This is a genomic window from Flavivirga sp. 57AJ16 (assembly GCF_028736925.1).
Lineage (GTDB): Bacteria > Bacteroidota > Bacteroidia > Flavobacteriales > Flavobacteriaceae > Flavivirga.
Genome location: NZ_JAQZAT010000004.1, coordinates 227,627 through 285,297, shown reverse-complemented (window position 1 = coordinate 285,297; position 57,671 = coordinate 227,627). Strand labels below are relative to the sequence as shown.

General features: G+C 36.8%; 33 protein-coding genes and 1 tRNA gene. 25 read left to right on the top strand and 9 right to left on the bottom strand.

Translation table 11 applies throughout. The annotated features are described in order from the left end of the window. Positions 1 to 76 precede the first annotated feature (76 nt). From tsf to rplM, 4 genes are all read right to left on the bottom strand, one after another. A complete protein-coding gene (tsf, locus tag PQO00_RS06355; protein WP_274183990.1) occupies positions 77 to 1,051 on the bottom strand; it encodes a translation elongation factor Ts in 975 nt (324 codons plus the stop codon). Positions 1,052 to 1,136: 85 nt separating this feature from the next. After that, on the bottom strand, positions 1,137 to 1,913 hold the full coding sequence (gene rpsB / locus PQO00_RS06350) for a 30S ribosomal protein S2 (protein ID WP_274183989.1): 777 nt from the start codon (positions 1,911 to 1,913) through the stop codon (positions 1,137 to 1,139). Positions 1,914 to 2,131: 218 nt separating this feature from the next. Then, positions 2,132 to 2,518 (bottom strand): 30S ribosomal protein S9, encoded by a 387-nt coding sequence (gene rpsI / locus PQO00_RS06345; protein ID WP_274183988.1) that lies wholly within the window; start codon positions 2,516 to 2,518, stop codon positions 2,132 to 2,134. Then, positions 2,518 to 2,973, bottom strand: coding sequence for a 50S ribosomal protein L13 (gene rplM / locus PQO00_RS06340; RefSeq protein ID WP_274183987.1), 456 nt, complete (start codon positions 2,971 to 2,973; stop codon positions 2,518 to 2,520). Before rplM ends, rpsI begins: the two co-directional genes overlap by 1 nt. A gap of 434 nt (positions 2,974 to 3,407) precedes the next feature. Here rplM and PQO00_RS06335 point away from each other — a divergent pair, with 434 nt between their 5' ends. Then, on the top strand, positions 3,408 to 5,354 hold the full coding sequence (locus tag PQO00_RS06335) for a YgiQ family radical SAM protein (RefSeq protein ID WP_274183986.1): 1,947 nt from the start codon (positions 3,408 to 3,410) through the stop codon (positions 5,352 to 5,354). 565 nt (positions 5,355 to 5,919) lie between these two features. On the opposite strand, the gene polA is transcribed toward PQO00_RS06335, so the two are convergent. Continuing rightward, positions 5,920 to 8,775 carry a DNA polymerase I gene (gene polA, locus PQO00_RS06330; protein WP_274183985.1) on the bottom strand — a complete coding sequence of 952 codons (2,856 nt, stop codon included), beginning with the start codon at positions 8,773 to 8,775 and terminating at the stop codon, positions 5,920 to 5,922. 217 nt (positions 8,776 to 8,992) lie between these two features. Between polA and PQO00_RS06325 the strand changes: the two genes are divergently transcribed. Then, positions 8,993 to 10,222, top strand: a complete 1,230-nt coding sequence (locus PQO00_RS06325) for a metallophosphoesterase (protein ID WP_274183984.1) — start codon at positions 8,993 to 8,995, stop codon at positions 10,220 to 10,222. Between the two features lie 140 nt (positions 10,223 to 10,362). Next, positions 10,363 to 10,659, top strand: a complete 297-nt coding sequence (locus tag PQO00_RS06320; protein ID WP_135878533.1) for a co-chaperone YbbN — start codon at positions 10,363 to 10,365, stop codon at positions 10,657 to 10,659. A 1,258-nt stretch (positions 10,660 to 11,917) separates the two neighbouring features. On the opposite strand, the gene PQO00_RS06315 is transcribed toward PQO00_RS06320, so the two are convergent. Together PQO00_RS06315 and PQO00_RS06310 are read right to left on the bottom strand one after the other, a co-directional pair. Continuing rightward, positions 11,918 to 12,625 carry a polysaccharide deacetylase family protein gene (locus PQO00_RS06315; protein WP_274183983.1) on the bottom strand — a complete coding sequence of 236 codons (708 nt, stop codon included), beginning with the start codon at positions 12,623 to 12,625 and terminating at the stop codon, positions 11,918 to 11,920. A 14-nt stretch (positions 12,626 to 12,639) separates the two neighbouring features. After that, on the bottom strand, positions 12,640 to 15,954 hold the full coding sequence (locus PQO00_RS06310) for a DUF2723 domain-containing protein (protein WP_274183982.1): 3,315 nt from the start codon (positions 15,952 to 15,954) through the stop codon (positions 12,640 to 12,642). A gap of 237 nt (positions 15,955 to 16,191) precedes the next feature. Between PQO00_RS06310 and PQO00_RS06305 the strand changes: the two genes are divergently transcribed. From PQO00_RS06305 to PQO00_RS06295, 3 genes are all read left to right on the top strand, one after another. After that, positions 16,192 to 16,264, top strand: a tRNA-Gln gene (locus PQO00_RS06305). 189 nt (positions 16,265 to 16,453) lie between these two features. Beyond that, positions 16,454 to 16,810 carry a transposase gene (locus PQO00_RS06300; protein ID WP_274183981.1) on the top strand — a complete coding sequence of 119 codons (357 nt, stop codon included), beginning with the start codon at positions 16,454 to 16,456 and terminating at the stop codon, positions 16,808 to 16,810. 570 nt (positions 16,811 to 17,380) lie between these two features. Then, entirely contained in the window at positions 17,381 to 20,437 is a 3,057-nt protein-coding gene (locus tag PQO00_RS06295) for an esterase-like activity of phytase family protein (RefSeq protein WP_274183980.1), read from the top strand. 536 nt (positions 20,438 to 20,973) lie between these two features. On the opposite strand, the gene PQO00_RS06290 is transcribed toward PQO00_RS06295, so the two are convergent. Next, positions 20,974 to 21,798 carry a universal stress protein gene (locus PQO00_RS06290; protein WP_274183979.1) on the bottom strand — a complete coding sequence of 275 codons (825 nt, stop codon included), beginning with the start codon at positions 21,796 to 21,798 and terminating at the stop codon, positions 20,974 to 20,976. A 134-nt stretch (positions 21,799 to 21,932) separates the two neighbouring features. Here PQO00_RS06290 and rimP point away from each other — a divergent pair, with 134 nt between their 5' ends. From rimP to infB, 3 genes are all read left to right on the top strand, one after another. Then, positions 21,933 to 22,394 (top strand): ribosome assembly cofactor RimP, encoded by a 462-nt coding sequence (rimP, locus tag PQO00_RS06285; RefSeq protein WP_274183978.1) that lies wholly within the window; start codon positions 21,933 to 21,935, stop codon positions 22,392 to 22,394. A gap of 12 nt (positions 22,395 to 22,406) precedes the next feature. Beyond that, on the top strand, positions 22,407 to 23,639 hold the full coding sequence (nusA, locus tag PQO00_RS06280) for a transcription termination factor NusA (protein ID WP_274183977.1): 1,233 nt from the start codon (positions 22,407 to 22,409) through the stop codon (positions 23,637 to 23,639). Positions 23,640 to 23,856: 217 nt separating this feature from the next. After that, the gene (gene infB / locus PQO00_RS06275) at positions 23,857 to 26,646 is read left to right on the top strand and encodes a translation initiation factor IF-2 (protein WP_274183976.1); all 2,790 of its coding nucleotides are present in this window, start codon (positions 23,857 to 23,859) and stop codon (positions 26,644 to 26,646) included. 1,131 nt (positions 26,647 to 27,777) lie between these two features. On the opposite strand, the gene PQO00_RS06270 is transcribed toward infB, so the two are convergent. Further along, positions 27,778 to 28,176, bottom strand: coding sequence for an SPOR domain-containing protein (locus tag PQO00_RS06270; RefSeq protein ID WP_274183975.1), 399 nt, complete (start codon positions 28,174 to 28,176; stop codon positions 27,778 to 27,780). A 216-nt stretch (positions 28,177 to 28,392) separates the two neighbouring features. Between PQO00_RS06270 and PQO00_RS06265 the strand changes: the two genes are divergently transcribed. From PQO00_RS06265 to PQO00_RS06190, 16 genes are all read left to right on the top strand, one after another. Further along, entirely contained in the window at positions 28,393 to 29,691 is a 1,299-nt protein-coding gene (locus PQO00_RS06265) for a c-type cytochrome (RefSeq protein WP_274184001.1), read from the top strand. 230 nt (positions 29,692 to 29,921) lie between these two features. Then, a complete protein-coding gene (locus tag PQO00_RS06260) occupies positions 29,922 to 33,041 on the top strand; it encodes a TAT-variant-translocated molybdopterin oxidoreductase (protein ID WP_274183974.1) in 3,120 nt (1,039 codons plus the stop codon). A 28-nt stretch (positions 33,042 to 33,069) separates the two neighbouring features. Beyond that, complete coding sequence (gene nrfD, locus PQO00_RS06255) at positions 33,070 to 34,527, top strand: NrfD/PsrC family molybdoenzyme membrane anchor subunit (RefSeq protein ID WP_274183973.1); 1,458 nt, start codon at positions 33,070 to 33,072, stop codon at positions 34,525 to 34,527. A gap of 4 nt (positions 34,528 to 34,531) precedes the next feature. Next, positions 34,532 to 35,062 carry a DUF3341 domain-containing protein gene (locus tag PQO00_RS06250; protein ID WP_274183972.1) on the top strand — a complete coding sequence of 177 codons (531 nt, stop codon included), beginning with the start codon at positions 34,532 to 34,534 and terminating at the stop codon, positions 35,060 to 35,062. Between the two features lie 7 nt (positions 35,063 to 35,069). Beyond that, positions 35,070 to 35,621 (top strand): cytochrome c, encoded by a 552-nt coding sequence (locus PQO00_RS06245; protein WP_274183971.1) that lies wholly within the window; start codon positions 35,070 to 35,072, stop codon positions 35,619 to 35,621. A 22-nt stretch (positions 35,622 to 35,643) separates the two neighbouring features. Next, complete coding sequence (locus PQO00_RS06240; protein WP_274183970.1) at positions 35,644 to 37,005, top strand: quinol:cytochrome C oxidoreductase; 1,362 nt, start codon at positions 35,644 to 35,646, stop codon at positions 37,003 to 37,005. Between the two features lie 30 nt (positions 37,006 to 37,035). Beyond that, positions 37,036 to 38,103: a cytochrome c oxidase subunit II gene (locus tag PQO00_RS06235; protein WP_274183969.1), complete on the top strand. Its 1,068-nt coding sequence runs from the start codon at positions 37,036 to 37,038 to the stop codon at positions 38,101 to 38,103. Between the two features lie 28 nt (positions 38,104 to 38,131). After that, positions 38,132 to 39,925 (top strand): cbb3-type cytochrome c oxidase subunit I, encoded by a 1,794-nt coding sequence (locus tag PQO00_RS06230; RefSeq protein ID WP_274183968.1) that lies wholly within the window; start codon positions 38,132 to 38,134, stop codon positions 39,923 to 39,925. 352 nt (positions 39,926 to 40,277) lie between these two features. Continuing rightward, entirely contained in the window at positions 40,278 to 44,978 is a 4,701-nt protein-coding gene (locus PQO00_RS06225; RefSeq protein WP_274183967.1) for a gliding motility-associated C-terminal domain-containing protein, read from the top strand. 118 nt (positions 44,979 to 45,096) lie between these two features. Continuing rightward, complete coding sequence (locus PQO00_RS06220; protein WP_274183966.1) at positions 45,097 to 46,053, top strand: type IX secretion system membrane protein PorP/SprF; 957 nt, start codon at positions 45,097 to 45,099, stop codon at positions 46,051 to 46,053. An 18-nt stretch (positions 46,054 to 46,071) separates the two neighbouring features. Then, complete coding sequence (locus tag PQO00_RS06215) at positions 46,072 to 47,958, top strand: OmpA family protein (RefSeq protein ID WP_274183965.1); 1,887 nt, start codon at positions 46,072 to 46,074, stop codon at positions 47,956 to 47,958. Positions 47,959 to 48,193: 235 nt separating this feature from the next. Continuing rightward, on the top strand, positions 48,194 to 52,396 hold the full coding sequence (locus tag PQO00_RS06210) for a Calx-beta domain-containing protein (RefSeq protein WP_274183964.1): 4,203 nt from the start codon (positions 48,194 to 48,196) through the stop codon (positions 52,394 to 52,396). A 441-nt stretch (positions 52,397 to 52,837) separates the two neighbouring features. Beyond that, positions 52,838 to 53,860, top strand: a complete 1,023-nt coding sequence (gene ruvB / locus PQO00_RS06205; RefSeq protein ID WP_274183963.1) for a Holliday junction branch migration DNA helicase RuvB — start codon at positions 52,838 to 52,840, stop codon at positions 53,858 to 53,860. Positions 53,861 to 53,990: 130 nt separating this feature from the next. Then, positions 53,991 to 55,334: a cytochrome P450 gene (locus PQO00_RS06200; protein WP_274183962.1), complete on the top strand. Its 1,344-nt coding sequence runs from the start codon at positions 53,991 to 53,993 to the stop codon at positions 55,332 to 55,334. Between the two features lie 351 nt (positions 55,335 to 55,685). Next, the gene (gene queG, locus PQO00_RS06195; RefSeq protein WP_274183961.1) at positions 55,686 to 56,612 is read left to right on the top strand and encodes a tRNA epoxyqueuosine(34) reductase QueG; all 927 of its coding nucleotides are present in this window, start codon (positions 55,686 to 55,688) and stop codon (positions 56,610 to 56,612) included. A gap of 92 nt (positions 56,613 to 56,704) precedes the next feature. After that, positions 56,705 to 57,400 (top strand): hypothetical protein, encoded by a 696-nt coding sequence (locus tag PQO00_RS06190; RefSeq protein ID WP_274183960.1) that lies wholly within the window; start codon positions 56,705 to 56,707, stop codon positions 57,398 to 57,400. Positions 57,401 to 57,671 lie beyond the last annotated feature (271 nt).

Genomic DNA, 57,671 nt, shown 5'->3' with positions numbered 1-57,671 from the left:
ATAAAAAAACCACCATTCTTTTTTTGAACGGTGGTTTTTTATTGATGGGATTCCTGTGCAAACAGGAATTTATTTGTTACCCTACAGTAGCACGTTTGAAACCTGTAATTTCAACATCACCGTAAGATGCTACATATTTAGCAACATTTATTTTTTCATCTTTAATGAAGTTTTGATCCAATAAGCATTTTTCTTGGTCAAGCGTTGTATTATCAGAAATAAAGCGCTCCATTTTTCCTGGTAAGATTCTATCCCAGATTTGTTCTGGCTTACCTTCAGCTTTTAATTCAGCTTTAGCAGCTTCTTCAGCTTTGGCTAAAACCTCAGGAGTTAATTGTGCCATAGAGATAAACTGAGGTACATTTTTAAGTGTTTTGCCTAAACGACCTAATTCAATATTATCTTTTTCGATAACCGCAATTCTAGCTTCTGTTTCTGAAGCAATAAACGCAGGATCAAAATCTTTATAGGATAATGTAGTTGCTCCCATAGAAGCGACTTGCATGGCTACGTCTTTAACTAGTGTTTCAGCGTTGTCTACTTTCGCAGATAAACCTACTAATGCAGCAATTTTATTGATATGGACATAAGACCCTACAAATGGTGCTTCTAATTTTTCAAAAGAAGTAATGTCTAGTTTCTCACCAATAACACCTGTTTGTTCTGTTAATTTATCTGCAACGGTCATACCTCCAAAATCGGCAGCCAAAAACGCTTCTTTTGTGTCGTGATTTAAAGCAATTTCGGCTAATTCGTTTGCTAAAGCAAGAAAGTTTTCGTTTTTACCAACAAAATCAGTCTCACAACCTAATACGATAGCAACTCCTTGAGTTTGGTCTGCGTTAATTTTAGCAACAGCTGCCCCTTCAGAAGAATCTCTGTCGGCTCTCTTTTCAGCTACTTTTTGTCCTTTTTTACGTAATACTTCAATGGCTTTGTCAAAATCGCCTTGAGCTTCAACCAAAGCTTTTTTGCAATCCATCATACCAGCACCAGTTGCTTGTCTTAGCTTGTTTACTTCTGCCGCTGTAATTTTTACTGTAGATTCCATATCTTTTCTAATTTAAAAAAGTCGTTCAAATAATTTCGGTTAAGAAAAGAATTAAACGACTTATTTGTATTGTGTAATTGTTAATTTATTCTTCTTCTTCGGCTGCAACTGTTTTAGCTTTTGGAGCAGCTTTAGCCTTTGGAGCTTCAGTAGCAGATGCCGAAGCATCCTTTTCTGCTTTACGTTCGGCTAAGCCATTAGCGATTGAAGTTGCAACGTGAGATAAAACTTTATCAATTGATTTAGAAGCATCATCATTTGCAGGGATTACATAATCAACTTGACGTGGGTCCGAGTTGGTATCTACCATTGCAAAAATAGGAATGTTTAATTTTTGTGCTTCTTTAATCGCGATATGCTCACGTTTAATATCTACAACAAATAAAGCGCCTGGTAAACGAGTCATATCGCTAATAGAACCTAAGTTTTTTTCTAACTTAGCCCTTAAACGATCTACTTGTAAACGTTCTTTTTTAGAAAGCGTCATAAATGTGCCATCTTTCTTCATTCTATCAATGGAAGCCATTTTTTTTACAGCTTTTCTAATAGTAACAAAGTTGGTTAACATACCACCTGGCCATCTTTCTGTGATGTAAGGCATGTTAATAGAACCTGCTTTTTCTGCTACAATATCTTTTGCTTGTTTTTTTGTTGCAACGAATAAAATTTTGCGACCTGAATTGGCAATTTTGCTTAATGCAGCACATGCTTCATCAATTTTTGCCGCTGTTTTATAAAGGTTGATAATATGGATGCCGTTGCGCTCCATATATACGTAAGGAGCCATGTTTGGATCCCACTTACGCGTCAGGTGACCGAAGTGTACACCTGCTTCAAGTAATTCTTTTACTTCTACTGCCATTTTGTAATAGTTTACGTTCTGTTGAATTAGCAATGATCAAGAGGTCATTCTTTAAATCGCCTTAACCATTTAGATGCTAAACTAAATCCTGTCTTTTGGACTAGGACAACAATAACTAGTTTTTTTTATCCTGAACTTGTTTCAGGATCTGTTTAAATTTTTCAATTTCAACAAGATTGAGATAACCTAGAAACAGATCCCCAATCGAGTTGAGGATTTTAACGTTTAGAGAACTGGAATTTCTTACGCGCTTTTTTCTGTCCGAATTTTTTACGCTCTACCATTCTTGGATCTCTAGTTAATAAACCTTCTGGTTTTAAAGTTAATCTGTTTTCAGCATCAAGCTCGCACATAGCGCGGGATATTGCTAAACGAACAGCTTCTGCTTGACCTGTAATACCTCCTCCAAATACATTAACTGTAATATCAAAGTTGCTATCATTGTTAGTCATAACTAAAGGTTGTTTTACTTTATACTGTAATGTTGCAGTAGTAAAGTAAGACGTTATGTCTTTTTTATTAATCGTGATGTTCCCTTTTCCTGGGGCCACATACACACGAGCAACAGCCGTCTTTCTACGGCCAATTTTGTGAATTACTTCCATTATTTGAATTCGTTTAAGTTAATTGTTTTAGGTTTTTGGGCCTCATGTGTATGAGTTGAACCAACAACAACGTTTAAATTACGGAATAAATCTGCACCTAATTTGTTTTTAGGCAACATTCCTTTTACTGCTTTTTCTACTACCCTTGCTGGGTCTTTCCCATACAATTCCGTAGCAGTTAAACTTCTTTGACCACCTGGGTAACCTGTGTGACGAATGTACGTCTTTTCGGTCCATTTGTTTCCAGATAAGTTGATTTTTTCTGCATTGATAACAATAACGTTATCGCCGCAGTCAACATGTGGTGTGAAGTTTGGCTTGTGCTTACCTCTTAAAAGTTTTGCGACTTTTGAAGCGAGACGACCAAGTGCTTGACCTTCAGCATCAACTAAAACCCACTGCTTGTTTACAGTAGCTTTGTTGGCTGAAATCGTTTTGTAGCTTAATGTATTCACACTAATTATTTTTTATTTATTAAACATTCCTCTCTCAAAAAGAGTTTGCAAATTTACGATTATATATTTGATTACCAAATAGTGAAGTGAGATAATTTCATGTAAAATTTACACATGAAGATTTATAGATAAATTGTGTGTTGGATATCAAATTTTAATGGCTGCTTATTAACGTGTTTAAATGGTTGTTGTTAGAATTTAACCCTGTTTTAACAACCCCTTTTTCTCGTTGGGATAATTTTAGAATTCAGGATTCACTTGTTAGCGATATATGTTATCGTTAATAAAGTATGGTCCATACTGACATTAACGTTGCCATTCCCGTGAAAGCGGGAATCTAAATTAAACATTTTAAGGGGCTAATAATCAATTATAGCTGTGATTTGTTTAGCTATTCTATTTTAGAGTCAATTTTTGACTACTTTTGCAAAGTTATGCAAGAATTAAAGCTTTCAGACTGGTTGCCTACCACAAACAAAGAGGTTAAAATACGCGGATGGGAAGCGCTGGACGTTATCTTATTTAGCGGTGATGCTTATGTAGACCACCCGTCGTTTGGACCAGCAGTTATTGGACGTATTTTAGAAAGTTATGGTTTGCGCGTAGCCGTGGTGCCACAACCTAATGTTAATGATAACCTTCAGGATTTTGTTAAATTGGGTGCTCCAAAATTGTTTTTTGGAGTTACCGGAGGTTGTATGGACCCTATGATTAGCAATTATAATGCTAATAAAAAACGCCGTGATAAAGATGCGTATACGCCAAATGGTGATATTGGTTTTCGACCAGATTATGCCACAACAGTCTATTCTAAAATATTAAAAGAAAAATGGCCCGAGGTTCCTGTTCTAATTGGTGGTATTGAAGCTTCGTTGCGTCGTGTAACGCATTATGATTATTGGAGCGATAAATTAATGCCTACTATTTTAGAAAGCTCAAAAGCAGATATGTTGGTTTACGGTATGGGAGAACAGCCTTTAAGGGAGGTTGTACGCTTGTTGCAAAAAGGGGTGCCTTTTAGTAGTATTACCACTATAAAGCAAACGGCATTACTTTTAGATAAAGGGGCTAAAATACCCAAGAATAGTCATTGGGAAGATGTTGAAATTGTATCGCACGAAACATGTTTAAAGGACGGGAAAGCTTTTGCATCTAACTTTAAAACTATTGAGCAGGAATCCAATAAGTTGGCTGCGCGGCGTATTTTTCAGAAAGTAGGCGAGAAGACCTTGATGATCAATCCGCCATATCCTACCATGACGGAAGAGGAAATTGATGCTTCTTTCGATTTGCCATATACGCGTTTGCCACATCCTAAATATAACAAACGGGGACCGATTCCTGCGTTTGAAATGATTAAGTTTTCTATAAACATACATCGTGGTTGTTTTGGCGGGTGTAGCTTCTGTACTATTTCTGCGCACCAGGGGAAGTTTATTGCATCCCGTAGTCAGGAGTCCATTTTACGTGAAGTCGACACCGTGGCAAATATGCCAGATTTTAAAGGTTACTTATCGGATATTGGCGGGCCAAGTGCAAATATGTATAAAATGAAAGGTAAAGTACAGTCTATATGCGACAAGTGCGTAGCGCCTTCCTGTATCTCTCCAGTTATTTGTAGTAATTTAGACACCTCTCATAAGCCTTTAACCAAATTGTATCAAGCCGTTGATAGTCATCCAAAAGTAAAAAAATCCTTTATTGGTAGTGGGATTCGTCATGACATGTTGGTGCCTGAGTTTAATAAAAATGCAGATGCTAAGGAATTGGATGATTATACCGAAGAGGTGATGACCAAGCATGTATCTGGTAGGCTAAAAGTAGCTCCAGAACATACGAGCGATCCTGTTTTGAAATTGATGCGCAAGCCATCGTTTACCTATTTTCACAAGTTTAAAGAGCGTTTTGATAAGATTAATATTAAGAAAAATTTAAAGCTACAGCTGATTCCTTATTTTATATCGAATCACCCGGCTTGCGAGGTCGAAGACATGGCCAACCTTGCTGCCGAAACGAAAGATATGGGTTTTCAGCTTGAGCAGGTACAAGGTTTCACGCCGACTCCTATGACAGTGGCTACCGTTATTTACTACAGCGGCTATCATCCTTATACGCTTAAAAAAGTAAAAACGCCAAAAACACGTAAAGAAAAAGACGAGCAACACCGATTTTTCTTTTGGTATAAAAAGGAAAATAAAGATTGGATTAGAAGGACCTTAAATAAATTGGGGCGTCAAGATTTGTTAAAAGTCTTATTACCGGAAAACGACAAATGGCGAAAAAATAAGCCTGGTAAACCTAAGCATACTTTTGATGATGCCATTCCCTTTAACCAGAGAAAAAATAAAGCGAAGTTTAAATCTAAGAAGAAGCGGCGGTAGTTTTTGGTTCAGAGCTTTTTTTATTTAATAAACTTCTATGTTCGGACACCCCTATAATCCCCTCAAGGGGATATTTGTTTACGTTTAATTATTGTGCCTTTAGGTTGTTACATGGTTATAGGTTTAAAGGCCCAGGTTTTTGCACAAAGGCTTAATTTTAGGAATGTCCCCTTGAGGGGATTACAGGGGTGTTTTTCAAATGAAAACCTTAGGAATTTAACTCCGTAAGCTTCTAGTTCACCTTGTCTTTTAGCGTCATATTATTAAAGTTCTATACTTGACACCCCTATGATCCCCTCAAGGGGATATTTATTTACGTTTAATTATTGTGCCTTTAGGTCGTTACATGGTTATAGGTTTAAAGGCCCAGGTTTTTGCACAAAGGCTTAATTTTTAGGAATGTCCCCTTGAGGGGACTACAGGGGTGTTATGTTAAGGGTAAGATAATTAAAAAAGTTGAAATTTCTTTCTTTTATGAAACTTTCAATGTTTATACTAAACTATTGCCTAATCTTTCTGATTTAAAAACGATTCCCTCAAAGTTTAAAAGAGGGAAGAGGGGGTGTTAATGCGCCTCCAACCAGTTATCACCAATATCTAAATCAACATCTAAAGGAACAGATAACGTGTAAGCGTTTTCCATTTCGGTCTTAACAAGGGACTTAATGGTTTCCAGTTCTGGTTTATAGACATCAAAAACCAATTCGTCATGTACTTGTAAAAGCATTTTAGATTTATAATTTCCTGCTGAAAGTTTGTTATAAATATTGATCATGGCTATTTTAATAATGTCTGCTGCACTACCCTGTATGGGTGCATTTACCGCATTACGTTCGGCAGCACCACGAACAACGGCATTTCTGGAATTAATGTCTTTTAAATAGCGCCGCCGCCCCAGTACCGTTTGTACATAGCCATGGTCCCTGGCAAAATCAACTTGTTCGCTAATAAAGTTTCTGAGTTTGGGATAGGTCTCATAATACGTATCGATGAGTTCTTTAGATTCACTTCGCGATAAATCCGTTTGATTACTTAGCCCAAAAGCTGAAACACCGTATATAATACCAAAATTAACGGTCTTGGCATTGCTGCGCTGTTCGCGCGTCACTTCATTTAACGGCACATTAAATACTTTTGAAGCTGTTGATGCATGGATATCTTCTCCATTTTTAAACGCAGAAATCATGGTTTCCTCTTCACTTAAGGCCGCAATAATACGGAGCTCTATTTGAGAATAATCCGCAGCTAAAAGTGTATAATCCTTGTTTCGTGGAATAAAAGCTTTCCTTACCTGTTTACCGCGTTCGGTACGAATAGGAATATTTTGAAGATTAGGATTGTTGCTGCTTAATCTACCAGTAGCAGCAACAGTTTGCATATAGTCTGTATGTACACGACCAGTGGATGCTTCTACCTGATCTGGTAATGCATCTACATAAGTGCTTTTTAGTTTTGCCAAACCTCTATAATCTAAAATATTTTGAATGATTTCATGTTCTTTTGCTAAATAGGATAGAATATCCTCAGAGGTGGCATATTGACCGGTTTTGGTTTTTTTAGGCTTATCTACAAGCTTTAATTTTTCGAAAAGAATGATCCCTAGCTGCTTTGGTGATGCTATATTAAATGCTTCACCAGCAGCCTTGTAAATTTCAGCTTCTAATGAAGCAATGTCTTTATTTAACTCTTCCGAAAGGGCATTTAGGAATTTTTTATCTAGATTAATACCTTCTAATTCCATAGATGCCAATACGCGGAGCAATGGTACTTCAATATCATCAAAAAGTTTTTGAGTATTAGCTTCGCCCAGTTCTTTTTCAAAATGCTCTTTTAATTGAAGTGTAATATCGGAATCCTCAACCGCATATTCGGTTTGTTTTTCTAAAGGAACATCTCGCATCAACAATTGGTTTTTTCCTTTTTTCCCAATCAACGTTTCAATAGAAATAGGTGTATAGTTTAAATATGTTTCTGCTAATACATCCATGTTATGCCGCATATCTGGGTTGATAAGATAATGCGCCAACATGGTATCGAACAATTTGCCTTTAACATCCATATTATATTTAGCCAGCACTTTAATATCATACTTTAAATTCTGACCAATTTTTTGAATGCCCTCATTTTCAAAAAACGGGCGTAATTGTTCAATAAGGGCTTGTGCTTCTGTTTTTTCTTCTGGAAATGGCACATAAAACCCTTTGCCTACTTCCCAGGAAAAAGCGATGCCAACCAGTTCTGCAGTAATAGGATTTATACCTGTGGTTTCAGTGTCAAAACATACAGAAGTTTGATTCATTAAATTTTTAATGAAAAGTTTGGTGGCTATTCCAGAATCTACACTTTGATAAAAATGAGGGGTTGTTTCGGCTGTTCTTCGTGTATATTCTGAAGGGGTTTCAGAGGTTTTTGAATCTGAAATATCACCTCCAAATAAAGAAAATTGCCCTGCTCCGGCAGAGGCTTGTTCTTTAGGTGTCGCTTTTGTTTCTGGCTGTTTTGTGGTTAACGTGGTATCTGTTTGCGGAGTTTCGCTACTAGCAGTAAATGTTTTATTGAAATTGTCAATTAAACGTCTAAATTCTAATTCCTGAAAGATTTCAGTTACTTTAGGAATATCGGGGTGGTCTAATTCGAAATCTTTGGCATCAAAAGTTACCGGAACATCCAGCATAATGGTCGCCAATTTTTTTGATAAGATTCCCAACTCACCATTTGCTTCAATTTTTTCCTTCATCTTGCCTTTCAGCTCATGGGTATTGGCTAAGAGGTTTTCCATACTACCGTATTGTGCTAAAAACTTTTTGGCTGTTTTTTCACCAACGCCAGGAAGTCCGGGGATATTATCACTGGAATCGCCCATCATTCCTAAAAAGTCGATGACTTGCAAAGGGTCGGTAACTTCAAATTTTTTCTGAACTTCGGGAATGCCCCAAGTTTCGTAACCGCCACCAAAAACGGGGCGGTACATAAAGATATTTTCAGAGACCAATTGCGCAAAATCCTTATCGGGAGTCACCATAAAGGTTTGGTAGCCTTCTTTTTCGGCTTGTTTGGCAAGTGTGCCAATAACATCATCGGCTTCATAACCTTCCTTGACCATAATAGGAATGTGCATGGCCTTTAAAATGTCTTGAATAATGGGAACAGCAATTTTTATCGCTTCAGGTGTCTCGTCCCTATTTGCTTTATAAGCTTCGTACATATCAACACGATCCATGCTACCTCCTTTGTCAAAACAAACAGCTAAATGATCTGGGCGTTCGCGCTTGATGACGTCTAAAAGGGAGTTCATAAATCCCATAATTGCTGAGGTATCAACACCCTTTGAATTAATTCTTGGGTTTTTTATAAAGGCATAGTAGCCACGAAAAATCAATGCATAGGCATCAACTAAAAAGACACGTTTATTATCTGACATTTTGTTTATTTTGATAGAAAACCAAAGCTACAAAAAGTTAATCGTAAAATAGCTTTTAAAAGGATTTCATATGGGAATTAAATAATGGATTTTTGTCATTGAAAAGTGAAAAAAGATTTTTAGTTAAAATAAATAAAACTCTTAACAATTAGTTAAATAAGAATTACTTTGTAATCATTAATTTAGAATACCTACTATCTTTGATAAAAAAAGAGAGATGTTACGTTGGGTCATTTTTATTATTTTTTATACTGTAATTAGCATATATGGATTTCAAGCGTTAAGAACAGTTGTTAAAAACACTTGGATATATTATGTTTTTTTTGGCATTGCCGTCATAGTTGTAGGTAATTTTTTGTTTCAGTTTTTATTAAACTCAGAAGGCAGGGTATTAAGCCCTGCAAAAAGCTATGCTTTTGGTTTTTTATTGGCTTTTATGTCTTTTAATTTAGTGCTCATACCAATTCTTTTAGGTGAAGATATTATAAGATTAGCTTTAGGTTTATATGATCGTTTGGTAACAACAAAAGAAACATTTTATTTGCCCTCGAGACGTAAATTTATTAGCCAAATTGCTTTAGGTTTAGCAGCAATACCTTTAACGTCTCTTTTATACGGAATGTATCGAGGTAAATATAGATACAGGGTTTTAAATTATACGATGTATTTTGAGGATTTACCAGAAGCTTTTGATGGATATAGAATTACACAAATAAGTGATATACATTCGGGGAGTTTTGATAATAGACAAAAGATATCCTACGGCGTAAACCTTATAAATGAACAGGCATCCGATGCTATAATGTTTACAGGGGACCTAGTTAATAATAAATCTTCAGAAATGTTGCCATGGAAGGACTTATTTGGTTCGTTAAAAGCTAAGGACGGTGTTTTTTCGGTTATGGGTAACCATGATTACGGTGATTATGTCGATTGGCCAACAACTGAAGCTAAAGCTAAAAACTTGGCCGATTTAGTTGAATTACAAAAAGAGATGGGGTACGATTTGCTTTTAAATGAAAGCAGGTTTATTGAAAGGAACGGACAGCGAATTGCTATTGTGGGCGTAGAAAACTGGGGTAAAGGCGGATTTAAGAAGGCGGGCGATTTGCAGAAAGCGGCCATTGGTGTGCAAAAACATGATTTTAAGATACTAATGAGCCACGATCCGAGTCATTGGGAGGAAGAGGTCATCCATGATGATTATCATTATCATTTAACGTTAAGTGGCCACACCCATGGTATGCAGTTTGGGATTGAAATTCCAGGATGGATAAAATGGAGCCCTATAAAGTGGCGGTATAAATATTGGGCGGGTATTTATGAAGAATCAGGGCGGTATATAAACGTAAATAGGGGGTTTGGGTATTTAGGGTACCCAGGTCGTGTTGGAATATGGCCGGAAATTACAGTCATAGAACTTAAAAAAGGCTCAAATAATGCATAATTGCTAATAAATGCTATATTTATTATGAAATTTTATATTTTTATATAAAGACATAATGAACCTACTTTAGCATAATTGATAAAAAGACAAATAAAAATTGTAGGTTTGTATAAGAAGATTTGACTAATAAACAATAAAGTATGTCAAAATTTGGGGAACTCATAGATGTAGAAATTCCTGTTTTGTTGGATTTTTATACGGAATGGAACGAACAATCAACGGCTATGCATCTTGTTTTAAGGGATGTTGCTGCGGCACTTGGTGATAAAGCTAAAGTTATAAAGATCGATGTTGAAAAGAATGAAGAACTGGCCGAAGCTTTAAGAGTGAAGACATTACCAACACTTATTATTTATAAAGATGGCGAGATGAAATGGCGCCAAAGTGGGGAACAGGATGCCAATACACTTATAAGTATTATTCAGCAGTACGCTTAACAAACAAATCCTGCGAAGATAGGAATCTCAATTAAAATCAATTTTTTTAAAGGTAGATTCCTGCCAAAGTTTAATTAGAAAAACGCTGTTTTGAAAAGTTGTGAAGCCATGAATTCAAAACAGAAAGTTGAACCTAAGAGGGATCATGCTCAAAAGTTATGTTTAGGCAAAAGTTTTGGACGGTCTGAAAAGAAATCCTGCTGTTGATCTATCCTGATTTAACCCTCCTAAATTTCGACAAGGCCGAAATTATCCTCCCTTTTGAAAACTACCGTATGTACCATCTTAATTAATTGCTTTGACATTCCTGCGAAGGCAGGAATCCACTCGATATCTAAAACACAATATGAATAAAATAATACATCAATATCACCTCTATATTTTAACTAATGTCAATTGGAAAGAAGCATCTAATCATTAGACTTATTTACTTGACTAGAGGATTCCTGCCTTCGCACGAATGACAAACAGTATTTTTTCAAACTCTTAAATCTATTCTGACTTACTATTATTAATTGAACTTAGACTCTAAATCTTTAACCTTTTTTTTGCTATTTCTTTTTTTACTATTTTTTCCATTCTTTATCAATATTTGTGTACTCACGGTAGTTTTCAAAAAGGGAGGAGCAAGTCTAGTCTGTATTTTTAGGTACTGTTTTAAATTCTATCCCACATGTTGATCCAGCAGAGGGCTCCTCTTAAATTTAACTACCGTGAGTACACATCTATAAAAAAGACACGATGGCACAAATTCACACGAATCCAATACATTATGGAATAGATTGGACACCGCATGAATAAGAATCCCTAGACTATATAGGCTTGAAATCTGTCAATAGACAGAATAATTAGTGAAAATTTGTGCCATTCGTGTCTAATCTTTTTATTGTGCATTATTTGTGTACACACAGTAGTTAAATTTAAGAGGAGATGAATTCCAATTTTAAGCCTAAAATTGGAAGAAAGAGGTGTTTTATTTTTATGGTGCGCTCTCGGTATACTTGGGCTATCTGGATTTACCTTGAAGTGATATTATACACTTGGTGATGGCTCGTTATAAATGATTCCATACCGCACATCGCACACAACTGTTATTCTTAATCCCCTAAGAGCCGGCAGGCAGGCTAATCTCGTTTCGTGTACGAAACTTGTTTCAGTATCTAGAGGAGTCTTAGGTTTAATACCGCGTCCTTGAGTCGATTTTCAAGTTCCTGGGCTATCCCCTTCGGGCTTATCCTTTTGTCTTACAGGGTCGACCTTAGTTATTTGCTTCTAATTTTATAGCTTTAAAGAAGTACCCTTTTTTGCTAAAGAATTCTAGCACTTTTGGTAACGCATACTGCATATTTTTTGAGGCTTTTACGCTATCATGGAATACAATAATACTACCGTTGGTTGCTTTGCTAGTAATATTGTGTAAGCAAACTTCCTTGCTAATGGTATGATCCCAATCAAAAGACAGGACATCCCACATGATTATTTTGTAGCCCAACGCTATTAATTTTTTTCCTTGTTTAGGGCTTATTTGCCCATAGGGAGGTCTAAATAGGTTGATGATTGACGATTGACGGTCTATGATTGATGATTTATGATTGACGATTTCAGAATTGTTATGTAGGATTTGATTATTAATGGTCTTTTGTGCAGCTTCAATATTCTTTAAATAGTCTTTGCTTTTTGTTTTCCAGCCCTTAACATGATTATGGGTATGGTTTCCAATACTGTGCCCTTCATCTAAAATATCCTGAAAGATCTCGGGATGCTTTTCAACATTATTTCCAATACAAAAAAAAGTAGCTTTTGCATGGTATTCTTTTAAAGTATCCAGTGTCCAATTTGTAATTTTTGGTGTTGGGCCATCATCAAATGTTAAGTATATAACTTTATCCGTTGACGGGATGTCCCAAATATAATTTGGGAATATTTTTTTAACAACTAAAGGTGTTTTTACAGGTGCTAAGGTCATGGCCCCATACCGGATTAATTAGTACTATCTATTGGTACGATACTATCTGTAGACGGTATATCTTTTTCAACTTTCGGCACTATTTCTTCTTCTGGCTCATCACCGTAAAAATGTTTAAATGACCTTAAGTGGTTGTTAAATATATCGCCTTCTGTTTGAGCAAATTCTATGTCATATTCTATTAAAACATCTACCAATCCTTTATAGCGTTGAATGTCTGTGTAAATATCTTCAAATAGACGCTCTTGATTATCGGTTTTTAAACTGCTATAGTAGCTTAGGTTCTCCTGATACTTTTTAGCAACGTCCTTAAACAAACGTTGTGCCTTTTCTTTGTTTCCAACTTCGTAATAAGCACTAATATAAGGCTCTAAAAGTGTGTAGTACCCAAAATATTCAACGGGCATGTTTTTCATGGCTATATCTGCTATTTCTTCTGCCTTATCCAGTTTTTCTTCATTGATTAATGTTTCAATCAACCTAGCTAAGTTACCTCTATAGGTTATGGAGTTTTTACGGGTTTCAACATCATGGTAAATATCCGGGCTTCCGCTATTGCCCCAGTCCCATTTTTTAACTTTTTCATACATAAGATCGGCATCTACACGGCCCATATCAAAAGGGTTGGCCCTATCTACAGGTGTTTTAATGGGAACTAGTTTATAGCACATACCGTCTAGCTGTAGATAATCTTTCATCCAGAGATAGTCATCGTCACCAAAGCTCCCGCCTGTAAAATAGATTGGGCGCTTCCATTCGTTATTGGCAACAATGTCGAGCATGAGCAGTCTGTTTTTATAAAGTGCCCCTCCTTTGATATTTATATCAATATAGGGTACTATTTTGTCTGCATCTTCGGGTTTTACAATCCCAGAACTTAAAGTATTCTCTTTATTTACGGGAATCCTTAAAAACTCAGTGGGTAAATAGGTGGCATTTAAATCTTGACTCCTTACTTGGTTGAGGTCAACATTTTGCTGCTGCAATACATACCTGTATTTTGTTTTTGGATTATTACTTGCGACAAAATCCAAAAATTGCTTGACTTCTAAAGTGTCTTTAATAATATCTGGCTGTATAACTATATAATCGTTAGTGCCATATTTGTATAGATCGTGGGTTAATTGAGATGGTATAGGGTCACTTTCATAGGCTTTACGTTTCATTTGGTCTATATACCAATCGGTTTGGAATAAACTGGTGTTAACAACGCGGACATCGGTTCTGTATCCTTCAATTTCCTGGGCATACCAAAGCGCAAAAGTATCATTATCACCAATAGTAAATAAAATACCATTTTCGGCACAAGAGTCTAAATACTTTTTTGCCATGGCTCTGGCAGTGTATTTATTTGATCTATCATGATCATCCCAATTGTTGGCAGCTAAAATACCGGGAACCAATATTAAACAAGCTACTGTAATGATTGGTGCCGATAATTTTTCTGGTAGGTGTTTCCTTAAGCCATCAAAAAGGGCATAGGCCCCAAAACCAATCCAAAGCGCAAACACATAAAAAGAACCTACAACCGAGTAGTCGCGTTCGCGAGGTTCAAATGGACGTACGTTGGTGTACACTTGAATGGCAATTCCTGTAAAAAGGAAAAAAACGAGCATGGTCCAAAACAGTTTTTTATCCTTATTGAATAAAAAGAAAAACCCAAGAACCCCTAACAGAAAAGGTAATAAATAATAGGTGTTTCTCGCTTTATTGTTTTTAATATCACTTGGTAAATTGTCCTGTGAGAAACCTAAAAGTAGTTCGTCTAAAGGCTTTATACCGGTTATCCAATTGCCATGATTATCATAACGTCCTTGAATATCGTCTTGTCTTCCCGAAAAGTTCCACATAAAATAACGCCAGTACATATAGCCCAATTGATACTCAAGCATGTAAGCAATATTGCTTCCCAATGAAGGTTTTTCAATGTCTATATAGCTTTTAAATCGCTTTAGGAAATTGTTATAGTCCTCATAGTCTACATGGCCTTGGGCAACATCATTTTTGAAATTAGTAACAGTCGTTCGTAATTGATTTTCCATTTGATATTCCGGTTTTAACTTAAAGTTTAAAAAACCGGAAAACATCATGTAGTTTTCAGCATGTTCGGGACTCCACATACGAGGAAGAATGGAGGCGTGTTTTGAGTTATAATTTTGCTTCGCATTTTTATAATCGTTTACAATAACGTATTCGCCTTTTTCTTCATCTTTTTCATATTTAGGCTTGTCATCTACATAAGGATTATTTTCATCCAAATAGGCGTATTGATCTGTAAACTGGGGACCATAAAACAAATGTGTTTCAGGATATTGTTCTAAGTTATAATAAGCCAGTAATTCTCTGGCGCTCGATGGGTTGTTTTCATTAATGACCACATTGGCATTAGCACGAATAGGAAGCATGAGCCAAGTAGAAAACCCGATAATGACAAAGGTTAAACATAGAATGCTGGTATTTAAATGAACAAAGTTTTTTTGTCTGGTGTAACGCAATGCATAGTATATGACAGCCACCAATAGAACACCAGCAATAATAGACCCCGAATTAAAAGGCAGCCCAATCGTATTCACAAAAAAGATTTCGAAAGCACTAAAGATTTTAAGAATATTTGGTGCTAAAAGTTTGAAAATGAATAGTAAAATAGCAACAGAAACAACATTGGCAATAATGAAGTTTTTAACCGTAATGGTTTTATAATTTTTAAAATAATAAACCAGACCAATGGCAGGGATAGTCAATAGCCCCATAAAGTGAACTCCGAAAGATAACCCAATAACAAATGCAATTAAAATAAGCCATCGATTACCACGGGGTTTATCCATGTCCTGTTCCCAACGCAAACCTAACCAAAATAAAACAGCCATAATTAAGGTAGCCATGGCATATACTTCGGTTTCAACGGCATTAAACCAAAAAGAATCTGTAAAAGAAAAAGCTAAACTACCAACCAGACCGCTTCCAAGAATGGCCATAGATTGACTTTTAGTAAGATCTTCATGATTACCAACAAGTTTTTTAAGTAATAAGGTAATCGTCCAAAACATAAATAAAATAGTAAATGCACTGGAAACGGCACTCATCATATTCATTACCCAACCAATTTGAGAAGGCTCTAAAGCAAAAATTGAGAAAAAAGCACCAAACATTTGAAATAAAGGCGCTCCTGGTGGGTGTCCAACCTGTAATTTAGATGATGTTAAAATATATTCGCCCGCATCCCAAAAGCTTACGGTAGGCTCAACTGTTAAAGTATAAGTGATAAGAGCTATTAAAAAAGATAACCAACCTAAAAGAGTATTCCATTTTTTAAAGTTGAAATGTGCCATGTATATTGATGTTTGTTTGCTTTGGCGAATTTAATAATAAATATGAAACGAGACATAACTATTTAGTTAGTCTTAACATATGTGAATGACATCGAATAGTAAGATGTAAAAACAAGAATAACGAATCGATAATATCCCCGTGTTTTTTAAAGGAAACGTTAAAGTATTCAAAATTATTTTCAAAAAATACTTGTACAAATAAAACTTTGTACTAAATTTGCACGCTCAATAACACATTGGCCCATGGTGTAACTGGCAACACGTTGGTTTTTGGTACCAAAGAGTCTAGGTTCGAGCCCTAGTGGGCCAACATTAATTGAAACCCTGATTATGAAAATAGTCGGGGTTTTCTTTTTAGCAATAAGTTTAAAAGGGCGAGAAGTTTATACTGAGCGTAGCCGAAGTGAGCCCTAGTGGGCCAACATTAATTGAAACCGGATCAACACAAAAAGTTGTGGAGTAGCATAAAAAGTTTAAACTTTGCTTATTAAAAAACTCTATGCTTACCCCTGATTTATTTGCTATTGTCAAACTATTGCTTCCAGAAGTTTTAATCTCTCATTTTGAATTGACCAAACATAAAATAGATGGAGAAGAATTGCATTTTTATTTCACAGAACTCAGCAATATACCTGAAGGATTTAAAGGTATTAAGCTAAGTTCTAAAGGTTTCTTTCCAGAAGCAACGGTTCAAGACTTCCCAATACGAGGAAAGAATGTATATCTGCACATCACTAGACGAAGATGGCACAATCAAACTACCAATAAAGTCATTACCAGAGACTGGGATTTAGTAGCAAAAGGGACTAGAACAACTAGTGAGTTTGCTACTTTTTTAAAAGAAGTCTATAAGTAATAACGCTTCTAGCACAGCAGTAGTCGCTAATTTCTACGGAGTAAACCCCTGCTGGTGCTAGTATGTCCCCACAAGAGTGAACGCTACCGCTAGGATTTCCTAGTGGCGTTCTGAGTCAGCAGGCAAGAGTAAGAAAAAACAAATAAAAAGCCATTTTAAAAAAGAGTGTTTTTTTACTTATAATTATATTTTTTATTTACAAATAGTTAAATTTTATAGTTAAGATTGATACAGGTTTTTCTTATTCGTGCCGCCACTAGGAAATCCTAGCGGTAACCGTTACTTTGACAAACTAGAATGAGCTGGGCGTAGCCGAAGTAAGCCCTAGTGGGCCAACATTAATTGTGAAATCCTGCTCATTAATTTGATTGGGATTTTTTTATAAATATCGAAGAGCGATGAGTTTGTGAGCATTACAGAGTCTTAATAAAAGCTTAACATTATTAATATATTAGGTAGCAATAATTAAATATTAAGAGCAGATATTTTACATCATGATAACTATTGGGTAATATTTAAAGCACTTTAAAATCATTTCTTTAAAGAATTAATTAATCTTAATTAAAAGAAATGAAAAAAATTACTCTTATCGCTAGTTTTCTAACACTCTTTTTTACAACCGTTAAAGGTCAAAACCCCCTTCAACACTTAGCTACTTATAATACAAATGAGGAAGGTTCTGCCGAAACGGTGGCTCATGATGTAACAAATCAGCAAGCTTTTTTTACAAATTCGGCAACCAATAGTTTTACAATTGTAGATATTAGTACCCCAGCGACTCCAACTTTGGTTAATACAGTAGATTTATCAACCTATGGGGCTGGACCTAATTCCATTGCAATAAAAGGAAATATTGTTGCTATAGCTGTAGAAGCGAGCCCAAAACAAGACCCTGGGAAAATAGTATTTTTTGATCTAGACGGTATTTACGTAGGTGAGATCGCTGTAGGGGCACTGCCGGATATGATCACATTTACACCAGATGGAACCAAGCTTTTAGTGGCTAATGAAGGGGAGCCGTCGGACGATTACACGAACGACCCCGAAGGAACTATCGATGTTATAGATTTAAGTGGCGGTGTTGCGTCTGCAACAACAACGTCAATTAATTTTAATAGTTATAATGATAAAAAGGCATCACTTCAAAATAAGGGCATTCGTATTTTTGGAAACGGCGGAACTGCCAGTGTGTCCCAAGATCTTGAACCGGAATTTATAACTGTAATAGAAGATGGTGCTAAGGCCTATGTTAATTGCCAGGAAAATAACGCCTTGGTTATTTTGGATTTGACCAATAATACGATTTTGGATATTTTACCTTTAGGATATAAAAACCACTTATTGGGAACACCGACCGTTACAAGTTATGTTATTAATGAATTAGAAACTAACTGGCCATCATTGGGAACCCCGGTTTACGATGGAGGTCAACCCCCAGTGATGCTTGGTGGGTTTTCAGGACTGTTTTACGACGCAGCAAATTCTACTGCGACTGAGTATGTTTTTTATGCCGTTCCAGATAGAGGCCCCAATGGAGATGCCGTTGGTAAAGCGGATGTAACCCCTGCCACATTACAAAATTTAAGACCGTTTAAATTGCCCGATTATCAAGGCAGAATAGCCAAATTTACATTAAACAAAACAACTGGTGAAGTTGCTTTAGATGATCAGATTCTATTAACCAGAAAAGATGGTACCACACCCATAACAGGAAAAGGCAACATCCCAGGGTTTGATGAGGTTCCTGTAACCTATACAGATGCCGCTACTGCTTATGCCAATGCCGATTATGTTGATGGTGCTTCAGAAGAATACCATGAATTACCTTATGATGAATATGGTGGCGATTTTGAAGGCGTTTTAAGGGACAAGGATGGTAATTTTTGGATGTGCGATGAGTACAGGCCGGCCATATACAAGTTCGATAATACAGGAAAATTAATAGAACGTTATGTGCCATCTGGAACATCCATGTTAGGAACAACACCCCAGCCAGTAGGAACGTATGGCGCTGAAACCCTACCCGAGGTTTACTCTAAAAGAAGAGCCAACAGAGGTTTTGAAGCCATAGCTTATGATGATGTGAATCATACTATATACGCATTCATTCAATCACCATTATACAACCCTTCCAGTGTTACCAAAAACAATTCAGATGTTATTAGAATTTTAGGAATTAACTGTGCTACTGGAATTCCTGTTGAAGAGTACGTGTACTTGTTAGAAAGAAATAAAGATGCTGGCTATGCATCATCTAGAGTCGATAAAATAGGGGATGCTGTTTATACGGAAAATGGTAAGTTTTTGGTGATAGAAAGAGATTCGGAAGGACCAACCATATCGACAGGAAAGAAATATGTTTTTGAGATTGATATCAACTATGCGACAAATATTTTAATGACGGATTTTGGAGCAACTGTAGGAAAGGAATTAGAGGAGATGTCGGCCGATGAAATAGCAGATGAGGGCATTTATCCAGTTCATAAAACAAAGGTTTTCAATTTGCCATCCATTGGTTACCAAGGATCTGATAAAGCTGAAGGTATTGCACTATTGCCAAACAATGAAATAGCGGTAATAAACGATAACGATTTTGGTTTGGCAGGCGCAGGCATTACAGATGCCAGTGTACTCGGGATTATTTCTTTTGCAAACGATTATGGATTTGATGCCTCTAATAAAGATAATGTTATTAATATCACACAACATCCTACTTTAGGCATGTTTATGCCAGATGCCATGGCATCATATCAAGTGGGTGGCGTTAATTATATAGTCACTGCAAACGAAGGCGATGCCAGGGATTATGACGGATACTCAGAAGAAGAGCGTGTAAAGGATTTAACATTAAATTCAGCATATTATCCAAATGCAGCAACGCTTCAAACAGACGCAGATCTAGGGAGGTTAAAAACGACGACCGCTACAGGCGATTATAATAATGACGGAACTATTGAACAAATTTATTCCTACGGAGCAAGATCGTTTTCGATTTTTGATGAGTATGGTAACTTGGTATTTGATAGTGCAGACGAATTTGAACAAAAAATAGCCTCGGAAGAACCTGCCTTGTTTAACGAAGATGAAGAGGAGTTAGATGGTAGATCCGATGATAAAGGAGGAGAACCAGAAGCAGTGGCTATTGGCACTATTGAAGGTAAAACCTATGCTTTTATTGGTTTAGAAAGACAAAGTGCCATATTAATGTACGATATCACAGATCCAACAGATGTGGAGTTTATTACCTATTATAAAGGGAATAGAACCTCCGGGGATATTGCTCCAGAAATTATAAAATTTGTTTCTGCGGCAGATAGTCCAAATTCCAAAAATCTACTTTTAGTAGGTTATGAAGTTAGTGGATCGCTAGGGATTATTCAAATCGATAATCAAGCATTAAGTATCAGTGAAGTAGTCGCGAAAAATGATTTTAGAATATATCCTAACCCTGTGGTTAATACAGATTTGAAGTTTAATAAAATATTGTCTGGGATTATTTATAATGTGAACGGACAGGAGGTAAAAAGATTTGAAAAGGACACTTTTTTAAATGTATCTCAACTAACATCTGGGATCTATATTATAAAAACAAAAGAGCACGGTGTTAAGCGTTTTGTTAAATTATAAATTCATTCTCAAGAAGTAAATAAAAAGGAATGTCTGGTTGAGCGCAGTTGAGGCCTTCTTCTTTGGGAGAGGTCGTTCTCAGCTGTGCTCGAACGGATATTTAGACTTTACATATCTTCATTCTATAACAGTAAATCCAAGCAGTTAATAGTACTATATCTTAAAAGTAATCACAGGGCCCCTGACGGTGCTAGTATGCCCCTGCAAGAGTGAACGCTACCGCTAGGATTTCCTAGTGGCGTTCTGAGTCAGCAGGCAAGAGTAAGAAAAAACAAATAAAAAGCCATTTTAAAAAAGAGTATTTTTTTACTTATAATTATATTTTTTATTTACAAATAGTTAAATTTTATAGTTAAGATTGGTGCAGGTTTTTCTTACTCGTGCCGCCACTAGGAAATCCTAGCGGTAACCGTTACTTTGACAAACTAGAACGAGCTGGGTTTATTACAGATTTTAAAGAACAGATAATAAAAAGTTCAAAGCACTATTGGAAAAATACAAATCATTACATAATTACCTGGACTGACTACATATATCTATATCTTAAAAGTAATCACAGGACGTTTGGCATGATTTACCAAATCCTCACTAATACTGCCATTAAAGAAATGGGAAATACCCTGTCTTCCGTGGGTGCTCATACCAATTAAATCGGCGTTTATAGATTGGGAAAAATTCATGATGCCTTTTTCAATACTAAGGTCATTGTAAACATTAATCGTGTAATTTGAGAAATCAAAAGCTTCAACAAACTTTTGCATTCTGTTTTCCGATTTTGCAGAAGTAATAAATTTATTGGGGGTATTTACCATAAGCAAATGTATCTTGGCTTTTAATACGTTAGCAAAATCAATAGCTTTCTCATAGGTAGCCTTGCTTTCGTCTTTAAAATCCGATGCGAATACAAAATCGTTAACTTTAAAATCTTTGTGTTCATTTTTCACCACTAAAACAGGTGTTTCGGATGTGCGAACTACTTTTTCGGTATTACTGCCAATAAGCATTTCCTTTAAACCACTCGCTCCATTCGAGCCCATAATCACTAGATCGATATCATGCTTTTTACAAATATGAAAAATACCTTTAAAAATTTCTTGAAACTCAACATGTTCATGAATTATTAAACCTTCCAAATAATCTTTGGTTTTTAATTCTTGAAATTGTTTACGCGCTAATTTCATAAAATAAATAGCTTCAGGTAAATTGCTGTAAGAGCTCATGGGGTCGATCTCGTGCAGCGGTATTTCGAGTATATGCAATAAATAAATTTCGCAATTGTATTTCTTTGCTAATTGGGCTGCCACTTTTAAAGCATTTTCGGCTTGAGTTGAAAAGTCAGTAGGAACAAGTATTTTTCTCATAATATTGAAAGTAAGTTATACCTAAATTTATGAAATATTCCTTTAAAAATCAATAAAATATTATATATTTGCACCGTTGAAAGGCGAAATTTAAGAAATGAGGGGACGGAGAGTCCCCTCTTTTTATACTGAAAATGTTTAAAACTACTGTTACAGATTTACTGGAAGCTGCGTTAATTGAAAGACCAGATTTATTTCTCATAGATTTTTCTATTCAAGGAGATAATCAAATTAAAATAGTCGTAGATGGCGATAATGGTGTTTTAGTTGAAGATTGCATGTTTATTAGCAGAGCCATTGAACATAACTTGGATAGAGAAGAACAGGATTTTTCTTTGGAAGTGATGTCTGCAGGAGCGACATCGCCCTTAGTTCACAAAAGACAGTATAAAAAGAATTTAAATAGAGTGCTTCATGTGAAGACGGTTTCTGATAAATTAGAAGGAACGCTTACAGAAGCAACAGATAGTAACATTAGATTAGAGTGGAAAGTTAGAGAGCCAAAACCAGTAGGGAAAGGTAAGGTGACTGTAAAAAAAGAAGCGAACATCGCTTACGAAAATATTGTAGAAGCAAAAGTTATGATTAAATTTTAATTCAAAAGAGTTATGGAAAATATCGCGTTAATTGAATCTTTTTCAGAATTCAAGGATGATAAGCTTATTGACAGAGTAACGTTAATGGCAATTTTAGAAGATGTATTTAGAAGTGCCTTAAAAAAGAAGTATGGTGATGATGATAATTTTGATATTATTGTAAATCCTGATAAAGGAGATTTAGAAATATGGAGAAATAGAGTGGTAGTTGCAGATGGTGAAGTAGAAGAACCCAATCAAGAAATTTCTTTATCTGAGGCACGAAAAATTGAACCGGATTTTGAAGTAGGAGAAGATGTATCTGAAGAAGTGAAGCTTATCGATTTAGGAAGAAGAGCTATTTTGGCATTACGTCAAAATCTAATTTCTAAAATTCATGAACATGATAATACCATAATTTATAAGCAATTTAAAGATTTAATAGGAGAGATATATACAGCAGAGGTACACCACATTCGTCATAGAGCGGTTATTCTGTTAGATGATGAAGGTAACGAAATTGTATTGCCAAAAGACAGGCAAATACCTTCAGACTTCTTTAGAAAAGGGGATAATGTAAGGGGGGTTATTGATTCCGTTGAGCTTAAAGGCGCTAAACCAACGATCATAATGTCCAGAAGTTCTCCTGCATTTTTAGAGAAGTTGTTTGAACAAGAAATTCCAGAGGTTTTTGATGGATTGATTACCATTAAAAATGTCGTGAGGATTCCAGGAGAAAAAGCAAAGGTAGCGGTAGACTCTTATGATGATAGAATAGATCCTGTTGGTGCTTGTGTTGGTATGAAAGGTTCAAGGATTCATGGGATTGTTCGTGAATTAGGTAATGAAAATATAGATGTCATTAATTACACTAATAATTTACAACTATACATTACAAGAGCATTAAGTCCTGCAAGGGTCACTTCAATTAAATTAAATGAAGAGTCAAAAAGGGCAGAAGTCATTTTAAAACCAGAAGAAGTAAGTAAGGCCATTGGTAGAGGCGGACATAATATTCGTTTGGCAGGGCAGCTCACAGGTTATGAAATCGATGTGTTTAGAGAAGGCGCTGAAGAGGATGTGGAATTAAGAGAGTTTTCTGATGAAATAGAAGGATGGATTATCGAAGAATTTAGTAAAGCAGGACTAGATACTGCTAAAAGTATTTTAGAGCAAGAAGTCGGTGATTTAGTAAAAAGAACAGACTTAGAAGAAGAGACAATTAATGACGTTATTAGGATTTTAAAAGAAGAATTCGAAGAATAATATCAATTATTGATCGAATATACTGTAGAAGAAAATAACCAGATCCGTTGCAGAACGGGATGATTTTTTTCTTTGTATAAAAAAAATAAAAATCAAGTATAGCAATAGTTACGGTTTGTTTTTATTTTGAAATAGAAAGGAAAAAAGGACATTTTATTGCTGCAAATTCTATTATTAATTGATATAAATATATATTTGAGTATTTTAAAGGCGATTTATGGCTGAGACAATTAGATTAAATAAAGTATTACGCGAGCTTAACATCTCTTTAGATCGTGCCGTAGAATTTTTAGATTCTAAAGGCATTGAAATAGAGAAACGACCCACTACGAAAATTTCAGAAGAAGTATACACTGTTCTTTCTAATGAATTTCAGACAGATGCTAATAAAAAAGTAGCATCCAAAGAGGTAGGAGAAGCTAAAATAAAAGAGAAAGAAGTGTTGCGCGAGCAACGCGAGCGTGAACTTGAAGAAAAGCAAAAAGCGATAGCCAAAAAAGAAAGAATAGTTAAAGCAGCTGCGGCTCTTTCAGGTCCTAAGCAAGTCGGGAAAATTGACTTAGAGCCCAAAAAGAAGAAAACGGAGGCCGTTTCTGAAAAAACGGAAAAAGCGGAAGATGTTAAAGTTGATACTGCTAAAGAAGAAATTAAAGAAGAACCTGTTAAAAAAGAGGTTAAAAAAGCTGAAGCCGTTAAAGAAGCCACGAAAGAAGAAACCGTAAAACCTGTTGAGGTTAAACCTGTTGCAGAGGAGAAAGTTGAAGAAAAGCCGAAGAAGGAGATTCTAAACGAAGACGGGGAAGTTATTCCAGATGAAAAGGTAGCAACGCAGTATAAGAAACTTACAGGTCCAAAAATAGCAGGGGATAAAATTGATTTATCTCAATTTAATAAACCAAAGAAAAAGAAAGAAGAAAAGAAGTCGCCAGCAGGAGAAGCAGGAGCGGCCAACAAGAAAAAACGTAGACGTATTAGTAAAGTTGGTGGACCTCAAGCAGGAAAAGGCCAAGGCAATAACAGGCAAGGAGGAAAATCTGGAGGAAACGATAGGTTTAAAGGAAAGCAAGGTCAAGGCCGTCGCAATATTGTTAAGGAAGAGCCTAGTGAAGAAGATGTAAAAAAACAAGTACGTGAAACACTTGAAAAACTTCAGGGGAAATCTTCAAAAGGTAAAGGTGCAAAATATAGAAGAGATAAAAGAGACCAACATAGAGAACAGACAGAGATAGATCAACAAATAGAAGCGGCAGAAAGCAAGATCCTTAAAGTTACAGAATTTGTTACGGCAAGTGAAGTAGCCACAATGATGGATGTGTCTGTAACTCAAATTATTTCGGCATGTATGTCATTAGGTATGATGGTAACAATGAATCAGCGTTTAGACGCAGAAACATTGTCTATCGTGGCCGAAGAGTTTGGTTACCAGGTGGAATTTGTAACTGCAGATATTGAAGAATCTATTGAAGAAGTTGTAGATAATGAAGAGGATTTAAAGACACGTGCGCCTATTGTAACGGTGATGGGTCACGTAGACCATGGTAAAACATCACTTCTGGATTATATCCGTAAAGAAAATGTAATTGCTGGTGAATCGGGAGGTATTACACAGCATATCGGCGCTTATGGTGTAGAGCTGGAAGGCGGACAGAAAATCGCCTTTTTAGATACACCAGGCCACGAGGCCTTTACAGCGATGCGTGCACGTGGTGCTCAAGTTACAGATATTGCTATTATTGTAGCGGCTGCAGATGATGACATCATGCCACAAACCAAAGAAGCTATATCGCATGCTCAAGCAGCAGGGGTTCCTATTGTTTTTGCAATTAATAAAATTGATAAACCAGACGCCAATCCAGATAAGATAAAAGAAGGATTAGCGCAAATGAACCTTCTAGTTGAAGATTGGGGCGGAAAAATTCAGTCTCATGATATTTCGGCTAAAGTAGGTACCGGTGTAAAAGAATTGCTGGAAAAAGTACTGCTAGAAGCGGAATTATTAGAGCTTAAAGCAAATCCGGACAAGCAAGCAGTTGGTACAGTTGTAGAAGCATTCTTGGATAAAGGTCGAGGTTATGTATCTACTATTTTAGTACAAGCAGGAACATTACGAGTGGGCGATTATGTACTGGCAGGTCAGCACAGTGGTAAAGTTAAAGCCATGCATGATGAACGAGGGAACGATGTTGAAGCAGCAGGGCCCTCCACACCTGTTTCTATTCTTGGTTTAGATGGTGCGCCTCAAGCTGGTGATAAATTTAATGTATTTGCAGACGAACGTGAAGCAAAACAAATTGCATCAAAAAGAGCACAATTGCAACGTGAACAATCTGTACGAACACAGCGACATATTACGTTGGATGAGATAGGTCGCCGTATAGCACTTGGTGATTTCCAAGAATTGAATATCATTCTTAAAGGTGATGTGGATGGTTCTGTTGAAGCATTAACAGATTCATTCCAAAAATTATCCACAGAAGAGATTCAAGTTAATATCTTACATAAAGGTGTTGGAGCCATTACCGAAAGTGATGTGCTATTAGCATCTGCGTCCGATGCCATTATTGTTGGGTTTAACGTGCGTCCAGTTGGAAATGCTAGAATGATAGCAGATAAAGAAGAAATCGATATTAGAACATATTCTATTATTTACGATGCCATTAATGATCTTAAGGACGCGATGGAAGGGATGTTATCTCCAGAGCTTAAAGAGGAAATTACGGGAACTGCCGAAATTAGGGAAATATTTAAAGTATCCAAAGTTGGAACTATAGCCGGTTGTATGGTAACTAACGGAAAAATACTTAGATCATCGAGCGTTCGTTTAATTAGAGATGGAGTGGTTGTTTACACAGGCGAATTGGCGTCGTTAAAACGATTTAAAGACGATGCTAAAGAAGTAACGAAAGGTTACGATTGTGGTATGCAAGTTAAAAACTATAACGATATTAAAGAAGGCGATATCATTGAAGCCTTCCATGAAGTTGAGGTTAAAAAGAAACTGAAATAAAGTCCATAAAATGGATAAAATGATAAAAGCGATTCATTCTTGAATCGCTTTTTTTATTAGTGAAATGCTGTTTTTAAAAGCTGCAAAGCAATGTATTCAAAACAGATAGTTGAACTAATCCCATCTTTTAAGCGGTATTGTTAATATCTTTCCTTTTGAAGCATAGGTGAAAAAGGGCAAATTTTAGCGCGTCATTTTAAGTTAGAAACGGTATGGCTTAATCTTTTAATCACTTCAACGTTTAAATGAGTTCGTAATGCGTATTTTGAAAGTCTTTTTTTTTCTTTAATTTTAAAAAACTCTAACCGATCTAACCAATCCGTCTAATTAAATGAGATTTTTTAAAGAAAAAGACAAAAAAAGTAATGATTATTTAAATAAATACATAGAAATAGTTAAAACAGTGCTAGCTATGCTTTTTGCAGTCGGGATATTATATGCTGCTTATATTATGTATAATTGGGTAGTGATTGAATTGAACCTGTTTTAATACAGGTTCTAAATATGAACATATCCATCCTATTTTGTACAACATGAGTCTGAAATTAAGATTCATTAAATAAGGGATCCTTTGATTTTTTATAATGAACTCATCTTGACTTTTACTATTTCCTAAAATCTGCCTGCCGGTAGGCAGGAATGGCTAATATTCGCCCATATTTCGTTACTTTTCTTAACCGTAGCGATGCTATGCCTTTCAAAAAGTGCCTCATCTGGACAAATATTATCTCATTTTAGTTCACTTAACTCTTATTATCATAAATCGGAGTTCATGAATCTTCGATTTCGGTAAAACACAAAAAGCCAAGATGAGTTCAATAAGATAATCTTTATGAAATGTGATTTTATCCTTATATAGTAATAGTATCGCATTGTTTTCTTTATTAAGGGCAAATCTGTAAGGTTTATTAAGGGCCCTCTTTTTAAAAGCAAAAACACCTGTAGGATAGGATGGTAAAAGAACCCCAAGATTTCAACGGGATATATGTATTGAAGCGTGAGAATAAACCAAAAAACCTAAAAGGCTCAGATTTTAGGAAACAATGGCATTTATACAAGGCCTATATTCGATTACCATATCTAGGCGTTAAATGTATCATAGCGTTATCAGAGTATTTTCCCGTCAAGATATTAGTTTTTCTTTTTTATAGGTTTAAATATAAAAGCATGAGGAAATTTTTTCTTCACTTTTTTTAATGCCCTGTCAGCTTCTAAACGTGTCCTAAAATTTCCAACCCAGGTTTTAAAATTTGGCGGCTCATATTGAATGGTAGGATTCCAGGTAGCAAATGTATTACGAAACTCTTTTTGAGCATTTTGAGAACCAGCACGATTGCCAGAGTAGATTTGTATTTTATATCTACTGGGGTCGTCCTCATTTTTATTCATTTCTTTTTTAAGATCTAATAAAACAGTTATGTTTTTGTCTTGGTTTACAATAACATTGCCTTCTTGAGCTGAACAATAAGACGAAGTAATTGCAAAACAAATAATGCTTAAAAAATTAATTTTTAGATTGAATGGCTTCATAATTTCAAATGTATTTATGCAAATGTATATGTTATAAACTTAATTATAGTTCTTTTTATTATTTAGAATTTTTCTAAATTAGCAATTAACAGTTCTGTAACATTTCTAAAATCGACTTTAAGTATTACTTTTGCCTGAGATTTTACAACTGTGTTTTTTTTCACTTATTATATGAAAAAATCATACCAAAGTTTAGAAGTTAATTTAACCAACAATATGGAAAAGGTGATTCACCGTAAATTAGGGAAAAACATTCTTCGTTTAGGCTTAATTATTTTATTAGCGTTTACAACGGCTCTTTCGGCTCAGGAAGGAGATCCAGCAAAAGGAAAATCTTTGTTTAATGCCAATTGTGCTGCTTGTCATCAATTAGATAAAAAAATGACAGGCCCAGCTTTGCGTCATGTAGAGCAACGGTTGTCTGACAATGAGGGACTGGATAGAGATTGGATTCATGCTTGGATACGTAATAGTGCAGGTGTTATTAAATCAGGTGACGCTTACGCAAACAAGATTTATAACGAGTTTGGAGGTGCAGCAATGACTGCTTTTCCGCAATTGTCAGATGAAGATTTAAACAATATCCTTGCGTATACTGCCGAAGAAAAAGCAGCACCCGCTGCTGCGACAGCAAGTGCAGGATCTGCAACTGCTACATCTAGCGAAGGAGGTATCTCAAATGAACTTATTTTAGGTGCTTTAGCTATTCTGTTTATACTGTTGGCCACGGGCTTATATATAGTAAATAAAACATTGCGACGTTTTGCTTTAGTGCAAAATATAGAGTTGCCTAAGGCAACTCAAAGAACGCCATTGTGGAAAGCTTTTATTAAGAATCAATTCTTAATGTTGGTTACAGCAATATTCTTTTTGTTAGCTAGTGCGTATTTTGTTTTTGGATACTTGATGCAAATAGGTGTAGATCAAGGTTACGAACCAGTACAACCAATACATTACTCGCACAGAATTCATGCAGGAGATAACGGCATCGATTGTAAATATTGTCATTCTTCAGCAAGAGTAAGTAAAACATCAGGTATTCCTTCATTAAATGTATGTATGAACTGTCATAAATCTATTTACGAAGTAGCTCCGGAAACGTTAGCAGAAGGAAAGAAAATAGGGGTAGACTATAATGCCGAGATTCAAAAATTATATGCAGCTGCAGGATGGGATGATGCAGAACAGAAATATACGGGTAACTCTCAGCCAGTGAAATGGGTGCGTATTCACAACTTGCCGGATTTTGTGTATTTTAACCACTCGCAACACGTTACTGTTGCAGGTGTTGAATGTCAGACATGCCACGGGCCTGTTGAAGAAATGGAAGTGATGTATCAACATGCACCATTAACAATGGGTTGGTGTATAGAATGTCACAGAACAACAAATGTAAATGTTAAAGACAATGCCTACTACACCAAAATACATGAAGAGTTATCTAAGAAATATGGTGTAGATAAATTGACAGCTGCTCAAATGGGTGGATTGGAATGTGGTAAATGTCACTACTAAAAACTAGTTTTTAGTATTTCCGAGAAGTCGGAAATCTCTTAAAAAAGGGATTTAAACTTTTAAAAATAAATAAGAAGCAATTATATATTTCGATATATAATTTAGAGTAAATGTAAATATTAAATAGATCAATTTTTTAGAATTACGATTGACGAATTTACGATTGACGAAGTTTGAAAATCCGTAAATTAAAATCGTAAATCAAAAATCAAAAATCGTAAATAAACAATATGTCATCAAACAAGAAATACTGGAAAAGTGTTGAAGAGCTGAACGAGAATAGCTCTATTGTTGAGACGCTAAAACAAAACGAGTTTGTAGAAGAAATTCCTACTGATGAATTTTTAGGTAATAAAGAGACATTAGAGGAAACATCTACAACGCGTCGCGATTTCTTAAAATATGTAGGTTTTAGTACCGCAGCAGCTTCGTTAGCGGCTTGTGAAGGTCCTGTTAAAAAATCTATCCCTTATGTTGTGCAACCAACAGAAATTATTCCTGGCGTTGCTAACTATTATGCAACTACCATTGCAGATGGGTTTGATTTTGCGAGTGTTTTAGTTAAAACCAGAGAAGGTCGTCCAATTAAAATTGAAAACAATACTTTGGCAGCTACCAATGGTAGCGCGAATGCTAGGGTGAACGCTTCGGTTTTAGGTTTGTATGACAGTTTAAGAATCCAAGGGCCTAAAAAAGCAGGCGCGTCTATTTCCTGGAATACCTTTAACGCTGAGACGACAGGGGAATTAACAAATATTGCTGCTGCCAATAAGGATATTGTGTTGTTAACACAAACATACGCCAGTCCATCGACAAGCAAGTTGATTTCAGAATTCAAGGAGAAATATGGTAATGTTCGTCATGTCGTTTACGATGCTGTTTCAGAGTCGACCGCATTGGATGCTTACCAGACTAAATATGGAGAACGCGGATTGGCAAATTACGATTTCTCTAAGGCCATGACGATTGTGTCTGTTGGTGCTGATTTCTTAGGAGATTGGCAAGGCGGTGGATTTGATTCTGGTTATTCTAAGAATAGAGTGCCAGATCATGGCAAGATGTCGCGCCACGTACAGTTTGAGTCCAATATGTCTTTAACTGGCGCTAACGCAGACAAACGTGTGCCATTAACACCAACACAACAAAAATTAGTTTTAGCTAAACTATATAGTTTAGTTACTGGAAACAATGTTTCAGTAAAAGGACTTTCTGAAAAAGTAGAAGCCGCTGTAAAAAGTGCTGCGTCACAACTTAAAAAAGCAGGAAGCAATGGTGTTGTGGTTACAGGAATTCAAGATGTAAATGCGCAAACAGTTGCTTTAGAAATAAATGAAGTTTTAGCTAGTAAAGCATTCGATCCTAAAACACCTATAAAAACCAGACAAGGTAGTGATAAAGCCGTTGCTGGTTTAATTGCAGATATGAAAGCAGGTAAAGTTGGAGCCATCATTATGAGTGGTGTAAATCCAATGTATACCCTCTCTAATGCATCCGAATTTGAAGAAGGTTTAAAGAAAACACAATTATCAATTGCGTTTTCAATGAAGGTCGATGAAACATCTTCTAAAGTACAATATATAGCAGCTGCACCCCACTACTTAGAATCTTGGGGAGATGTAGAGCTTAAAAAAGGGCATTACGCGTTAACGCAACCAACAATTCGTCCTTTATTCGATACAAAACAATTTCAGGACGCTTTATTAAAATGGACAGAAAATAATATTTCTTATCACGACTATATTAAAGAGGCTTGGGGAACAGATATTTTAGGAGGCAGCTCATTCAACAAAGCATTACACGATGGTGTTTTTGTGGGAGCTATAGCTACCGAAGTAGAAGATACAGCAGATGATGCTACGAATGTTGAGGAAGAAGATGGGGAAACTGCCCAAAAGGCGTCGGGAAATGCTGTACAAGCACTTGTAGCGTCTGCAAAAAATAAAGACCTGGAATTAACATTATATACCAAAGTAGGTATGGGAGACGGGCAACAAGCCAACAACCCATGGTTACAAGAGTTTCCAGATCCAATTACAAGAACATCTTGGGATAATTATTTAACTATTTCAAAAGCAGATGCTGCAGCATTGGGTATTACTAATGAACATGTGGCCAATGGCGCATTAAATAGTAATTATGCTAAAATTACTGTTAATGGTGTATCCATTAAGGTGCCAGCCATTATTCAACCAGGGCAAGCAAAAGGGTCTGTTGGTTTGGCGCTTGGATATGGTAAAACTTTAGGTTTAAAAACAGAAATGCAGACAGGTGTTAATGCCTATGCATTATATCAAGATTTCAATAATGTCCAAGAGGTTACGCTTGAAGCTGTTGGAGGCGTGCATGAGTTTGCTTGTGTGCAATTGCACAACACATTGATGGGACGTGGCGATATCATTAAAGAAACAACTTTAGAGATATTCAATACTAAAGATAAAAAACACTGGAATGCCGTTCCAGTAGTATCTTTAAATCACCAAGAAACTCCAGTAACATCGCCAGAGGTCGATTTATGGGATGAATTTGATCGTTCTATCGGGCACCATTTCAACTTATCGATCGATTTAAATGCCTGTACAGGATGTGGGGCTTGTGTGATAGCATGCCATGCAGAAAATAATGTGCCAGTAGTTGGTAAAACAGAAGTGCGTCGTAGCCGTGATATGCATTGGTTACGTATTGATAGATACTATTCATCAGAAGAATCATTTGAAGGTGATAACGCTAAGAAAGATGATATATCTGGATTAGGAAGTTCATTAAGTGAATTTGGTGAAATGGAAAATGCTTCCGAGAATCCTCAAGTAGCATTCCAACCAGTCATGTGTCAACACTGTAATCACGCACCTTGTGAAACCGTATGCCCAGTGGCAGCAACATCACATGGTCGCCAAGGTCAGAACCATATGGCCTATAACCGTTGCGTAGGTACTAGATACTGTGCAAACAACTGTCCTTATAAAGTACGTCGTTTCAACTGGTTCTTATACAATGGGAATGATGAGTTCGATTATCATATGAATGATGATCTGGGACGTATGGTATTAAACCCAGATGTCGTTGTACGTTCTCGTGGTGTGATGGAAAAATGTTCTATGTGCATTCAAATGACACAAAAGACCATTCTTGATGCAAAACGCGACGGACGCGAAATTAAAGATGGTGAATTCCAAACAGCTTGTTCTGCAGCATGTAGTAGTGGTGCTATGACGTTTGGAGACATCAATGATAAAGAAAGCAAAGTTTCAGAACTTTTAAAAGATAACCGTATGTATCACTTGTTAGAGCATGTAGGCACGAAACCTAATGTACAGTATCAAACAAAAGTGAGAAATACAACAGAAGCATAAATCTAATTAAAGAATCAATTATATAATTATGGCGTCTCATTACGAAGCACCTATTAGAAGACCTTTAGTTACAGGCGAAAAATCATATCACGATGTTACTATCGATGTGGCAAAACCTGTAGAAGGAAAAGCAAATAAACAATGGTGGATAGTTTTTGGTATTTCACTTGCCGCTTTTCTTTGGGGAATTGGATGTATTATTTATACCATATCAACAGGTATTGGAACTTGGGGTTTAAACAAGACCGTAGGTTGGGCCTGGGATATTACTAACTTCGTTTGGTGGGTTGGTATTGGTCACGCAGGAACACTTATCTCTGCCGTTCTGTTATTATTCCGTCAAAAGTGGAGAATGGCCATTAACCGTTCTGCGGAAGCCATGACCATTTTCTCTGTTGTTCAGGCAGGATTGTTCCCAATTATTCACATGGGGCGTCCTTGGTTGGGATATTGGGTATTGCCCATACCAAATCAATTTGGTTCGCTATGGGTAAACTTTAATTCACCATTACTTTGGGATGTATTTGCAATATCTACCTATTTATCGGTATCATTAGTGTTCTGGTGGACAGGATTATTACCGGATTTCGCGATGCTTAGAGACAGAGCTATCAAACCTTTTCAAAAGAAGATATACGCCTTATTAAGTTTCGGATGGTCTGGTCGTGCTAAAGATTGGCAACGTTTTGAAGAAGTATCTTTAGTACTTGCAGGTTTAGCGACACCATTGGTACTTTCTGTACATACCATTGTATCATTTGACTTCGCAACATCGGTAATCCCAGGTTGGCATACCACCATTTTCCCGCCTTACTTTGTTGCTGGAGCGGTATTCTCGGGATTTGCTATGGTAAACACACTGCTTATTATCATGAGAAAAGTGTGTAACCTTGAAGATTATATTACAGTACAGCACATCGAATTAATGAACATAGTCATCATGATTACAGGTTCTATAGTAGGTGTGGCATATATCACAGAGTTATTTATTGCATGGTATTCTGGTGTAGAATACGAACAATATGCATTCTTAAACAGAGCAACAGGCCCTTATTGGTGGGCGTATTGGGCAATGATGACTTGTAATGTATTCTCTCCGCAATTCATGTGGTTCAAGAAATTAAGAACAAGTATTATGTTTTCCTTCTTTATCTCTATTGTGGTAAACATAGGGATGTGGTTTGAGCGTTTTGTAATTATTGTAACATCATTACACAGAGATTACTTGCCATCATCATGGACCATGTTCTCACCAACATTTGTAGATATAGGCATCTTTGTTGGAACTATTGGATTCTTCTTTGTATTGTTCTTATTATACTCAAGAACATTTCCTGTCATAGCACAAGCAGAGGTTAAAACAATTTTAAAATCTTCTGGAGAGCGTTACAAAAAAATTAGGGAAAGAGGAGATAGTTTAGTAGGAACTGGTGTTGATCCAAGAACATCTGGAGATAATAATAAAGAAACAAAAAACGAAGAGTAGCATTATGGAAGCTTCAAAAGTAATTCACGCTATTTATACCGATGATGATGTATTAATGTCAGCTGTTAAAAAGGTCAAGGCAGAAAAACATCACATTGAAGAGATATATACACCATTCCCAGTTCACGGACTAGACAAAGCCATGGGATTAGCACCTACGCGTATCGCTATTACAGCATTTATGTATGGTTTGGTTGGTTTAACAGTAGCCATCACCATGATGAATTTCATTATGATTGAAGATTGGCCTCAGAACATTGGGGGCAAACCAAGTTTTAGCTATATAGAAAACATGCCGGCGTTTGTGCCAATTATGTTTGAGTTAACAGTATTTTTTGCTGCACACTTAATGGTAATAACGTTTTACTTACGTAGTAGAATGTGGCCTTTTAAAAATGCTGAAAACCCAGATCCAAGAACTACAGATGATCATTTCTTAATGGAAATAGCAGTTCATGGAAATGAGAAAGCCCTAGAAAGTTTACTAGCAGAAACTGGAGCAGTCGAAATTAATTTAATTGATAAAGCGCATTAAGAAAAAGATGAAAAGCTTAATTAAAATATTAGTAGTAGCAGTCGTATTTGTAGCAGTATCCTGTAAAAAGGATTCAGCTCCAAACTATCAATTTATGCCTAATATGTACGAGTCTGCAGGTTACGAAACGTATGGAGAAGCAGCGTTTCCAGATGGTGTAGAAGCACAGGTACCTGTTGAAGGCACCATACCAAGAGGGTATGTGCCTTTTGATATTGAAAATTCTACCGAAGGTTATCTGTTGGCTAAAGAGACACTGGTAAGCACTTTAGATTCTACTCAAGTAGATTTAGAGAGAGGAAAAGCATTATACGATATCTACTGTGGCATTTGTCATGGCAATAAAGGTAATGGGCAGGGAAAGCTTGTAAAACGTGAGAAAATACTTGGTATCCCAAGTTATGATGATGCAGGAAGAGCCATCACAGAAGGAAGTATTTACCATACCATTTATTATGGTAAAAATGCGATGGGTTCTTATGCAAACCAATTGAACGAAGAAGAACGTTGGCAAGTAGTAGCGTACGTGTTGAAGTTAAAATCAGATTTAGAAAAGTAAGATTGATAAGATTATTATAGATATGTATACATTTTCAAATAAATTAAAGACATTTTCTTTCATACTAATGATACTAGGTGCATTAGGTGTTGGATATGGTTTTTTGACATCTCATAAATCTTTAGATGAAGTAAAAACGATGCTCGCTGAAGAAGCCTCCCATCATGGAGGTGGTCATGAAGCAACACATGATGTAGCTCCAGCTAGTCACGATACACATGCTAATGCCCCTTCTCATGGAGAAGAAGCACAAGATAGTGCGCACCATGGTGATGCCCATGCTAAGCACGTACAACACCAAATTCATAACAGACCGTGGTCTGCATTATATGTAGCAGCATTTTTCTTTATGATGATTGCTTTAGGAATATTAGCATTTTATGCGATCCAAATTGCATCACAGGCAGGTTGGTCCCCAGTACTTTTTAGAGTGATGGAGGGTATGACGGCTTATTTATTACCAGGAGCCTTGGTTGTCTTAGCAATTGCTGTTTTAGCAGGAGATCATTTATTCGTATGGATGAATCCGGACATGATTAACCCTGAAAGCGAACATTTCGATAAATTGGTAGCTGGTAAGTCTGGTTGGTTAAATAAAACGGGCTTTATTATCCGTGGTTTGATTTTTATTGCAGGATGGGCTTTATACCGTCACTTTTCACGTAAATTTTCAATTGCTCAAGATACAGCAGAAGATAAGAGTAATTTCAAAAAATTATTCCGTATCACAGCAGGATTTTTGGTATTCTTTATTTACACAGAATCCATGATGTCTTGGGATTGGATTATGAGTGTAGACCCTCACTGGTTCTCAACATTGTTTGGATGGTATGTATTTGCAAGTATGTTTGTAAGTGGCATAACAGTATTGGCTTTAATTACAATATACTTAAAATCTAAGGGACAATTAGAGTTTGTAAACGAAAATCATTTACATGATGTTGCTAAGTTTATGTTTGCGTTCAGTATTTTCTGGACGTATTTATGGTTCTCACAATTTATGCTTATTTGGTACTCAAACATACCAGAAGAAGTTACTTATTTCGTAACACGTTTCAATGATTACAAATTACCATTTTTGGGGATGGTAGTTATGAACTTTGTATTTCCAATACTCATGTTAATGAATGCCGATTACAAACGTATTCCTTGGTTTGTTGTTATGGCAGGATTGGTCATATTAGCAGGACATTACATTGATATTTTCAATATGATTATGCCAGCTACTGTAGGAGATAGATGGTTTATAGGAATTCCAGAAATAAGTTCCATATTATTATTTGCAGGGTTATTCATATTTGTAGTGTTTACTGCTTTAACCAAAGCACCATTACTTGTTAAAGGATACCCTTTTAGAAAAGAAAGTGAAGAATTTCATTATTAATTAAGATATAAATAAAGACGAACGATAACAATGACTGCTTTATTAACAATTATAGTTTTAGTATTTATTTTAGTAGCCATTTGGCAAATGGTAAAGATTTTTGATTTAGCACAGGCTAAAAACGAAAATTCTCAAGTTGCTACAGACAAGGATAACACCATGAATGCATATTTAATGATGGGCTTTTTGGCTTTCATTTATATCATTACTATTGTATGCTTTGTAAAATGGGGCGATTTGCCATTAATGTCGAATTCGGCTTCTGCGCACGGTCCTACTATCGATAATTTGATGATTATCTCTATGGTAATTATCTTTATAGTACAGACCATTACACAGTTCTTATTGCACTATTTTGCTTATAAATACAAAGGCGAAAAAGGAAAAAAGGCTTTATTCTTTGCAGATAATAATAAATTAGAGGCTATTTGGACAATTATTCCAGTAATTGTCTTAGCAGGTTTAATTATTTACGGATTAAATACCTGGATTAATATCATGGGTGTTGATGAGAGTGATGATCCTTTGGTCATAGAGTTATATGCACAGCAGTTTAACTGGAAAGCTAGATACAGTGGTGCAGATAATACTTTAGGAAAGGCGAATGTACGTTTAATTGATATTGACCGTGCTAACATCCTAGGTTTAGATGAGGCAGACCCTAACGCACAAGACGATGTCATTACTACAGAGCTACATTTACCAGTTGGAAAGCCCGTATTATTTAAGATGCGTTCTCAAGACGTATTACACTCGGCATATATGCCTCATTTTAGAGCACAAATGAACTGTGTACCTGGCATGATCACACAATTTGGTTTTACGCCAACAGTAACAACTGCTGATATGCGGGAAACAGCTCAAATAAAAGAAAAGGTTAAAAGAATTAACGACATTAGAGTAGAGAAGAGCAAACCCCTATTAGAAAAAGGAGAAGATCCTTTAGAGCCTTATGATTTTGATTATTTATTATTATGTAATAAAATTTGTGGGAAGTCTCACTACAATATGCAAATGAAGATTGTTGTAGAAACTCAAGAAGAATATGATGCTTGGATTAAAGAGCAGAAAGCATTCAAAAACTCTCTAATTAACTAATTTAAAAAGATAAAAACGATATAAGATTATGTCAGCACACGCAGATACTCACGCACACGACGACGACCACGGACATCATCATAAAGAAACGTTTGTAACTAAATATATATTTAGTCAAGACCATAAAATGATTGCTAAACAGTATCTAATAACAGGTACTATTATGGGCGTTATAGGTGTATTAATGTCTATGATGTTTCGTATGCAAATTGCATGGCCAGAAGAACCAAACGTATTGTTTGAAGCATTGTTGGGCAAATGGGCTCCAGATGGTGTTATGGATGCAGATATTTATTTGGCATTAGTGACTATACATGGTACCATTATGGTATTCTTTGTATTAACGGCTGGTTTAAGTGGTACGTTTAGTAACCTATTAATTCCATTGCAAATTGGTGCAAGGGATATGGCATCTGGGTTTTTAAATATGGTTTCATATTGGTTATTTTTCTTGTCGAGTGTTATCATGGTAATCTCTTTATTTGTTGAAGCTGGACCAGCAGCAGCAGGTTGGACTATTTATCCGCCATTAAGTGCTTTACCAATGGCTCAGGGAGGTTCTGGTATGGGCATGACATTATGGTTGGTATCTATGGCAATATTTATCGCATCGTCATTATTGGGGTCCCTTAATTATATTGTTACCGTCATTAACTTGCGTACAAAAGGGATGTCTATGACAAGACTTCCATTAACCATTTGGGCATTTTTTATTACTGCTGTTATTGGTGTCATTTCATTCCCGGTATTATTATCGGCAGCCTTATTATTAATAATGGATAGAAGCTTTGGAACATCCTTCTTCTTGTCAGATATATTTATTCAAGGTGAAGTATTGCATTATCAAGGAGGCTCACCTGTATTATTCGAACACTTATTTTGGTTCTTAGGACATCCAGAGGTATATATCGTTATATTGCCAGCGATGGGTCTGGTATCCGAAATTATGGCATCCAATTCACGAAAACCAATTTTTGGTTACCGTGCGATGATTGCCTCTATATTGGCAATTGCATTCCTGTCCACAATTGTATGGGGTCACCATATGTTTATATCGGGAATGAATCCATTTTTAGGATCCGTATTTACATTTACAACATTATTAATTGCGATACCATCGGCGGTAAAAGCCTTTAACTGGATTACGACACTCTGGAAAGGGAACTTACAAATGAATCCCGCTATGTTATTTTCAATTGGTTTCGTATCGACATTTATAACAGGAGGTTTAACAGGAATCATTCTAGGAGATAGTGCTTTAGATATTAATGTCCATGATACTTATTTCGTAGTAGCTCACTTCCACTTAGTAATGGGTATATCCGCACTGTATGGTATGTTTGCAGGGATTTATCACTGGTATCCTAAAATGTTTGGAAAAATGCTAAATAAAAATTTGGGCTACATTCACTTTTGGATCACTGCGGTTTGTGCTTATGGCGTATTTTTCCCGATGCACTTTATAGGTATGGCAGGATTGCCACGTCGTTATTATACAAATAGTAACTTCCCTTTATTTGATGACTTAGCAAATGTTAACGTTATTATTACCATATTTGCTTTAATAGGTGGAGTGGTGCAGATTATTTATTTATATAACTTCTTTAGTAGTATTTTCTTCGGAAAGAAAGCCACACAAAATCCATGGAAATCTACAACATTGGAATGGACTACACCTGTTGAGCATATGCATGGAAACTGGCCAGGAGACATTCCACACGTACACCGTTGGGCTTATGATTATAGTAAGCCTGGACATGATGTAGATTTTGTTCCTCAAAATATTCCTTTAAAAGACGGAGAAGAAGAACTACAGCACTAGTAGTTTAGTCAATACTATCTTAACAAAAAGTCAAAGCCTTTCTAATTTAGAAAGGCTTTGACTTTTTATGCTTCGCCTTTTTTCTGATTTTTTATACAAGTTTTTTCTTACAAAATATTCTTATAAATGGATTACCAATCCTTAAGAACTGTCATAAAACCCTCTCAAACCTCGCTTACATGCTTGTTTTATCGATAAAATGCAAAATAATTTTAAAAACATCGATGAAATACAAATAAATCCGTTAAATTGCGTGATGAATAAATTTGTGGAAAACTTTGCTTCAAAATTATTGGAAAAGTTCAACGCATTTATTCTAAGTTAATTAAGATAAGAATTTAAATTTTCGATTATGAAAAGAACATTACTATCTATAAATGTATTAAAAAATACATGTTATATGTTACTGCTATTATGTACTTCATTGTCAGTTTTCGCGCAATGTCCTACCATAGCAGATCCAAATCCACCACCTATTTGTGACGCATCTGAATTTACTTTTAACGATTTAAATGCTTATGCAACAGATGGGGGTAATGGAATAGTATGGTATAACGCTCTAACCGGAGGGGCTCCTTTCGACCCTAATGAATGGGTTGTAGAAGGAACGTATTATGCCGATGATAATTCTGGTACTTGTGGAGCCAGGGAATCCATAGTAGTGGATTTTACAGTAGACCCTACAGGTTTGAATTTTGATCGTGTTTATTGTAGTAATGAAAATGCAACCGTACAATCCTATATAGATGATGTTTTACAATCAAGTATCCCACCTTCAGGTAGTGTGGAAGTTTATTATAGATTCGATCTAGTTAACCAGGTAAACCCAGCCACTGTTTTTCCTAATGGACAAACAAATTTATCCATAGTGTTTATGGATAATGGGGGGTGTAAGAGCCAATTTGAGAATACCAGAGTAGGCGTATTTGCTTCACCTCAGAATCCAACACCAGCAAATCCACAAAACTTTTGTTCGAATACAAGTACTACAATAGCAGACTTAGACACAGGTACAGTGGCAACTAATTTTAGATGGTACGATAATGTTGATGGTTCGGGGGCCCCAATAGGGATATCATTACCATCAACAACACCATTGGTGGATGGCAACACATACTATATTCAAATAGATGATGGATCGTGTACAAGTAACGCTATACCAGTAACGGTAAATATTGATGACCCCGTAGATGCAGGGTCATCAGGAACTTTGCAATATTGTGAAGATAACATCCCAGTAGCAGATTTCGATTTGTTTGACGAATTGGTAGGCTTTCCACAAACTACTGGTAACTGGACGGGGCCTTTACCTACTACTAATGGTCATTTAGGAACGGTAAATATCTCAACTCTAATTGCCGGAACACATGTGTTTACTTATACAATTTCAGGCGGGGGCACCTGTCCGGATGGTATTTCAACCGTAGCGATTACAATTTACGAACCATTATCTTCAGGAACACCATCTCTGGCAAACCCAGCAACATTTTGTGAATCGGGCTTACCATCAAATTTTGATTTGACAACCTTGTTGGAAAATCATGACCCTAATGGGCAATGGACTCAAGGAACTTTAAGTTCAGACCCTCCAGTGACATCACCAATAGATTTAACAACAGGTGCTTATACAGCAGGAACATATAACTTTACATATACGCAAAATCGTCTAACCCCTTGTCTAGAAGAATCTACAACAGTGCAAGTTGTCGTACTGGCAGATCCCCATGCAGGGACAGCTATCAATGCTTTAATTTGTGAGAATGAATTAGCAGCAAATTCCCCATATAATCTGTTCGACGCTTTAGATGGGTCTCAAGATCATAATGGAGGTACCTGGACAGATGCTACAAATGCGCCAGTAACAAATTCCATAGATGTTACCGGGTTTACTGTTGCAGGAAGCCCTTATACTTTTAATTATACAATAGATAACGGTGCTTGTTCAGATACAGAGTCCATAACAATAACAGTTGAACCTGCTCCAGAATCTGGGACCCCCGTAGCGACTTTTCCAGAATTTTGCGAAGGGACAGCGCCTGCAGTATATGATTTATTTGATTTGCTGGATAATGAAGACCAAACAGGAACTTGGTATTTAGGAGTCGATAATACAGGAGCTACAGCAACGAATCCTACAGATTTATCTGGGCTGACGGCTGGAACTTATGACTTCACATTCGATGTAGACGCCATTGGAAGTTGTGATGATGTATTAGTAACAGTTCAGGTCACTATAAACCCACTACCCAATACAGGCACACCAACACCAGCAATATATTGTGAAAATGATTTAGGAGCGACGCCAACTTCTTTAAATTTATTTGATCAGCTTACAGGTGAAACTGGAGGAGGCACCTGGACGGATGATGATACTACAGGAGCATTAACGGGTAGCAATCTCGATTTAACAGCGTTAGTAATAGGTTCATATAATTTCACATATACTATTACAGATGCCAGTACATGTACAAATAGTTCAATAGTAACCGTTACAATTAACGATGCTCCAGAATCTGGAACACCCATAGCAACTTTTCCAGAATTTTGTGAAGGAGATATACAGACAGTAAATTTGTTTGATTTATTAACAGATGAAGATCAAACAGGAACATGGAATGATGATGATACCTCAGGTGCGTTATCAGGAAACGAGGTTGCAATTGGTAGTCTTACATCTGGAACCTATGATTTTACATTCGATGTTGATGCGATTGGAAGCTGTGATGATGCCAATGTTACTGTATCGATTATAATAAACCCATTGCCGAATACAGGCACACCAACACCAACAATATATTGTGAAAATGATTTAGGAGCGACGCCAACTTCTTTAAATTTATTTGATCAGCTTACAGGTGAAACTGGAGGAGGCACCTGGACGGATGATGATACTACAGGAGCATTAACGGGTAGCAATCTCGATTTAACTGCGCTAGCAATAGGTTCATATAATTTCACATATACTATTACAGATGCCAGTACATGTACAAATAGTTCAATAGTAACCGTTACAATTAATGATGCTCCAGAATCTGGAACACCCATTGCACCTATGCCAGAGTTTTGTGTTGTAGATATCACAGCGGCACAAACAGTAGATTTATTCGATTTGTTAACAGGAGAAGATCAAACTGGGATCTGGAATGATGATGACGCTTCAGGGGTATTATCGGTAAACGAGGTAACCATAGACGGTCTTGCCCCAGGAACTTATAATTTTACTTATGATGTAACCAGTATTGGAAGCTGTGATGATGTAGATGTCACAGTCTCAATTACTATAAACGATACAGCTGCTCCAACAGCAAGCACAGTTCAGGAATTTTGCGATATGGCTACGGTCGGAGACCTATCGGTGATATCGGGAACTACCATACAATGGTACGAAGATGCAACAGGCGGCACTCCCTTAGCTGGAACAATAGGTTTGGTAGATGGAGAAAATTATTTTGCAACAGATATGGATGCAGCTACTGGTTGCGAATCTTCAACAAGAACCGAAGTAACGGTAACAATTCACCAATCACCCCATGCAGGAATGGCTATCAACCCAGGAATTTCTGAATGTAATAATACCACGATAAATCTTTTTGATGGGTTAGATGGCACTCAAGATAGTGGTGGAACTTGGTATGAAGGCACGGACAATACAGGAACAGTAGTGGCTAGCCCAACAGCATATGATGTCACAGGATTTAGTGCCAATAATTATCAATTTACATATTATGTAATAGCTTCTGCACCATGTGTAGATGATAGCACCACCATAACAGTGACTATTGATGAACCATTAAATGCAGGAACAGATAATACTTTAGATGTTTGTAGTACAGATGCTACAACCGATTTGTTTACGCTTTTAGGAGCTGCAGACCCAGGAGGGGTCTGGTCGCCAGCACTAGCAAGTGGTACCGGTATTTTCGATCCTTCGGTTGATGCAAGTGGTACCTATACTTATACGCATAACAATGCTTGTGGAACTTCAAGTAGCCAAGTGGATGTTGCTGTAACGCAAGCCCCCAATGCCGGAGCCGATAATTCAGCTTTAATTTGTATGATTGATGGTCCCACAGATTTATTTACATTTTTGGGAGGAGCGGATACAGGAGGTACATGGTCACCGGCATTAGCCAGTGGTACAGGGGTTTTTGATCCTTTAGTAGATCCTCAAGGCGTTTATAGATATACCGTGACAGCAAACGCACCTTGTGCAACAGATGCAAGCGCAGATATCACGGTTACTATTAGTGATAGCCCACCACCAGTTGTCAATAGCCCAAATCCGGAATTTTGTCTGGTCGATAATCCCACAGTAGCAAATTTAGATGCGACCTTAACAGCGACAGGAACCATTACCTGGTATGAAGACGCTGCTTTAACAGCACCACTAAATGCCACGGATACATTAATAGATGGGGAAGATTATTACGCCACCCAAACAGGGAGCTCTGGTTGTGAATCTTCAGCAAATGCTCAAGTTAATGTGACCGTTAATGATACACCAACACCAACATTGGACGATCCAGCAGCGGAGTACTGCATCAATGATGATCCAACAATTAATGACCTGTCATTAAATATTACAGAATATAGCGCATCAACAAATAATATCCTTTGGTACGATGCTGCAATAAATGGTTCTGTTATTTCGGAAAGTGCCATTTTAAATCATAACGTTACTTATTATGCTGCCTTAGTAGATGCTACTACGGGTTGTGAAAGTAGTGTTCGCTTAGCAATAACTACAGATTTAACAGCCTGTGGTAAATTGATCATTCCAGATGGATTTTCACCAAATGGTGATGGTACAAATGACACGTTTGATATAGATCATTTAGGCGTGCTATATCCAAATTTCTCAATAGAAATATTTAATCGTTACGGTAACATTGTTTATAAAGGGCATAATAATGCGCCAAGATTTGATGGTACATCCAATCAATCCAGAACTATTGGAAGTGGAGATTTACCAGTAGGCGTCTATTTTTATATTTTCTATTTCAATGATGGAGAAAATAAACCAGAACAAGGACGCTTATACTTAAGCAGATAATTTATAGATAAAGCAAAATTTAAAAACAATGAAACATCCATTACTAATATTAGTAAACTTCAAAGGATTATTAAAATGGATGCTACATGTGACCTTAAAAATAAAATAGAATATACACATGAAACATTTAAATAGATATCATAAAATAGCTGCTTTGTTAAGTTTGACGCTCTTGTCATTTCAAAGTTTTGCACAACAAGACCCCCAATTTACACAGTATATGTATAATATGAGTGTCATTAATCCAGCTTATGCAACAGCAGAGGAAGCCATTTTAAATTTAGGAGGTTTGTATAGAACACAATGGGTTGGTGTTGAAGGGGCACCAAAAACAGGAACTTTTTTCGCTCACACCCCCATCAATGAGAAAATAGAAGTGGGTATTTCGTTTACAAATGATAATATAGGAGATGTCGTGAGTGAAAATAACATTTATGTAGACTTTGCTTATATATTGCCAGTAGGGCTTGAAGCAAAATTATCCCTTGGTATCAAAGCAGGGTTCACGTTATTTGATGTGAACTTTGATGGCTTCAATCTTCAGTCTGGTAACGTAACAACAGATGTGGCATTTAATGAAAACGTGCATAAAACATTTCCAAATCTAGGGATTGGAGCATTTTATTTTACCGATAACTACTACATTGGTTTATCTGCTCCAAATCTGTTAACAACAAAACATTTAGAAACAGAAGGCGGTGTAAAATCTACAGGTGTTGAGGACATTCACTATTTTTTAACAGGAGGTTATGTTTTTAATATTAATAGGGGTTTAAAATTTAAACCTGCATTTATGGCAAAATCAGTTAGAGGAGCCCCTTTGGCTATAGATGTAACAGCAAATGTGTTATTTAATGACAGATTAGAAGCAGGATTAGGGTATCGATTAGATGATGCCATAAGTGGGTTGGCAAGTTTTAGGATAACCCCAGAATTAAAAATTGGGTACGCTTACGATTTTACGACCACGAAATTAGGTGATTTCAATTCAGGATCCCATGAAATATTTATTTTATTTGATATTGATTTATTCGGACTTAAAGGCGGATACGATCGCTCACCTAGATTCTTCTAACCAAAAATGATTACAATTATGAACAAACAGATATACATACTTGCGAGCCTTTTATTAGTTAGTGGAATAGCATTAGCACAAAAAGGAAATATAAAAAGAGCTCATAAGCTTTTCGAAATGAGAGCCTATGTTGAAGCTGCCGAAATTTATGAAAAGAAAGAACGTACTCAGGAAGTGCTTCAAAATTTGGCAGACAGTTATTATTACAACGCTAGTTTGCAAAAAGCAATAAAAACCTATCGTGAGCTATTCATAACCTATGGTGATTCTATAGATGTTGAATTACATTTTAGATATGCTCAGGCTTTAAAAGGTGTTAAAAACTATAAAGAAGCCGATTTGCATTTAAGCAGATATTACAATCGCAAAATAAATACCCCTGCTTTTATTGATGCTCTAAACAAAATAACGCCACATACATTTAAACTAAAACAAATGGAGAGTGCCAATTCAAATAGTGATTTTGGATTAGCGTTCTATGGAGCCAATAAAGTGGCTTTTGCTTCATCAAGAAATAGTGATAACCCAGCTTACTCATGGAATAATTTGCCCTATTTGGATTTGTATAAAGCCACTATGGTCAATGATGGAACAATAAAAAATATTACGCCTTTTTCAGATGAGATAAATACAGATTCCCATGAAAGTAATGCGACATTTAGTAGCGATGCCAAAACCATGTATTTTAATAGAACCAGTAAAACACGAACCAAAATAGATAATGAACGAATTGCCCATATTAAAATTTTTAAAGCGGAGTTGGTAGATAGTATATGGACCAATGTTACAGAGTTACCATTCAATTCAAACACATATAGCACAGAGCATCCTGCCTTAAGTAAAGATGGGAAAACACTTTATTTTGCTAGCGATATGCCAGGGACTATAGGTGGATTCGATATTTACAAAGTCGCTATAAACGATGATGGCACTTATGGAGCTCCAGAAAACTTAGGGGATAAAGTAAATACAAAGCACCGCGAACAATTTCCTTACATAAGTGATAGAGGTGTATTATACTTCTCGTCGGATGGGCATCAGGGGTATGGCGGTTTAGATGTGTTTAGAAGCGAAATTGTAAATGGCAGTTTTGGCAAGCCCGTAAACTTAGGTGGTTCCATAAATAGTAGTTTAGACGATTTCGCATATACCGTAAGAGAAGAGAATAATAAAGGCTATGTGTCTTCGAATAGAAGTGGTTATGATAGACTCTATGCTTTTACAAGGGAAGAAAATATTTTAACCAAGTATTTAGTAGAAGGTATTGTACAAGATAAAAATACCAAAGAATTATTGTCAGGTTCTTTGGTCACATTATTTGATGAAACAGGTACTGCGATTCAAGATTCTATAATAGGCGAAAAAGCAGAATACCTGTTTAAGATAGCACCTAATAAAAAGTATAAAATTCGTGGAACACGAAAAGCATACATTCCGCAGGATGTTGAATTCTCAACAGATAGTAAAGGTAAAATATACCATAATATCTATTTAACTTTAGAGTCTTATGCAGATGCGGAAGAACATGTTGAGGAAAACGAAAAAGGAGATGTTCAAGTTCAATTAGATAAAATCTATTTTAATTTCGATAAATCCAATATTCGTGAAGATGCCGCAGTAACTTTGAATGTGCTTGTCGATCTGCTAAACAAGTATCCTGATATGGCGATTGAAATAGCCGCACATACAGATGCAAGAGGGTCAGATCAATATAACTTAAATTTATCTAAAAGCCGGGCAGCTTCTACTTTAGAATATTTAGTAAGCCAAGGCATTGATAGAAACCGATTAAAAAGTATCGGATACGGCGAAATGCAACCACTTAACGAATGCGTTAAAGAAGGTATTTGTAGTGATGAGGAATACGATATTAACAGACGCTGTGAATTTACTATTATAAATTAACCGATGAACTATTTATAACTAGCCATAATTTTAACCAAATTATTTGCTAAAGCCTTTCCGATTCGGAAAGGCTTTTTTATGCTAAAAATAATTGACAATACATATAAATAATCGTTTAAAATCAAAAAAACACGATATAATGTTGTTTTAGATTTTATTTTGTTTTATATTCATACAAAATTTATTTAAAAAGTATTACATAATAATAATTAACTAACCTTACATATTGTATCTCATGAAAAAAATTACTTTAGTACTTCATTCAAGTTATAAACTGAAACAAGGAAAGATTAAAAATCTTTTTTCTCTTTTGCTAATTATGATGTGTTTTCAAGTGTTTCCCCAAGATTTTTATAAATTTGGAGTTCTTGGGGCAGATGATTCTGGAAGCGTTGGATTTAAATCCATTTCTACAACATCAATATTAGAAGGTAGCAACCAAACAACTAATGTTACTGGTAGTGTGGTAGGGTCAGAATTATTTTCTACAAATATTACCCCAGGAGCAACTGCGGTATTTACAGTTAAGGCAGATGGAACAAATGCTGTATCTTTTGATGTGGATGATTTGACTATTTTTAACTACCTATCGTCAATAAATGGACCATCTATTTATACAACGAATACTCAAATAGTCTTTAAAAATGCTTCTGGTACGACGATTAGAACAATGACATTAAGTGCAAATAAATCCTTATCTGAAAATAATTCGGGTGTTTCAATAGGTACTTTTTTTGATAATAATAATACGTTACCTGTTACTGGAGTTTCAGAAATTGAGTTCACGGTGAACCCTTTAATAGACCTGCCAGATGCATTTACCTTAAAAGGAATAACTATTAGCAATGTAGTAGCAGGAACTGTGCCTACAGGATCTGCAACAATCGATTTTAACAACACAGGAGTAACAAATAATCGAACACTTGGAAAAACAGTTTCATTGGGTCCACTAAGCCTTTCGATAAACTCTGTGGCATCCGACGATTTTATTTCTTTCAGGGAAACCTCGGGGGCTGGAGGTACAGGGGCACTTTATGACAACAATGCCGATATTGGTGGAATAACAAAATGGACTATTAAACGTCACGGAGGAGATGAATTTGCTGTTTCAAGTATTTATATACAAGATTCTGGTGTTGGAGCTAGTACTACGGGGACATTAAAGGCCTATAAAGATGGTGCTCAGGTAGGAGCAACTGTTAATATTACTTTTGATGGGAATCAGGTATTATCTGGTAATACAGATTTTCAGGATATAGACGAATTATGGATTGAAGCAGCAGATTTAAATGTTTTTATTGACGATATAATATATTCGATACCATCAACTTCTCAAAATCTGCAATTTACCAGTGATGCAGGTGCAGCTTGGAACGATGGTATAGCTGAAGATGGAGAAGGTGGATCATCAGATATTTCGGGCATAACGATCGAAATATATAATGTTGATGAATCCTTTGATAATATAGGTGTTCTAGAGTGGTACTCAGATGGAGATTTGGGAACTTTGGATGGTTTTTCTGGACTTACTACTTTTTCTGCTCCGCCATTTAACGATACTTGGAAAGGGCAAATTGTAAAATCTTCTTCTGGGGATGAGTTTCAGATAAATGGGTTTGAATGGTATGACTGGGGGAACAATAATTCACAAGCTATGTCTGTAATAGGCTTGAGGGATGGTTCTCAAGTAGCTAGTACCACATTTACAGGAAACCCAGATGCCAACAGTGTGTCGGTATCTTTAAATTCGGATTTTGATTATGTTGATGAGGTGAGAATTATTACGACCTCTGGTCTAACATATCCAAGTATAAATAATATAGCTATCCAAGATGGTATACCACCACCACTTTCACCACCAGCAGTAACCACCAATGCGGCTATTTCAATTATAGCCACAGGAGCAACACTTAACGGTGATGTCACCTCAGATGGCGGAGCGGTTGTAACAGAAAGAGGCTTTGTATACGCACTGACCTCGGATGATGCCACGCCAACAGTGGCAGAAGCAGGAGGGGCCAATGTAACCAAGGTAGTCGTCTCTGGTACAACGGGAAGTTTCGGCCAGGCAATTTCGAGTTTGCTCGCCTCTAGTAACTATAGCTTTTCGGCATACGCCATAAATAGCGAAGGAACAACAGAAGGAACCGTAGAGACATTTACAACGTTAAACCCCACGGTAGCTTTTACCTCCACGAGCTCATCGGGAGCGGAAAGCGTGGGCAGTGCAGATTTAGAAGTCTCGTTAAGCACAATAAGCGGAAGTGATGTCTCCGTAGATTATGTAGTAACGGGAACAGCAGCAGCAGGAGGAACAGATTATACGCTGGCAGATGGCTCATTGACCATATCGGCTGGAGATGGTAATAATGACATAACCATAGCCAGTATAGTCCCAGATGCTATTCTGGAAGCCAACGAAACAGTGATCGTAACAATTTTAAACCCCACCAATGCCACCTTGGGAACGAATCTGGTACATACTTATACCATTAATGACGACGATAGCGCGATGGTGACCATAGCCAACGTGAGCGGCAACGAGAACGACGGGGCCATCACGGTGACAGCCACTTTGGACAATGCGGTACAGGGCGGTTTCACGGTTGACGTGAGCACGAGTGACGGTACGGCGACCACTAGCGATAGCGACTACACGGCCGTGACGGGCCAGACCCTGACCTTTACGGGAAGTGCCAGCGAGACGCAGACCTTTACGGTGACCCCAACGGGGGACACCAAACTGGAGGCGAACGAGACCTTGACGGTAAGCCAGTCCAACCTGGCGGCTACTGTCCTGGCGGTGAACATCACGGACGGCGCCACGGTGACCATCAACAACGACGACAGCGCGTCGGTAACGATCGCGGATGTGAGCGGCAACGAGAACGACGGTGCTATCACGGTGACGGCCACTTTGGACAATGCGGTACAGGGCGGTTTCATGGTAGACGTGAGCACGAGTGACGGTACTGCGACTACGGGCGACAGCGATTATTCGGCCGTGGCGGGCCAGACCCTGACCTTTACGGGAACGGCCAGCGAGACGCAGACCTTTACGGTGACCCCAACGGGAGACACCAAACTGGAGGCGAACGAGACCTTGACGGTAAGCCAGTCCAATCTGGTGGCTACTGTCCTGACGGTGAACATCACGGACGGCGCCACGGTGACCATTGATAATGACGACAGCGCGTCGGTAACGATCGCGGACGTGAGCGGCAACGAGAACGACGGTGCTATCACGGTGACGGCCACTTTGGATAATGCGGTACAGGGGGGCTTTACGGTGGACGTAAGCACCTCGGACGGCATGGCAACCACGGGCGACAGCGATTATTCGGCCGTGACGGACCAGACTCTGACCTTTACGGGAACGGCCAACGAGACGCAGACCTTTACGGTGACCCCAACAGGAGATACCAAACTGGAGGCGAACGAGACCTTGACGGTAAGCCAGTCCAATCTGGCGGCTAGTGCCCTGACGGTGAACATCACGGACGGCGCCACGGTGACCATCGACAACGATGACAGCGCCACGGTAACGATCGCGGATGTGAGCGGCAACGAGAACGACGGGGCCATCACGGTGACGGCCACTTTGGACAATGCGGTACAGGGCGGTTTCACTGTGGACGTAAGTACCTCGGACGGCACGGCGACCACTAGCGATAGTGACTACACGGCCGTGACGGGCCAGACCCTGACCTTTACGGGCAGTGCCAGCGAGACGCAGACCTTTACGGTGACCCCGACGGGGGACACAAAACTGGAGGCAAACGAGACCTTGACGGTAAGCCAGTCCAATCTGGCATCGACCACACTGTCGGTGAACATTACGGACGGTGCGACGGTGACCATCGATAACGATGACTTCACGGCAACAGTTCTTACAGACGATGCCAGTAATATATTATCGACATCGGCGACCTTGGGAGGCAATGTTACGGACGAGGGTAGTACCAGCGTAACAGAGCGTGGAATCGTTTACGCCCTGACAGCAGACGACAACGACCCGGAGATCGGAGATGCCAATACTATAAAATTACAGATAGGAACGGGCGGGGGCATCTTTGGCCAGTCTGTTACAGGACTAAACGATAATTCTGGGTATTCATATAGAACCTATGCCATCAATAGCTCGGGAACAACTTACGGTACCGTAAAAACGTTTACTACTGCTACCTTGGGCCTTGAGGGTGCACCGTTGAAAGATTTGATAAGCCTATATCCAAACCCGGTAGAAGAGAACTTGCATATCAAAACAGATAACGTAGAAATAGAACAAGTGGCATTGTTCGATGTTTTGGGAAAACTTGTTAAGGATATTGAGCTGAAAAACCAAACAGTTGATTTATCTAGTATTGATCCTGGGGTGTACCTTGTAAGGATTAAAGCAGGGGGTGGAATATTGGTAAAAAGAATAATCAAGAAATAAAAGATGAATAGGGGGAGCAAATAAATTATTTTAAATCAAGTTATTTGCTAAAGCCTTTCCGATTCGGAAAGGCTTTTTGATTATATTTGCTTGTATTGCCTTTTTGCTATACCAGTTCTGATTTAAAATAACTCAAATAAAGCACAACGATTTTTTATAAAAGCGAAAAAGAAAATGAAAGCATAACCATGCTGAATGTCATATAAATTAAGGTTGTAATGTTAGTCTGAATACAGTTGAATACCTATTGGAATTCTAGTTTTTATTTACATTTTGACTGTACTCAATGTGACAAAAAAGGAGCAAATTTTAGAAAGTAATGCTAAGTTAGAAACAATATTATCCCTGCATATGTGCTGAACTTGTTTCAGTAAAGGCAGGAATTCATGCTGTCAAGACCATTTAAATAATAAAAAAATCCAGCCATCGCAGGAAGTTGTTATGAACGAAAACCTAGATCCATCCAACGAAAATATCTCTCCAGAAGAATTAGATGTAGAAAAAAAATTAAGGCCACTGGCCTTTGACGATTTTACGGGTCAGGATCAGGTTTTGGAAAACCTTCAAATATTTGTTCAAGCAGCGAATTTAAGAACCGAAGCTTTAGACCATACGCTGTTTCATGGGCCTCCAGGCCTGGGAAAAACAACTTTGGCCCATATTTTAGCAAACGAATTAAATGTAGGTATAAAAGTAACATCGGGACCCGTTTTGGATAAACCGGGAGACTTGGCGGGCTTACTAACTAATTTAGAGGAACGTGATGTGTTATTTATTGACGAAATTCATCGATTAAGCCCCATCGTAGAAGAGTATTTATATTCTGCTATGGAAGATTACAAGATTGATATCATGATCGAGTCTGGACCTAATGCGCGGTCCGTGCAAATTAATTTAAACCCGTTTACCTTAGTTGGTGCTACAACCCGATCTGGATTATTAACCTCACCAATGCGCGCCCGTTTTGGTATCCAAAGTAGGTTGCAGTATTATAAAACAGATTTACTAACCACCATCATACAGAGAAGTGCAGATATTTTGAATATGCCAATATCTATGGAAGCAGCCATAGAGATTGCAGGGAGAAGCAGAGGAACCCCAAGAATAGCAAATGCCTTATTGCGACGTGTTCGGGATTTTGCTCAAATAAAGGGCAATGGAACTATCGATATTGAAATTGCGAAGTTTGCATTAGAAGCCTTAAATGTAGATGCACATGGATTGGACGAAATGGACAACAAAATTCTATCTACCATCATAGATAAATTTAAAGGAGGTCCTGTTGGTATTACAACTATAGCTACTGCGGTTAGTGAAAGTCCGGAAACCATAGAAGAAGTTTATGAGCCCTTTTTAATTCAGCAAGGATTTATTATGCGTACACCTCGTGGACGGGAAGTTACCGAGCAGGCTTATAAACATTTGGGTAGAATAAAAGGAGATATCCAAGGCGGGTTGTTTTAACACTAGTGGCATTCTGAAACGGCCCCTTGAACCTAGTCATTGAGCGAAGTCGTGGTCACTGAGCGAAGTCGAAGTGAGGGCAAGAACCCACAAAAAGAACTTAAACAGATTGTTCAGTCATTCGTGTAAAATGAAGTACAAATACCCAAATAAAGTCCCCTTTTATAAATTCTTAATAAAATCGGCCACTATAGCAAAAAACCCCATTCCATTTCATAATAAATGGTTTAATGAATTGGGGGATACCTTTGCTGTCAAGTCTCCTTTTTATGGGCACATCGTTTTAACACGAGATGCTGCTATTGCGAAGCACATGCTACAAAAAAACCATAAAATTTATCATAAATCTAAAATTCAAACAACCTATTTGTCTAAATATGTTGGGTATGGATTATTAACATCAAGTGGAGATTATTGGTTGAAGCAACGTCGATTAATCCAACCGGCATTTCATAAAGAGAAAATTCAAAACCTTGTTGAGATTATTAATAAAGCTATTAATGAACAAGTCAATGAGATTAATACTGAGGGATTTGTAGAGTTATATCCAATAATGAATGAGCTGGCATTCGAAGTAGTTGCTAAATCATTATTTGACTTTACGGCAGAAAAAGAAACCTTAAAGAGGTTGCGGTTTATCATTGAAAAACTACAATTGTTTATTGTTAAAGAACTAAGAATGCCATATAAAAAGATATGGTATGCCCTATCGGGCGAGATGGCATACCATATGAGATTGGTAAAAGAAAGTCGGAACATCATTAATACGATCATAGTCCAAAGACGTGCGTCTCGTGATGAGCACGACGACCTTCTGGATATGTTGCTCTCTGCAAAATATGAAGATGGGACAACCATGACCAATGAGCAATTAATTGATGAAATATTAATTTTGTTTGTAGCAGGCCATGAAACAACTGCTAATGCTTTAACATTTACATTAAAGTTATTGGCTAAAAATAAAGGCATTTTAACAAAAGTTGAAGCTGAGATTAAAGAAACCAGTGCCAAAGGCTTAACATCTTTACAAGAGATTTCCCAACTTAATTATACGAAGTGTTGCATTGAGGAAAGTCTTCGCTTGTACCCTCCAGCTTGGATAACAGATCGCGTTAACATTGAAGACGATAAAATAGATGATTATGTATTAAAAAAAGGAACCATTATAGGCGCGTCCATTTATGAATTACATAGAAACGAAAACTATTGGGAGAACCCGGAAGTATTCAAGCCATCTCGTTTTTTTGAAGAAAACAGAAAAAAAATAATGCCCTATTATATGCCCTTTGGAGCAGGGCCAAGATTGTGTATAGGGAATAATTTTGCTATGTATGAAATGATTTTAGCTGTGAACGCGATATTGAAAAAGTTTGATTTATTTACAGATAATAATATTATAAAAATAAATCCTTTAATAACTTTAAAACCTGTTGATGTTAAAATGAGGTTTGTTTTAAAAAAAAGTGAGAATTAAACAAGCACTTCGACTGCCTGCCCGTCCGGCAGGCGGGCGCTCAGTGTGACAAAATAGTTTCATTTTCATTTTTAATATCAACCATCATGTCAGGCAGGAGCGTAGTCGAAGCCTCAAGAAGTATAATCGTAATGTCAGGCTGAGCGGAGTCGAAGCCTCAAGAAGATTTCATCCATAATGTCAGGCTGAGCGCAGTCCTAAAGTTGTTAATCTTTAATAAATCATTTCAACTTTAGTTCATCTTGAATATAGAAAGGCATCATGTAACACCATAGAATTCATTTATATTTACAGCTTTAAAATAGAAGCTGGGCATAAATGTCGAATGGGTAATAGAAGCCCAATAAAACAATGAATTTAAAATCAAAACATACTAACCTCATAAAAACTGAAGCAAAACGCCTCGGGTTTTTGTCTTGTGGTATTAGTAAAGCCCAGTTTTTAGAAGAAGAAGCGCCACGATTGGAAAACTGGTTGAACAAGAATATGCATGGGCAAATGCAATACATGGAAAACCATTTTGATAAACGCTTAGACCCAACAAAATTGGTAGAAGGTTCTAAAAGTGTGATCTCTCTATTATTGAATTACTATCCATCAGAATTTCAACAAGATGATACCGCTCCAAAAATTAGCAAATATGCTTACGGAACAGACTATCATTTTATAATAAAAGATAAGCTCAAATCACTTTTAAACTTTATTCAAGAAGAAATTGGAGAAGTACATGGACGTGCTTTTGTAGATTCGGCCCCCGTTTTAGATAAAGCCTGGGCTGCAAAAAGTGGATTGGGTTGGATTGGGAAGCATAGCAATTTATTAACCCAACAAGTAGGCTCTTTTTATTTTATTGCGGAATTGATTATCGATTTGGATTTAGAATACGATTTACCCACAACAGACCATTGTGGCACATGTACTGCATGTATTGATGCTTGTCCAACACAAGCAATAACAGAACCATATGTTGTAGACGGCAGTAAATGTATTTCCTATTTCACCATAGAATTAAAAGAAAATATTCCAACAGAATTTAAAGGGCAATTTGACGATTGGATGTTTGGTTGCGATGTTTGTCAAGATGTTTGTCCGTGGAATCGATTCTCAAAACCACATAACGAACCTCTTTTTAACCCACATCCAGAGTTATTATCCATGTCCAGAAAAGATTGGGAGGAGATTACACAAGAAACATTTAGTAAGGTGTTTAAAAAATCTGCAGTTAAGCGCACTAAGTATTCGGGCTTAAAAAGAAATATAGAATTTTTAAAAAGTTGAACCATCATTTATAGATGAGGCTTTTATTTTTTCTAACCTTTATTTAAAACGGGATTAGTATATTTATTGCCGCTAAAAAAAGAATCAATATTATGAAAACGAAATTTTTAATAGTTATTTTTATTTGTCTTGCACAAGTTGTTATTTCTCAAAATTGTGAAGCTATTTCGCCTTATGCGGAGGGGATGCATTTAGAATATACCAATTACAATAAAAAGGGAAAAATTAAATCTGTAGATAATTATGTTGTAACATCGGTCACTACAAAAAACGGAGAACTTATTATAGAGATTGAGTCTACTCAAAAGAGTAATAAAAATAAAGAAGGTGTAGCAAGGAAAGATATACTTAAATGTGTAGATGGTAATTTTTATGTGGATATGGCTGGTTATTTAGCACATCAAAATGACGATCAAAAAAGCAGCTTACAAGTTAAAGCAGAAGGAGATTTTGTGGAGTTTCCAGATAATTTAACAGCGGGTTTAGATTTAAAAGATGCCACCATAGAATTGAAAATAGGGAGTGATGATAGTGCATCGGCTGCTTCTTTTGCAGATATGAAGGTTTATAATCGAAAAGTCATCCAAAACACCTCATACAAAAATCAGGCTGGAGAATTTGATGCCTATAAAATGACCTTCGATTACATTTTTACCCTAGGTTTTATAAAAATGAGAGGTTCTGGTGTAGAGTGGTACGTAAAAGGTATTGGTATTATAAAAACAGAAAGTTATAATAAAAAAGGAAAATTACGTTGGACACGTGAACTCACCAAAATGACCAAATAAACGGCTCTACAATATCAGTTTTATTTGAAAAGGAACGCCTCAATTAGCTACTAGGGAATTACAAGCATTTTGATTTCTATCACCAAAGTATAAACCTATACTCAACTCCCTTCTTGCAGGTAAAGTAGAGGTTGGGTGTAATACCAAATAAACTTCAAAATAACTGGTTAAAACCGTTTAGCTCACTATCTTTATTTTTATAAAAGGAGTTCATGAATCTTCGATTACTATTACCATTAAATTTCAATAAAAAACATAACCATAACTAGGC

Excerpts from the sequence above, each read along its gene's own strand:
- tsf (WP_274183990.1), bottom strand. The coding sequence starts at position 1,051 with ATGGAATCTACAGTAAAAATTACAGCGGCAGAAGTAAACAAGCTAAGA.
- rpsB (WP_274183989.1), bottom strand. The coding sequence starts at position 1,913 with ATGGCAGTAGAAGTAAAAGAATTACTTGAAGCAGGTGTACACTTCGGT.
- rpsI (WP_274183988.1), bottom strand. The coding sequence starts at position 2,518 with ATGGAAGTAATTCACAAAATTGGCCGTAGAAAGACGGCTGTTGCTCGT.
- PQO00_RS06335 (WP_274183986.1), top strand. The coding sequence starts at position 3,408 with ATGCAAGAATTAAAGCTTTCAGACTGGTTGCCTACCACAAACAAAGAG.
- polA (WP_274183985.1), bottom strand. The coding sequence starts at position 8,775 with ATGTCAGATAATAAACGTGTCTTTTTAGTTGATGCCTATGCATTGATT.
- PQO00_RS06325 (WP_274183984.1), top strand. The coding sequence starts at position 8,993 with ATGTTACGTTGGGTCATTTTTATTATTTTTTATACTGTAATTAGCATA.
- PQO00_RS06320 (WP_135878533.1), top strand. The coding sequence starts at position 10,363 with ATGTCAAAATTTGGGGAACTCATAGATGTAGAAATTCCTGTTTTGTTG.
- PQO00_RS06315 (WP_274183983.1), bottom strand. The coding sequence starts at position 12,625 with ATGACCTTAGCACCTGTAAAAACACCTTTAGTTGTTAAAAAAATATTC.
- PQO00_RS06310 (WP_274183982.1), bottom strand. The coding sequence starts at position 15,954 with ATGGCACATTTCAACTTTAAAAAATGGAATACTCTTTTAGGTTGGTTA.
- PQO00_RS06300 (WP_274183981.1), top strand. The coding sequence starts at position 16,454 with ATGCTTACCCCTGATTTATTTGCTATTGTCAAACTATTGCTTCCAGAA.
- PQO00_RS06295 (WP_274183980.1), top strand. The coding sequence starts at position 17,381 with ATGAAAAAAATTACTCTTATCGCTAGTTTTCTAACACTCTTTTTTACA.
- PQO00_RS06290 (WP_274183979.1), bottom strand. The coding sequence starts at position 21,798 with ATGAGAAAAATACTTGTTCCTACTGACTTTTCAACTCAAGCCGAAAAT.
- rimP (WP_274183978.1), top strand. The coding sequence starts at position 21,933 with ATGTTTAAAACTACTGTTACAGATTTACTGGAAGCTGCGTTAATTGAA.
- nusA (WP_274183977.1), top strand. The coding sequence starts at position 22,407 with ATGGAAAATATCGCGTTAATTGAATCTTTTTCAGAATTCAAGGATGAT.
- infB (WP_274183976.1), top strand. The coding sequence starts at position 23,857 with ATGGCTGAGACAATTAGATTAAATAAAGTATTACGCGAGCTTAACATC.
- PQO00_RS06270 (WP_274183975.1), bottom strand. The coding sequence starts at position 28,176 with ATGAAGCCATTCAATCTAAAAATTAATTTTTTAAGCATTATTTGTTTT.
- PQO00_RS06265 (WP_274184001.1), top strand. The coding sequence starts at position 28,393 with ATGGAAAAGGTGATTCACCGTAAATTAGGGAAAAACATTCTTCGTTTA.
- PQO00_RS06260 (WP_274183974.1), top strand. The coding sequence starts at position 29,922 with ATGTCATCAAACAAGAAATACTGGAAAAGTGTTGAAGAGCTGAACGAG.
- nrfD (WP_274183973.1), top strand. The coding sequence starts at position 33,070 with ATGGCGTCTCATTACGAAGCACCTATTAGAAGACCTTTAGTTACAGGC.
- PQO00_RS06250 (WP_274183972.1), top strand. The coding sequence starts at position 34,532 with ATGGAAGCTTCAAAAGTAATTCACGCTATTTATACCGATGATGATGTA.
- PQO00_RS06245 (WP_274183971.1), top strand. The coding sequence starts at position 35,070 with ATGAAAAGCTTAATTAAAATATTAGTAGTAGCAGTCGTATTTGTAGCA.
- PQO00_RS06240 (WP_274183970.1), top strand. The coding sequence starts at position 35,644 with ATGTATACATTTTCAAATAAATTAAAGACATTTTCTTTCATACTAATG.
- PQO00_RS06235 (WP_274183969.1), top strand. The coding sequence starts at position 37,036 with ATGACTGCTTTATTAACAATTATAGTTTTAGTATTTATTTTAGTAGCC.
- PQO00_RS06230 (WP_274183968.1), top strand. The coding sequence starts at position 38,132 with ATGTCAGCACACGCAGATACTCACGCACACGACGACGACCACGGACAT.
- PQO00_RS06225 (WP_274183967.1), top strand. The coding sequence starts at position 40,278 with ATGAAAAGAACATTACTATCTATAAATGTATTAAAAAATACATGTTAT.
- PQO00_RS06220 (WP_274183966.1), top strand. The coding sequence starts at position 45,097 with ATGAAACATTTAAATAGATATCATAAAATAGCTGCTTTGTTAAGTTTG.
- PQO00_RS06215 (WP_274183965.1), top strand. The coding sequence starts at position 46,072 with ATGAACAAACAGATATACATACTTGCGAGCCTTTTATTAGTTAGTGGA.
- PQO00_RS06210 (WP_274183964.1), top strand. The coding sequence starts at position 48,194 with ATGAAAAAAATTACTTTAGTACTTCATTCAAGTTATAAACTGAAACAA.
- ruvB (WP_274183963.1), top strand. The coding sequence starts at position 52,838 with ATGAACGAAAACCTAGATCCATCCAACGAAAATATCTCTCCAGAAGAA.
- PQO00_RS06200 (WP_274183962.1), top strand. The coding sequence starts at position 53,991 with ATGAAGTACAAATACCCAAATAAAGTCCCCTTTTATAAATTCTTAATA.
- queG (WP_274183961.1), top strand. The coding sequence starts at position 55,686 with ATGAATTTAAAATCAAAACATACTAACCTCATAAAAACTGAAGCAAAA.
- PQO00_RS06190 (WP_274183960.1), top strand. The coding sequence starts at position 56,705 with ATGAAAACGAAATTTTTAATAGTTATTTTTATTTGTCTTGCACAAGTT.